45 protein-coding genes (1 of these 45 running past the window's edge) are annotated in these 45,157 nt (G+C 58.2%); 18 read left to right on the top strand and 27 right to left on the bottom strand.

The features are described 5' to 3' along the window. The 3 genes from rnr to PTZ19_RS16430 form a co-directional block, all read right to left on the bottom strand. On the bottom strand, positions 1–2,335 hold a 2,335-nt coding region (rnr, locus tag PTZ19_RS16440), incomplete at its 3' end, for a ribonuclease R (protein ID WP_276356167.1). Between the two features lie 147 nt (positions 2,336–2,482). After that, positions 2,483–2,719, bottom strand: coding sequence for a preprotein translocase subunit SecG (gene secG, locus PTZ19_RS16435; protein ID WP_276356159.1), 237 nt, complete (start codon positions 2,717–2,719; stop codon positions 2,483–2,485). 126 nt (positions 2,720–2,845) lie between these two features. Continuing rightward, positions 2,846–4,021, bottom strand: coding sequence for a GNAT family N-acetyltransferase (locus PTZ19_RS16430; protein WP_276356158.1), 1,176 nt, complete (start codon positions 4,019–4,021; stop codon positions 2,846–2,848). A gap of 144 nt (positions 4,022–4,165) precedes the next feature. Between PTZ19_RS16430 and PTZ19_RS16425 the strand changes: the two genes are divergently transcribed. Next, positions 4,166–4,636, top strand: coding sequence for a DUF1259 domain-containing protein (locus PTZ19_RS16425; protein WP_276356157.1), 471 nt, complete (start codon positions 4,166–4,168; stop codon positions 4,634–4,636). A gap of 75 nt (positions 4,637–4,711) precedes the next feature. On the opposite strand, the gene PTZ19_RS16420 is transcribed toward PTZ19_RS16425, so the two are convergent. Beyond that, the gene (locus PTZ19_RS16420; RefSeq protein WP_276356156.1) at positions 4,712–5,479 is read right to left on the bottom strand and encodes a sugar phosphate isomerase/epimerase family protein; all 768 of its coding nucleotides are present in this window, start codon (positions 5,477–5,479) and stop codon (positions 4,712–4,714) included. A gap of 212 nt (positions 5,480–5,691) precedes the next feature. Next, positions 5,692–5,898, bottom strand: a complete 207-nt coding sequence (locus PTZ19_RS16415) for a DUF1657 domain-containing protein (RefSeq protein WP_276356155.1) — start codon at positions 5,896–5,898, stop codon at positions 5,692–5,694. Positions 5,899–6,051: 153 nt separating this feature from the next. Between PTZ19_RS16415 and spoVAC the strand changes: the two genes are divergently transcribed. The 5 genes from spoVAC (at position 6,052) to PTZ19_RS16390 (ending at position 10,575) form a co-directional block, all read left to right on the top strand. Beyond that, positions 6,052–6,522 carry a stage V sporulation protein AC gene (gene spoVAC / locus PTZ19_RS16410; RefSeq protein ID WP_276356154.1) on the top strand — a complete coding sequence of 157 codons (471 nt, stop codon included), beginning with the start codon at positions 6,052–6,054 and terminating at the stop codon, positions 6,520–6,522. An 8-nt stretch (positions 6,523–6,530) separates the two neighbouring features. Next, positions 6,531–7,559, top strand: coding sequence for a stage V sporulation protein AD (gene spoVAD, locus PTZ19_RS16405; protein ID WP_276356153.1), 1,029 nt, complete (start codon positions 6,531–6,533; stop codon positions 7,557–7,559). Positions 7,560–7,564: 5 nt separating this feature from the next. Next, complete coding sequence (locus PTZ19_RS16400) at positions 7,565–8,425, top strand: DUF421 domain-containing protein (protein ID WP_276356152.1); 861 nt, start codon at positions 7,565–7,567, stop codon at positions 8,423–8,425. A 144-nt stretch (positions 8,426–8,569) separates the two neighbouring features. Then, entirely contained in the window at positions 8,570–9,319 is a 750-nt protein-coding gene (locus PTZ19_RS16395; RefSeq protein ID WP_276356151.1) for a 3'-5' exonuclease, read from the top strand. An 83-nt stretch (positions 9,320–9,402) separates the two neighbouring features. Beyond that, positions 9,403–10,575 (top strand): DUF4352 domain-containing protein, encoded by a 1,173-nt coding sequence (locus tag PTZ19_RS16390; protein ID WP_276356150.1) that lies wholly within the window; start codon positions 9,403–9,405, stop codon positions 10,573–10,575. A gap of 89 nt (positions 10,576–10,664) precedes the next feature. Here the strand turns inward: PTZ19_RS16390 and PTZ19_RS16385 are convergent, their stop codons facing one another. The 5 genes from PTZ19_RS16385 to PTZ19_RS16365 form a co-directional block, all read right to left on the bottom strand. Then, positions 10,665–11,402 carry a hypothetical protein gene (locus PTZ19_RS16385; RefSeq protein ID WP_276356149.1) on the bottom strand — a complete coding sequence of 246 codons (738 nt, stop codon included), beginning with the start codon at positions 11,400–11,402 and terminating at the stop codon, positions 10,665–10,667. Positions 11,403–11,412: 10 nt separating this feature from the next. Then, positions 11,413–12,648 (bottom strand): SPFH domain-containing protein, encoded by a 1,236-nt coding sequence (locus PTZ19_RS16380; protein ID WP_276356148.1) that lies wholly within the window; start codon positions 12,646–12,648, stop codon positions 11,413–11,415. Positions 12,649–12,669: 21 nt separating this feature from the next. Beyond that, entirely contained in the window at positions 12,670–13,509 is an 840-nt protein-coding gene (locus tag PTZ19_RS16375; RefSeq protein ID WP_276356147.1) for a hypothetical protein, read from the bottom strand. 822 nt (positions 13,510–14,331) lie between these two features. Next, complete coding sequence (locus tag PTZ19_RS16370; protein ID WP_276356146.1) at positions 14,332–14,757, bottom strand: DUF6157 family protein; 426 nt, start codon at positions 14,755–14,757, stop codon at positions 14,332–14,334. A 200-nt stretch (positions 14,758–14,957) separates the two neighbouring features. Continuing rightward, a complete protein-coding gene (locus tag PTZ19_RS16365) occupies positions 14,958–16,493 on the bottom strand; it encodes a DHA2 family efflux MFS transporter permease subunit (RefSeq protein WP_276356145.1) in 1,536 nt (511 codons plus the stop codon). Between the two features lie 201 nt (positions 16,494–16,694). Between PTZ19_RS16365 and PTZ19_RS16360 the strand changes: the two genes are divergently transcribed. From PTZ19_RS16360 to PTZ19_RS16350, 3 genes are all read left to right on the top strand, one after another. Next, positions 16,695–17,333 (top strand): TetR/AcrR family transcriptional regulator, encoded by a 639-nt coding sequence (locus PTZ19_RS16360; RefSeq protein ID WP_276356144.1) that lies wholly within the window; start codon positions 16,695–16,697, stop codon positions 17,331–17,333. Continuing rightward, positions 17,330–18,103 carry an exodeoxyribonuclease III gene (locus PTZ19_RS16355; protein ID WP_276356143.1) on the top strand — a complete coding sequence of 258 codons (774 nt, stop codon included), beginning with the start codon at positions 17,330–17,332 and terminating at the stop codon, positions 18,101–18,103. Before PTZ19_RS16360 ends, PTZ19_RS16355 begins: the two co-directional genes overlap by 4 nt. 66 nt (positions 18,104–18,169) lie before the next feature. Next, positions 18,170–18,667, top strand: a complete 498-nt coding sequence (locus PTZ19_RS16350) for an SRPBCC family protein (RefSeq protein WP_276356142.1) — start codon at positions 18,170–18,172, stop codon at positions 18,665–18,667. Between the two features lie 124 nt (positions 18,668–18,791). On the opposite strand, the gene PTZ19_RS16345 is transcribed toward PTZ19_RS16350, so the two are convergent. Next, the gene (locus tag PTZ19_RS16345; protein ID WP_276356141.1) at positions 18,792–19,451 is read right to left on the bottom strand and encodes an HD domain-containing protein; all 660 of its coding nucleotides are present in this window, start codon (positions 19,449–19,451) and stop codon (positions 18,792–18,794) included. Between the two features lie 154 nt (positions 19,452–19,605). On the opposite strand from PTZ19_RS16345, the gene PTZ19_RS16340 reads away from it, so the two are divergent. After that, positions 19,606–20,466, top strand: coding sequence for a pentapeptide repeat-containing protein (locus PTZ19_RS16340; protein WP_276356140.1), 861 nt, complete (start codon positions 19,606–19,608; stop codon positions 20,464–20,466). A gap of 67 nt (positions 20,467–20,533) precedes the next feature. Here the strand turns inward: PTZ19_RS16340 and PTZ19_RS16335 are convergent, their stop codons facing one another. Next, a complete protein-coding gene (locus tag PTZ19_RS16335) occupies positions 20,534–21,811 on the bottom strand; it encodes an S-layer homology domain-containing protein (protein ID WP_276356139.1) in 1,278 nt (425 codons plus the stop codon). 233 nt (positions 21,812–22,044) lie between these two features. On the opposite strand from PTZ19_RS16335, the gene PTZ19_RS16330 reads away from it, so the two are divergent. Beyond that, positions 22,045–22,623 carry an Hcp family type VI secretion system effector gene (locus tag PTZ19_RS16330; RefSeq protein ID WP_276356138.1) on the top strand — a complete coding sequence of 193 codons (579 nt, stop codon included), beginning with the start codon at positions 22,045–22,047 and terminating at the stop codon, positions 22,621–22,623. Between the two features lie 144 nt (positions 22,624–22,767). Further along, positions 22,768–23,154: a large conductance mechanosensitive channel protein MscL gene (gene mscL, locus PTZ19_RS16325; RefSeq protein ID WP_276356137.1), complete on the top strand. Its 387-nt coding sequence runs from the start codon at positions 22,768–22,770 to the stop codon at positions 23,152–23,154. A gap of 55 nt (positions 23,155–23,209) precedes the next feature. On the opposite strand, the gene PTZ19_RS16320 is transcribed toward mscL, so the two are convergent. From PTZ19_RS16320 to PTZ19_RS16290, 7 genes are all read right to left on the bottom strand, one after another. Then, positions 23,210–23,581, bottom strand: coding sequence for a VOC family protein (locus PTZ19_RS16320; RefSeq protein WP_276356136.1), 372 nt, complete (start codon positions 23,579–23,581; stop codon positions 23,210–23,212). 1 nt (position 23,582) lies between these two features. Then, entirely contained in the window at positions 23,583–23,894 is a 312-nt protein-coding gene (locus PTZ19_RS16315; protein WP_276356135.1) for a luciferase domain-containing protein, read from the bottom strand. After that, complete coding sequence (locus PTZ19_RS16310) at positions 23,869–24,315, bottom strand: MarR family winged helix-turn-helix transcriptional regulator (RefSeq protein WP_276356134.1); 447 nt, start codon at positions 24,313–24,315, stop codon at positions 23,869–23,871. The genes PTZ19_RS16315 and PTZ19_RS16310 overlap by 26 nt, the downstream gene beginning before the upstream one ends. 974 nt (positions 24,316–25,289) lie before the next feature. Next, complete coding sequence (locus PTZ19_RS16305; RefSeq protein ID WP_276356133.1) at positions 25,290–25,556, bottom strand: sensor domain-containing protein; 267 nt, start codon at positions 25,554–25,556, stop codon at positions 25,290–25,292. Positions 25,557–25,621: 65 nt separating this feature from the next. After that, the gene (locus PTZ19_RS16300) at positions 25,622–26,623 is read right to left on the bottom strand and encodes a helix-turn-helix transcriptional regulator (protein ID WP_276356132.1); all 1,002 of its coding nucleotides are present in this window, start codon (positions 26,621–26,623) and stop codon (positions 25,622–25,624) included. Between the two features lie 55 nt (positions 26,624–26,678). Then, complete coding sequence (locus tag PTZ19_RS16295) at positions 26,679–27,170, bottom strand: DinB family protein (RefSeq protein WP_276356131.1); 492 nt, start codon at positions 27,168–27,170, stop codon at positions 26,679–26,681. A gap of 74 nt (positions 27,171–27,244) precedes the next feature. Then, positions 27,245–27,769, bottom strand: a complete 525-nt coding sequence (locus PTZ19_RS16290) for a DinB family protein (RefSeq protein WP_276356130.1) — start codon at positions 27,767–27,769, stop codon at positions 27,245–27,247. Positions 27,770–27,913: 144 nt separating this feature from the next. Between PTZ19_RS16290 and PTZ19_RS16285 the strand changes: the two genes are divergently transcribed. Next, complete coding sequence (locus tag PTZ19_RS16285) at positions 27,914–28,678, top strand: SDR family oxidoreductase (RefSeq protein WP_276356129.1); 765 nt, start codon at positions 27,914–27,916, stop codon at positions 28,676–28,678. A 139-nt stretch (positions 28,679–28,817) separates the two neighbouring features. Here the strand turns inward: PTZ19_RS16285 and PTZ19_RS25445 are convergent, their stop codons facing one another. From PTZ19_RS25445 to PTZ19_RS16275, 3 genes are all read right to left on the bottom strand, one after another. Continuing rightward, positions 28,818–29,159 (bottom strand): DUF4362 domain-containing protein, encoded by a 342-nt coding sequence (locus tag PTZ19_RS25445; RefSeq protein WP_422615009.1) that lies wholly within the window; start codon positions 29,157–29,159, stop codon positions 28,818–28,820. Between the two features lie 153 nt (positions 29,160–29,312). Next, positions 29,313–30,332, bottom strand: a complete 1,020-nt coding sequence (locus PTZ19_RS16280) for an aminoglycoside phosphotransferase family protein (RefSeq protein ID WP_276356128.1) — start codon at positions 30,330–30,332, stop codon at positions 29,313–29,315. A 236-nt stretch (positions 30,333–30,568) separates the two neighbouring features. After that, on the bottom strand, positions 30,569–31,111 hold the full coding sequence (locus PTZ19_RS16275; protein ID WP_276356127.1) for a dihydrofolate reductase family protein: 543 nt from the start codon (positions 31,109–31,111) through the stop codon (positions 30,569–30,571). A 254-nt stretch (positions 31,112–31,365) separates the two neighbouring features. Between PTZ19_RS16275 and PTZ19_RS16270 the strand changes: the two genes are divergently transcribed. Continuing rightward, positions 31,366–31,677: an ester cyclase gene (locus PTZ19_RS16270; RefSeq protein WP_276356126.1), complete on the top strand. Its 312-nt coding sequence runs from the start codon at positions 31,366–31,368 to the stop codon at positions 31,675–31,677. Between the two features lie 7 nt (positions 31,678–31,684). On the opposite strand, the gene PTZ19_RS16265 is transcribed toward PTZ19_RS16270, so the two are convergent. Next, positions 31,685–33,160 (bottom strand): MFS transporter, encoded by a 1,476-nt coding sequence (locus PTZ19_RS16265; protein WP_276356125.1) that lies wholly within the window; start codon positions 33,158–33,160, stop codon positions 31,685–31,687. Between the two features lie 189 nt (positions 33,161–33,349). Between PTZ19_RS16265 and PTZ19_RS16260 the strand changes: the two genes are divergently transcribed. Further along, entirely contained in the window at positions 33,350–33,925 is a 576-nt protein-coding gene (locus PTZ19_RS16260; protein WP_276356124.1) for a TetR/AcrR family transcriptional regulator, read from the top strand. A 101-nt stretch (positions 33,926–34,026) separates the two neighbouring features. Here PTZ19_RS16260 and PTZ19_RS16255 read toward each other — a convergent pair whose 3' ends face one another. Then, positions 34,027–34,446, bottom strand: a complete 420-nt coding sequence (locus PTZ19_RS16255; RefSeq protein ID WP_276356123.1) for a cupin domain-containing protein — start codon at positions 34,444–34,446, stop codon at positions 34,027–34,029. 115 nt (positions 34,447–34,561) lie between these two features. Between PTZ19_RS16255 and PTZ19_RS16250 the strand changes: the two genes are divergently transcribed. Both PTZ19_RS16250 and PTZ19_RS16245 read left to right on the top strand, forming a co-directional pair. After that, entirely contained in the window at positions 34,562–34,972 is a 411-nt protein-coding gene (locus PTZ19_RS16250) for a winged helix-turn-helix transcriptional regulator (protein ID WP_276356122.1), read from the top strand. A 227-nt stretch (positions 34,973–35,199) separates the two neighbouring features. Next, the gene (locus PTZ19_RS16245; protein WP_276356121.1) at positions 35,200–36,087 is read left to right on the top strand and encodes a sigma-70 family RNA polymerase sigma factor; all 888 of its coding nucleotides are present in this window, start codon (positions 35,200–35,202) and stop codon (positions 36,085–36,087) included. Between the two features lie 80 nt (positions 36,088–36,167). Here the strand turns inward: PTZ19_RS16245 and PTZ19_RS16240 are convergent, their stop codons facing one another. Beyond that, the gene (locus PTZ19_RS16240; protein ID WP_276356120.1) at positions 36,168–40,160 is read right to left on the bottom strand and encodes an S-layer homology domain-containing protein; all 3,993 of its coding nucleotides are present in this window, start codon (positions 40,158–40,160) and stop codon (positions 36,168–36,170) included. Positions 40,161–40,801: 641 nt separating this feature from the next. Continuing rightward, positions 40,802–43,402 carry a winged helix-turn-helix domain-containing protein gene (locus PTZ19_RS16235; protein ID WP_276356119.1) on the bottom strand — a complete coding sequence of 867 codons (2,601 nt, stop codon included), beginning with the start codon at positions 43,400–43,402 and terminating at the stop codon, positions 40,802–40,804. 208 nt (positions 43,403–43,610) lie between these two features. On the opposite strand from PTZ19_RS16235, the gene PTZ19_RS16230 reads away from it, so the two are divergent. Beyond that, positions 43,611–44,267, top strand: a complete 657-nt coding sequence (locus tag PTZ19_RS16230) for an SGNH/GDSL hydrolase family protein (RefSeq protein ID WP_276356118.1) — start codon at positions 43,611–43,613, stop codon at positions 44,265–44,267. 20 nt (positions 44,268–44,287) lie between these two features. Here the strand turns inward: PTZ19_RS16230 and PTZ19_RS16225 are convergent, their stop codons facing one another. Continuing rightward, positions 44,288–45,157: the 3' portion of a hypothetical protein gene (locus tag PTZ19_RS16225; protein ID WP_276356117.1), read on the bottom strand. Its footprint extends 21 nt past the window's final position; 870 of the gene's 891 nt are visible here — the last part of the coding sequence; the start codon falls outside the window, past its right edge; it ends in the stop codon at positions 44,288–44,290.

Raw genomic sequence — 45,157 nt, 5'->3', positions numbered from 1 at the left:
CTCCGCCTTCGCCGGCGCGCGGCTCCTCGCGGCCGCCAACCCCGGCGGCTGCCCCTCGGCCAGCCGCGCCGCGCGCCGCCATCGCAGCGGCCCCGCCGCCGCGCTTCTTCTTGCGCTTGCCGCCGCGCCTCGCAGCCTCGCCGCCGACCGGTCCGCGCTCGTCCACCCAGCGCGCCTTGGCCGCCAGACGCGGCTTCATGTCGACCATTTCGAAGTCGATGTTGTAATCGTCCATGTTCACGCGAGCCACTCGAATCTTGACCTCGTCGCCGATCCGGTACACCTTCGAGGTGCGCTCCCCGATCAACGCCATGTGCAGCTCGTGGAAATGGTAATAATCGTCCGTCAGATCGCTCAGCCGGATCAATCCCTCAACCGTGTTGTCCAGCTCGACGAACATACCGAACCCGGTCACGCCGCTGATGATGCCGCTGAATTCTTCGCCGATCTTGTCCAGCATGAACTCGGCCTTCTTCAGCTTCTCGGTGTCCCGCTCGGCGTCCACCGCCACGCGCTCGCGTTCCGACGACTGCGACGCGATATCCGTCATCCGCGCCGCCAGCGCGTCATGCCGCAACTCCGGCAGCCCGCCGCCGCCGTGCTCGAGCACCTCGCGCATGACGCGATGCACGATCAAGTCCGGGTACCGCCGGATCGGCGACGTGAAGTGCGTGTAGAACTCGGCCGCCAGCCCGAAGTGCCCTAAGCTCTCGGCGTCGTATTTCGCCTGCTTCATCGACCGCAGCATCATCGTGCTGATGACGGTCTCTTCCTTCGTCCCCTTGATATCCTCCAGCAGCGTCTGCAGCGCGCGGGGGTGCACCGAGCCCCCCTTCCCTTTCACCGCATACCCGAAATTGCCCGCGAACTGGATGAAATGCATCAGCTTCTCGCCGTCCGGCTCCTCGTGGATCCGGTACAGGAACGGCACCTTAAGCCAGTGGAAATGTTCCGCCACCGTCTCGTTCGCCGCCAGCATGAACTCTTCGATGATCTGCTCGGCGATCGAGCGCTCCCGTTTCACGATGTCCACGGGTTTGCCCATTTCATCGACGATGACTTTGGACTCCTGGAAATCGAAGTCGATGGCGCCCCGCCGCATCCGATGCGCGCGCAAGCCCAGCGCCAGCTCTTCCATCAGCCGGAACGTGTCCGCCAGCTCCGCATAACGCTCCGTAACCTCGGGATCCTCGTCCTTCAAAATTTTGCGCACGTTCGTATACGTCATCCGCTCCTTCGTGCGGATCACGCTGGTGAAAATATCGTGTCGAACCCGCTTCAGCGTCCGGTGGTCGAACTCCATTTCGCAGGACATCGTCATCCTGTCCACCTTCGGATTGAGCGAACAAATCCCGTTCGACAACCGGTGCGGCAGCATCGGAATGACCCGGTCCACCAGGTACACGCTGCAGCCGCGGTTGTACGCCTCCTGGTCGAGCCTCGAGTGCTCCCGCACGTAATAGCTGACGTCCGCGATATGCACGCCCAGCAAATAGTTGCCGTTCGGCAGCCGCTCCACGTTGACCGCGTCATCCAGGTCTTTCGCGTCCTCGCCGTCGATCGTTACGATGACCCGGCCTCGCAAGTCACGCCGCCCTTGGCTGACGATCTCCTCTTCCGTGATCGTGTCCGGCGCCGCATCCGCTTCCGCCAGCACTTCCTCCGGAAAACTTTCCGGCAAGCCGTGCTTGCGGATAATGCTCAGGATGTCGACGCCCGGGTCGTCCTTATGGCCGAGCACTTCGACGATCTCGCCTTCCGCGGCGGACCGTCCTTCCGGATACCGGATGATGTTCGCGACGACTTTCTGTCCGGTCACCGCGCCCTTGAAATTCTCCTGCCGGATGAAAATATCCTTGTTGATCCGCTTGTCGTCCGGCACGACGAAACCGAACGATTCGTGGTTCTCGAACAGCCCGACGACCTGCGTGACCGCCCGCTTGGCGATCCGCACGATTTCGCCTTCCATCCGCTGCCCGTTGTCGCTTTTCGACGTCACCCGCACGAGCACGATGTCGCCGTTCATGGCGCCCTTCATGTCGTTGGCGTGGATGTAGACGTCCGGATGGTCCGGCTCGTCCGGAATCAGGAACGCGAAGCCCTTCGGATGGGCCTGCAGCCGTCCCCGCAGCAAATTCATCCGCTCCGGCACGCCGTAGCGCTCCGTGCGGGTCCGCAGGATTTTGCCCTCCTGCTCCATTTCGGTCAACAAACGCAAAAAGGCCTTGAATTCGTCCGCGTCCTCGATGCCAAAATGCTTCTCCAGCTCCTGGTACGTTAAAGGTTTATAAGCCGTCTCGCGCATGAAATCGAGCAGCTCCTGCTCCGTACACATCGGCATCCGCATCACCTCATTGTATGTAGTATATACGCATTGACGCCATGGCAACCGGGCTCAGCCGCAGAGTTCCGCCGCCAACCCGCCCGAAAGCATGAAAAAAGCAGGAAGCCCGCGCTCCCTGCCCGTAGTGTCCGTTATGTCTCAGCGGCTCACGAAATAAGCGACGACAAGCGCCAGAATGAAGAATCCCGCGGCCAGAACGATCGTCAGGCGCTGCAGGAACAGATCCAGTCCGCGTGCTTTCTGCTTGCCGAACAAGTGCTCCGCACCGCCGGAGATGGCGCCCGACAGGCCCGCGCTCTTCCCGCGCTGCAGCAGAACGACCAGAATCAGCCCCAGCGAGAAGACGACCAGTACGATTTTCAAGAAAATTTCCAAAGCTTCCACCTCCCGAATGCGAAGACACGAAACGCTCCACCGAGCGGATAAAGTCATAAAAACAGTATTTTCATTCTAACATATGCCCAATGAAATTGACAACCTTCCATTGCCGAATCGCGTCGATTAGAAGAAATCCGCCAAATACGGACGCTGGAGGGGCACTCGCCGCTCGAGCGTCTCCACGGCCGCTTCCGAACCTTGCAGCCTTCCGACCGCGCGAAGGAACCGGGGACGTCGGCCTCCGACCAGCATGGCCGTCAGCGTCGCGATATCGCAAGCCGCTTCGCCGCCCCCGCCCGCTCCGTTCTCCCGGCGAAGCCGCGCCGTACCGTCCGCCCCGATCGACAGCCGGTACGTTCCTTCATTCCATGGCGCATGCTTGTCTTCAAGCCGTAGCGAAACCTCGTCCGTCCCGCCCGAAGGCTGAAAAGCATACTGCGCCACGAACGCATCCGCGTCCACGATCCTCGACATGAAGTATGGCACGATCTCTTGTTTGAACCGGGGATCCGGCACCAGAAAAGCGGTATCGTCGTCCATGGGAACCGTCATTTTCAAATCGTCGATCATCGAATCGTGGTTGGCCGCGTAACTCCACAAGGCGGTCCGCGCTTCTTCCGTCGCCGCGACCCACTCGTGCACCTTCATGACTCGATCCCCGACTTCGTACAGCATGTAGCCTTGCGCACTTCCGGCTTCATCGAAATAGGCGGCGGCCAAGCCGGGTTTGGTCAGCGCGCGTTGCCGCCACAATTCATCGTCCCGGGACAGCATGCCGTCGTAACGGGAGGCGAAAGTCTCGTAGACCGGCGCCAGCAGATCCGGGCTTTTCTCCACGATCCGCACGGCCCCTGCCGTCTCCGCCCTCGGAGGCAGCAGCTTGACCGGTATCGTGTAATGCTTGCGCTCGATCGTCATCTCATAGCCGTATTTGCGATAGAACGGGAAATAGAACGGGTGCAGCATGCTGAGGCTCTGCCCTTGCCGCTTCATCGTTTCGAACGCATGGGTCAGCAGCTTTGAGACGCCGCCTTGCCGCCGGGCGTCCGGCCAAGAAGCGACCGCGGCCACCCCGCCCATGCGCAGCTTGCTCCCTTGCACCCAGGTCTCGAACGGGATCAAGAGCAGCGCCGACAATAACCGGCCGTTGTCGTCGAACAAGCCGTAATCCCACTCGGGACGGAACAAAGCCCGCCGGCTTTCGATTTGCTCGCCCGTCAGCGGCATTTGGAACGCGAACTGCATGAGCCGCATCCGTTCTTCGAAATCTTCCATCGTTAATGGCCGAATTTCCGCCAAGCCTTCCGCCTCCTCTTGGTCCGTTTTCTACCCAAATCCTAGCCCATCCCGCCGTGCAAAGCAATCCCGTCCTCCGCTTGCAGCGCGCATACCCTTGGCAATAGATTGGAATTCTACGGACATTCCCTAAGGAGGCGCTGCGAAATGGCGAAAATGTTCATGTTCCTGGCCGCTGCGGCCTTGTGTCTGATCGGCCCGGCCGGTCATGTCCATGCGAAGGAGACCGGCGGCTGCGGCAGCCTGGAGCGGATGTTCCCGGGCAAAGTCAAAGAAGAACGTTCCGTCTGCAAAGTGGAGTTCGTGCGGCGGGACCTGCAAGTGACCCACATGGGCCTGAAAATGCCGCCCGAGCTGATGGAACTGGCGCTGATGGCGAACTTCGGGACGGCGGGCGGCCAAACGGTCCTCATGGGAGAGTTCGCCTTGCTGGAGGGCGAAGTCAATCCGGTCATCGACGCCCTCCGCCGGGGCGGGGCGGAAATCACCGCCCTTCACAATCATATGATGGGCGAGCATCCGAGAATCCTCTACCTTCATTTCCAAGGGATGGGCGACCGGGACGTGTTGGCCCGTGCCGTGCAGAACGCCGTGCGTTCCGTCGCCAAGGGGACTTGATCCCCCGCGCCGTTCGATTCGCGTAACGCGGAAAAAGCCACTCCGCAGGGGAGTGGCTGATTTCCTTTTTAAACCTTATGCCCAGCCGCGCGCGCGGAACCACTCGAAGTTCAGCTTGGCGCTCTCCAGCGAACCGACGTCGTAACGCTCCTGCTCGATGATGACGTACTGGACGCCCGCCTTCTCGCAAGCCGCCAGCGCGGAATCCCAATCGACGCTGCCGCGGCCGATTTCGGTGTCCGTACCGTCCGCTTTGAAATCCTTCGCATGGACGAGAGGCAGCCGGCTCGCGTATTTGTTCACGTAAGCCGCGGGATCTTGGCCGCCCACCTTGACCCAGCCGAGGTCGAATTCCGCGAGCATCTTGTCGGCCGGAATCCGCTCCAGCAGACGGTCGATAACGAGCTTGCCGTCCACGGATTGGAACTCGAACGCATGGTTATGATAGCCGAACTTCATGCCGTAGGACGCGACGATCTCGGAAGCCTGCTCCAGCACGTCCGCCATGCGGTTCACGGCGGCAACGTCCGGATGGTCCCCGAGCGGAAACCACGGCACGACGAACCACTGGATGCCCAGCTCGCGATAATACTCGGCGGACGCTTTCAGGTTGTCTTGCCACTGATCCGGCTGATCCATCGTCAGCCCGACGTGCGCCGACGGCGCATTCAGTCCGGCGTCGTCCAGCGCCTTGCGCAAGTCCTTGGCGGCAACGCCGTAGTTGCCGGCCAGCTCCACGTTCTTGTAGCCGATGTCGCCGATTTTGCGGATCGTTCCCAGAAAATCCTGCGCGCACAGATCGCGTACCGAATACAGCTGAATCCCGACTTGAGGTTTGCTCATCCGAACCGCACCACCTTAGGTTCTAAAATTGGCCTTCTTCTATGTCCTGCCTACCGCATTGGTTCCCATACCTTTCCTATTATAGCCCATCCCTCCCTCCGCGGCGAAAGCGGGATTTTAGGCTTCTTTGTATGCATTTTGGACGCGCGCCGCCTCTCAAACGAAGAAGCGCCGCCTGGGCGGGCGGCGCCTTCTCCTTGTTAGGGACCAACTCAGAAACCTTTATATTGCGGCTCCTCGTTCTCGAGCTGCTGTACCCGCGATTCGATCTGCTGCAGAATCTGCCCGGTCTGTGCCGCGCAGTCGGTGAACATCTGCTTGGCTTCCTGGTTCTGCGTGTTCAGGGCGAATTGCTCCAGACTGGCTTGCGCGCTCTTAAGAGAAGCGACGCAGGTTTTGACTTGCGTGGATACGGTCACGTCGAATCACCTTGTCCTTTTCTTCGTTTTTCGATTGCCAAGCCGTAGCTTTCCCTTTTCTCCTTTCGTTACGATTGTAAATAATTTACATTCTTAAAAACCTCCCGCGAAGGCAACCTTGTTAGCAAATGGACAATCGGAGGAACCGCGGCTATGGCCAACAAGAAGCTGAAAAAATTGACCCCGGTGCAGCAGGAGTACCAGAAAGCCGCCAAGCTCCGGGAGCCGAAACGTCCCGTGTTCTTGAACTGCGTCCGGGCTTTCGTGACAGGCGGGCTTATCTGCGTGCTGGGCCAAGCGATCCAGCAACTGATGATCCATTGGGGCGGTTTCGACGAGAAACGGGCCGCCAATCCGACCGTCGCCATCCTGATCCTCATCTCCGTCCTGCTTACCTGCTTCGGCGTGTACGACAAAATCGGCCAATGGGCCGGCGCGGGCTCTGCCGTCCCCGTCACCGGCTTCGCCAATTCGATGGCGTCCGCGGCGATCGAACACCGGAGCGATGGCATCGTGCTCGGCGTCGGCGGGAACATGTTCAAGCTGGCGGGATCCGTCATCGTGTTCGGCACCGTGGCCGCATTCGTCATCGCCGTCATTCGTCTGCTGGTTAGAGGGGGATAATAAGCGCCATGCTGAAGGGGCATCAAACCTGGGTGTTCGAACGGAAGCCCGTCATCGCTTCGACCGCCGCCGTCGTCGGGCCGTTCGAAGGACGCGGACCGCTCGCCGACGATTTCGACATCATCCACGGCGACTCTTTGCTGGAGCAGGACAGCTGGGAGAAAGCGGAATCGACGCTGCTCGAGGAAGCGGCCAAAATCGCGATCGAACGGGCCGGCGTGACGAAGGAGCAAGTGCAATTTTACGTCGGCGGGGACTTGCTGAACCAGATCACGAGCACCAGCTTCGCCGCGCGCACGCTGTCGATTCCGTATCTCGGCGTGTTCGGCGCCTGCTCCACCTCGATGGAAAGCCTGGCGCTGGCCGCGTTCATCGTCAACGCCGGCGGCGCCCATTACGCGATGGCCGGCACGAGCAGCCATAACTCCAGCGCCGAGAAGCAGTTCCGCTATCCGACGGAGTACGGCTCGCAGAAGCCGCCGACCGCGCAATACACCGTGACGGGCGCCGGCGCGGCCGTACTCGCCGAGTCGGGCTCCGGCCCCCGCGTCACCGCCGCCACCGTCGGCCGGATCGTGGACATGGGCCTCAAGGATCCGTTCAACATGGGCGCCGCGATGGCGCCGGCCGCCATCGACACGCTTACGGCGCATTTCCGCGAATTGGATCTCGGACCGGACCATTACGACCTGATCGTCACCGGGGACTTGGCGAAGGTCGGTCATGCCATCGCCTGCGATCTCATCGAGAAGCACAAGCTGCCGATCGATCTGGCCCGTTATCAGGACTGCGGGATGATGATCTACGACTACGACAAGCAGATGGTCCAATCCGGCGCCAGCGGCTGCGCCTGCTCGGCGGTCGTCACGTACGGGCATCTCATGCGGAGAGTCCGCGAGGGCGAGCTGAAACGCATCCTTGTCGTCGCGACAGGCGCCCTGTTGTCCCCGCTTTCATATCAGCAAGGCGAATCGATTCCCTGCATCGCGCACGCGGTGGCCATCGAGTCCGCGGCCGTCGCCGAAGGGGGGGCGTGACCGCCATGCCGAACTGGATCGAGATTCTGCTCCGTTCTCTGGGCGCTTTGGTCGTTCTGTTCGCGTTCACGCGCATCCTGGGCAAGAAGCAGATTTCGCAGCTGACGTTTTTCGAATACATCATGGGGATCACGCTGGGGGAACTGGCCGGCTTCATCTCGACCGATATTGAGAAGCATTACTTTTACGGCATTCTGGCCATGTGCGTCTGGTTCCTCGTGCCGTTCGGCCTGGAACTTCTGACGCTCAAGAGCAAAATCCTCCGCCAGTGGTTCGAGGGCAAAGGCCGCGTGCTGATTAAAGAAGGGAAAGTGCTCGAGGACAATTTGAAAAAGGAGCGGCTGACCGCGGACGAGCTGATGGAACAGCTGCGCGCCAAGAACGCCTTCCGCGTAGCCGACGTCGAATTCGCCGTCATGGAGTCCGACGGGAAGCTCAGCGTTCTGCTCAAGAGGGACAAACAGCCGCTCACCCCGAGCGACATCGGCATGAAGCTGGTGAACGAAGTCGAGCCCCAGACCGTCATCATCGACGGCAAAATCATGCATGAGCCGCTTGCCACGATCGGGCTGAACCAGGGATGGCTGAAGACGGAGCTGGAAAAAATCGGGGTGACCGCGGAAAACGTGTTTTTGGCGCAGGTCGACGCGTACCAGCAGCTTTACGTCGATCTGTACGACGACCAGATCAAGACGCCCGCGCCCCAGGCGAAAGCCTTGCTGTACGCGACGCTCAAGAAAATCCAGGCCGATCTGGAGCTGTTCGCCCTTGCGACGCGCGAACCGAACGCAAAGGCCATGTACGGCAGCAACGCCCAGAAGCTGCAGAGCGTGATCGACAAGCTGAAGCCGATTCTGGATACCTGAGTCGGGCGGGCAGCGGACTTTCGGTCTTCCGAGGCCTGTTCGCATGCGGACATCCGTGTTTGGCCGGTCCCCGAATCGGGGAATATCTGGTAGACTGGTACAACAGGCAGCAAGGACTAGATCGACCGGAGGCCGGAACCGCTTATGGACTATATCGTATTGGACATCGAATTCAACGGACGCAAATTCGCCAGCGAACTCCCGATGGAGGTCATCGAGATCGGAGCGGTGCGGCTGGGGCCGGACCTGACGCTCATGGACGAGTTCAGCGCGTTCGTGAAGCCGGTCTATTTCGCCAAATTGAACAGCTTCATCAAGAAGAAAACGGGAATCGACCAAACGGACATCGACCGGGCGGACGGATTCCCGAAGGTGATCGGCGCGTTCCAGGATTGGCTGAAGCGCAGCGAATCGTTCCTGCTCTTCACTTGGGGCGGCGAAGATATCAAACGCATCGTGCTGGATACCCGGATGCACGGACTGGACGACTCGCTGTGGACGGGCTTACGCTATTACGATTTGCTCAAAGGATATCTTCGCTGCAAAGGCGTCACGAACGACGTCAGCGTGGAAGCCGCGCTCGCGGAACTCGGGATTCCGATGGAAGGGTCGGCCCACCGCGCGCTGGACGATGCCAAGATGACGGCCGAGGTGCTTCGGAAAATCCGCGACGGGCTCGACCTGGAGCGGACGCAGCAGTATAAGGACCTATTCTCCAACTCGAAAGAGCGGAGAATGGTCAAAAACGCGATCCGTTTGTTCCGGTCGCAGAAGGTCATCCCGACCTGGGAGCAGGTGGCCGAACGCCTCGCCGCCGCCAAGGTCGACCTGTCGAACGAGAAGAAAGCCGCGGAGCTGCAGGAGTATTTTCAGGCGCAGCTGGAAGGAAAATGAAGAGGGTCGAAGGAATTGGAGGTTTTTAGCACCCTTTGTCGAATATGTCGGAGAGCAGCACTCCACCGACATGAGGTGATCGGATGTCATCGCAGCCTCCTCCAACATCATCTTCGAAGCCGAATTGGTTCGTTGCCGAACAGGTTACCCTGATCTTCCTATTCGTGATCGCGGCCATCATCGCGTACAAGAATGCCGCCGATGACGGCGGCAGCGCTTTCGTTATCTTGCTCGCGTTAGGAGTGATCGGCTTAGCCGCATGGCTCGTCAGCTTGATCATCGCCGCGTTCGCGAATCATGCGGGAAAGCTGAAGGATCAGCTGATCTGGATTCCGGTCCTCCATGTCGCGCTGATCGTTTACGCCGGGTTTAGCATCAGCATGGTCCCGGAAACCCCATCCGCAGACCCGGAAACGCCTGCCGCGCCCACCTTTGAAGAATATAAAGCCAGCGCGATTGACCCGGATCCCAGGGCGCTCGCCAGAACGGCGGACAGCGAATTCAAGGGCAAGATCGTTCACCTCACGGGAACCGTCATCCAGGTCGTCGGCAAAGGAGACGAACTGCGGGTTCATTTGAACGATGCCTCGGGGCAAGAGTCGTCGATCTATGTTTACGTCTTCCGCAAGGATTCGGCCGGCACGCTTCTGGAGAACGACAAGCTGGAATTGTGGGGCACCGTGCTGGGGAACTTTACCTATACGAACTTGCTTGGCGGGGAAACGACCGCTCCTTCCGTTCAAAGCGAATATCTCCAACTGCTAAGCTCCGCGCAACCGGGCTCGGATGCCAGCATGCCCGGATCGAGAAGCAACCCGCTTCCGATCGGAACCGAGATGACGTACAACATTCAGAAAACGATCGAACAATACCAGGCCACGTTCAAAATGGAGCAAGCGGTGCGCGGCGATAAGGCATGGGCCATGATTCACAAAGCGAACCCTTATAACGAGCCGCCATCGGAAGGATATGAATATTTGCTCGTCAAACTTAAAGTCGCCATCGTAAATAACGCAAAGCCTGACGCGGCGGTTACGATCAACGCCATTCATTTCACTCTCGTGTCCTCATCCGGCAAAGACTACGATTCCGCCTCAGTGATCGCGCCTGAACCCGAGTTGGACGCATCGATGTATGCCGGGGCGGAGAATACGGGCTGGGCCGCCTTCCAGGTCAAGACGGACGACCCTCATCCGCTTCTGGCTTTCAGCAGAAATTACGATGGAACCGGCGGGATATGGTTTAAAACGGACTGATCGAATGCCCGCCCATGAAAAATAGGCCAACCAGAAATCTCTGGTTGACCTGATCATACGACAGCGAGCCTGCCGCGGCAGGCTCGCTTTTATTTATGCTGGAGCACTCTCCGGTTCCGGATTTCCAATTGGCCGATAAGGCCTTTCACGCTGCGCATCGCTTCCTCCGTGTCCGCTTGGGGGCTCGAACTTTCATCGATCTTGCCAATTCGATCGGCTAACGCGGCCACCTGCTCCGACAGTTGGAAATCCAAATCCCAAAGCGCGGGAGGAGAGATCGGGTCGCTGTAACGGACTTTTTCCTCCAATTCCCCGATTTCGCGAATCAGATCGCCGAAGCTCTCCGGATTTTCCGCCAGTCTCTGCTTCATCATGGTCAGCGTCACGAGCAGGTCCTTATTCCAATTGACCTGGTTTTTGACGTCCGATTCTTCCCCTTCCGCATCCTTCAAAAAGAGATGCACCACGGCCGCCAAGATGAGCCCCGCAACGAAAGCGATCAAGTGGATCAACGCGTACGTTTTGGCGGACACGTTAAGGATAGCGGAACAGACGACGATAATCGCCAGTACGGCCGCAAAGTACAGACCGGCGATCGCGACGTATGCGGCAAATCCGGGTACCATTCGGTTAAAGCGGCTCCCCGCGTATTGGATGTAAAGGGCCGCCGCGTAAACGGCCGTCTCGGCGATAAACAACGAGGCTAACGTCACCCCGAAATGATAAGGCCGAAACGACGGCAAATCGAACAACAGCAGCGCGGCGACCGTGAGCACCAGCGCCAGCGCGAAGATGATCGTGGTCACCCGGGTACGGGAATTTTCCATTTTAACCCTCCTATTCCGTCAGCTTATTGCCGCATTCCAGGCAAAATTTCTGGCCGGGAGAGACTTCATGGCCGCATTTGCCGCAAGTCAGCGCACCGCCGATCGGACGTCCGCATTGATGGCAATGCTTGGCGCCTTGCGGATTATCCGCTCCGCAGTGGAGACATGGCCGGTTCGGGTCGCCGCAGTGGGGGCAGAACTTCGCCCCGGCCGGAAACGTATTGCCGCATTCCGCGCATGTCGTTTCCGCAGCCTTGTCCGGAACGTTCGGCGGAACCTGCAAGCTTTGTCCGCAAGACATGCAGAACTGGGCATCCTGCCGATTCATGGCGTTGCATCGGGTGCATTTTTTATCGTAGGCCGAAGCGTTCATCTGCTGCGTCAGCCCGAACATCTGGCTGCCGAAAGCGCCGCCGACGCTGACCCCCATGCCCAGTCCGATCCCCGCGCCCATGACGCCGGCATTGCCGCCGCCCTCGTTTTTGGCTGCCGCCTCCAACGTGTCGAAGGTTCTCTCTTGTTGATAGTTGTAACCCATGATGTCCATCTCGGCTTTTTTCGCCAGCGCTTCCCGGAGCCGAACGGTGACCGGATTGTCTTCGGGCATGTTGATGGATTCGATATAGAAATTTTGAACCGCGATGCCGTATTGCTCGAAAACCGGCGCGACCCGTTCCCGAATGTGGTTGGAAATTTCCGACAAGCGGCTGCTGATTTCCAGGATGCTGACTTTTTCGTTAATCAGGTAGGAAGAGATCCACTCGCTGATGTTCATGAGCAGCAAGCCGCGGAAGTATTGAACCAACGAATCCTTGTCGAAAACGGGCAGCGTCCCCATCAGTTTCAGCAGGAATTTACGGGAGTCTGCGATCTGCACGCCGAATTGGCCGTAGGAACGCACCGTCACCAGGACTTGGTATTTCGGATCCTGGAGCTGCAGCGGCGTCGGCGTTCCCCATTTCACGTCCAGCAGGTGGACCTTGTTGACATACCATACTTCCGCCTGGAACGGAGAATCGCCTCCGAAAGGCAGATTAATGACCGACTGCAGCAGCGGAATATTCTGGGTAGACAGCGTATGCCTGCCCGGCCCGAATAAATCGAGCGCTTGTCCGTTTTTGAATAGCAGCGCTTCCTGCGTCTCGTTGACGACCAGCTGCGACCACGTGCCCAATTCCGAATGGGGATACTTCCACGCGAGCACCCCTTCCGGTCCTTCGAACTTCAGAACTTTAATCATGGCCATTTCGGCTTCCTCCTCTTCCCCTTACGATGCCTTTACGGGAGAACCGCAGTATTGGCAATCCACGACTTCATCGGAATACAATTTGGTCTTGGACCCGCATCCCGGACATTCCGCCACGACGAGCTCGGGCTCCGCGTCCTCTTCATATTCGCCTTCGTCTTCGTAGTCTTCTTCGTCCTCGTATTCTTCCTCGTATTCGGATTCGCCGTCTTGCTCCTCTTCCGCCTCATCCCAACGATACGTTTCATCCTCGTAAAGGTTCCCGGTGGCTTCATCCACGATATAAGGAAAAAAACCGTAGGCGTTCAGGAACTGCAGGGCGGTGGTCACCTTATTCGGATCCCGTCCCGTTGCTTCCGCATAATACCGAACGTTGAAAACCCCATCCCTGCCAAGCTCCATGTACCACTCCAGCAAATCGAGCTTTTTCCGGTCGATCGCGGATTCGATTAAATAGAAGGCAATCGCCAGCAGCACGAATACGGCAAACCAGAATAAGAGATCGATACGGGTGATGCCCCAGGTCTCCTCCATGCTCTGAAAATCGGATTCAAAATAGTAATAGCTGAGCAGCAAAAGAACCCACAGGTACATCCCTGTAAAAAAATTTTTGACGATCCCGGCTTTCTTTCCGTTCAGGTGCTCATGGCCCGCGAAGTTAATCCAGAATAACAGGATTTGAATCCATGCCAGAGGAAACAAGATCGCTAGAAAACACTGAACCTTTATCCAATTTTTCGTTCTTTCCGTCAGCGCGGCATCTATTTTCTCCCTATCGACTTGGATAAAACTATATACTTGAGCAGCCTCCCCGGATCCCGCGCTGATCGTCGGTGCAGCCCCAGACTCCGTCCTGTCCATCGCCATCCGTCTCCCGGTCCGAAATTTTACGGATTTCGCCACGAATTTTCGTCACGCGTTATTACATTCCACATTTTTCTACATTTTCCTCTCTCGAATGTCGAGGAATCGCAAGAAGGGGACTGCTCGGCGGCGGGGGGGGGTTCGGAGGGCGTTACGATAAAAAGTTTCTCAACTGCTCGGCAGCGGCGGGGGTGCGGGGGCGTTGCGAAAGAAAGTTTCTTAATTGCTAGGCGACAGCGGGGGTGCGGGGGGCGTTACGAAAGAAAGTTTCTCAATTGCTCGGCGGCGGCGGGGTTTCGGGGGGCGTTACGAAAGAAAGTTTCTCAACTGCTCGGCATTGGCGGGGGTGCGGGGGCGTTACGATAGAAAGTTTCTCAACTGCTCAGCAACAGCGGGGTTTCGGGGGGCGTTGCGAAAGAAAGTTTCTCAACTGCTCAGCAGCAGCGGGGTTTCGGGGGGCGTTACGAAAGAAAGTTTCTCAACCGCTCAGCAGCAGCGGGGTTTCGGGGCGGCTCATGGACATTCTCATGGGGCAATAACTCTTGGAATACCCGGGGGGTTGAGCGCAAATTATTGCTTTCAGGCAATAATTAAGCGATTTTGGCTCCGGTTGGGACGAATAATGGCCGAATTGTTGCTCGACTGGTGCCGCACCTCACGCTTGCCGCCAACGCATGTGACGCCTAAATCATCCTACCAGGCCCGGGATCGTGCCTGGTTGGTCAAATTGACGGGCCGTAGCGAGGGAGGCGGGCGAATGCTGTACCCGCTCTTCAACGCAAAAGGAGGCCTCCGCAAGGCCTCCTTTTGCGTTTATTCCTACTTCCGGCTGCTCCGCATCGCGGGCACCAAGCGCACGTTCCCCGCTTCCCCGTCGATGAAACGCCGGTACTCCGGCGATTCCATCGGATACAGGGCCAGCTTGCCTTCCGAGTTGAAATGGATGCCCCAGCCGTATTTCTTCGGCAGCATCGACGCTCGCATGCAGGCTTGCGGCTTGCCGAAAAACTCCGCTTTCAATGCTTCGCCCCGCTCTGACAGCTCCGCGTCGGAGATGCCTTTATGCTGGGCATACACTTTGAACAACAATTCTTCCTGCGTATAACGGTACGGCTGCTCCGACGCAAGCTCGAATTCGATCGCGGGTTTCGTTTTCCCGTTCTTCCGCTCGGGCGGGACGATCCCCCGCTCGACCGGACAATCGGCGGCGACGGTAATGAACGTGTCGTAATAGTTCAACTCCATCTCACGGATCCCTCCTGCCCTCTATTATAACGGAAGCATGGTGACAAAACCTGTCAGTGATAAAACTCTGTCAAAGGAGTCGCGGTCGGCCAATAAATGGGAGAAGAAATGCCGCTCGGCTTGCGAATTGGCTCGGCCGGATCGCGGCGATAGTCACCCGCCCGGACGTCACCTTGTATGGGCTGCAGAACGCCCCTGCCTCAAGCCAGCCCTTCGAACGCCGCTTCCGGGGCCGGGTTCGGCGAGCCCTCGGGGGACGGCTTCTTGCCTCTTCTCAGCAAAAAGCCGAGCAAGATGCCGCACATCGCCACCGTCATCATGACGCCGAACGTGTAGCCGAACGCTTTGGGCGCCAGCTCGAGCAGGGCTTTCGCGGCGTTCGGGTCGGCGGCGGCAGCCCCCCCTTCGGCGCCGGCTCCGGCGGCTGCGGCCGTTAAGTTGCCGCCCGCGAGCGACTTCAGATGGGTCGTCAGGATCGTCACGACCGTCGCCACGGCCAGCGAGCTGATCACCTGCTGAAGGGCGCTCGTCAGCGACGTGACGCGGCTGACCAGCTCCCGCGGCGCTTTGCTGATCAGATGCGAGTTCAGCGGCATCATCATGAGACCCATGCCGCAACCCGCCATGATCAGCGGCAGCAGCAAATCCCTGCCTTCCGTCGACATATCGACGAACGTGTATTGGTACAACGCCCCGGACACCAGGCTCAGCCCGATCACGACCAACCAGCGCACGCCGATCCGGTCGAACAGGAAGCCGCCGAGCGGCATAATCGCGGCGGAAGCGAGCGCTTGGGGGAACAGCGTGAGTCCCGTGTCCAGCGCCCCGAAGCCTCGAGCCTGCTGCAGGAATTGCGGCATCAGGAAAATCGCCCCGAACATGGAGAACTGCACGATCCACTGCACGACGATGGCGAACGAGAAGTCGACGGAACGGAACACGCGCAGCTCCAGCAAAGGGATTTTCGCCCGAAGCTCGACGAAAATGAAAGCGAGCAGGAACACGCCGCCGGCGATGATTCCCGTCAGCGTCTCGGCAGACGACCAGCTCTTCGCCCCCTCGCTCACGCCGAACGACAGCGCGGCGAACGCCAGCGGCCCGAGGATCATCCCCGGCAGATCGAAACCGGCGACCTTCTGCCGGGAGATCTTCGGCAGCTTCCAGAGGCCGAAGATCACGCTGAACAGGCCGACGGGGATGTTAATCAGGAAAATCCAGCGCCATGAATGGTACTCCACCAGCCAGCCGGACACGATCGGCCCGATCGCCGGCGCGAGCAGGATCGGCACGCCGAGCAGCCCCATGACCATGCCGAACTTGTTCGGCGGGCTCAGCCGATACACGTAGGCCATGGCGATCGGCATGACGAACCCGCCGCCCAGCCCTTGGATCACGCGGAAGGCGATCAGCCATTCCGCGCTGTTCGGCGTGGCGCATAGGGCGGAGCCGATCGTGAACAGAATGACCGAAGTGATGAACACGTTCTTGGCTCCGAAACGGTCCGACAGCCAACCGGCCAGCGGAATGACGGCCGCCGTCGCCAGCATGTAGCCGGTCACCGTCCACTCCAACGTCGTCATCTGGGTGCCGAAGTCCACCACAAGCTGCGACAGCGCGACGTTCATGGCCGTCGTATCCAGGATCACCATAAAACAGCCGAAAATCAAAGCGATCAGCGGCGCGAAAATGCTCAGCAGGCGAAATTCCGACGGGTTGCCGGGCAAAGCTTCTTGCATGGTTCTTCCCTCTCCTCCCGCACTCCTCGGCCTGGGCGTTCCCGCGCGAACCGCCATCTTTTGCGCGAAAATCCACACACGAGCCGGAGAATGTGTTATATTTCTTTATAACGGACAATTGTCCGTACCCAGAATATACCGGACAATTGTCCGCGAGTCAACGTTTTTTTTGCCATGAATTACCGGAGAGGAGATCTGGTCGTGGAAAACAAGAACGAAACGGAAGCCAAGGAATCCCGCGACTCGGAATACCGGCGCCGCATTCTGGACGCTGCCCGAAAACTCCTGGAGCAGAACGGCCCCGACAACGTCAACATGTACCAAATCGCGCAGGAAGCCGGGATCGGGCAAGGGACGCTGTATCGCCGTTACAACCATCCGGGAGAAATTTACGGGGACCTTATGCGGACAAGCTTGCAGCGGTTTTTGGATGAACTGGAAGCGTTCCGGGACCGGATGGTGTCCGCGGGTTCCGCCTCCGCGCTCGAAGGCTTGTACGAGCTGATCGTCCGATCGCTGCAATACATCGACGACAACGCCGAGCTGTTAGCCTTGATCCGCTGCATGTACGCCGGGAAGAAAAGCCTCATTTTAAGCAAAACCCCGATGATGCAGCGCCTCCATGACCTCCTGAAGTCCCAGCTGGAGCTCGCGGAGCGGAACGGGGAGACCCCGCCGATCGACCCCGCCGGGACGGCCGGCTTCCTGCTGGCCGTGCTCACACCCGAACAATACCTCTACTACCGCGACACGGCGGCGCTGGGCAAAGATCGATACTTGGCCGGCATTCGACGCCTATTTATCGATGGACTGCGAATTCGGGGGGAGAAACCGCAATGAAGCTGGTATCGTGGAACGTCAACGGGCTGAGGGCCTGCGTGAATAAAGGATTCGAAGATTACTTCAAAGCCGTGGATGCGGACCTGTTCTGCTTACAGGAAACGAAGCTGCAGGACGGGCAAATCTGCCTGGATTACGGCGGATATCAGCAGTACTGGAACTATGCGGAAAAGAAAGGGTATTCCGGGACGGCGGTCTTCTCGAAAATGAAACCGTTGTCGGTCCGGTACGGAATGGAGGAGGATCGCGAGCCGGAAGGGCGGATTCTCACGCTGGAATTCGAAGCCTTCCACCTCGTCACCGTCTATACGCCGAACGCCAAGCGGGACTTGTCCCGGCTGCCGTACCGTCTGGAGTGGGAGGACCGTTTTCGCGAATACCTCCGGCAGCTCGATGCCCGCAAGCCCGTCATCGTCTGCGGGGACTTGAACGTCGCCCATGAGGAGATCGACATCAAGAACGCCAAGTCCAACCGGGGAAATTCCGGTTTCACGGACGAGGAACGCGGGAAAATGACGCGCCTGCTGGAAGCCGGATTCGTCGACACGTTCCGCCATTTCTACCCCGATCGGAAGGACGCCTATACTTGGTGGTCCAACATGCCGGGCATTCGGGAACGCAACGTGGGCTGGCGCATCGATTATTTTCTGGCCTCGGAACGTTTGAAGCCTCGCCTGACGGACGCGGGGATCGACGCCCACATCCTGGGCAGCGACCATTGTCCCATCGTGCTGGAGGTTTCGGACGAGCTCAAACAGGCCGGGGAGTAAATTTCAATGGGCACAGAACAACAAAGAAAGAGCATCAAAATAAAGGGGAAAGCAGGAGGTTGAAACATGGCGGACAATGCAGGGGCAAACGGCGTAACGAAAGAGATCGAGGAACGGTCGATCGTGGTCACCCGCGTATTCGACGCGCCTCGGGAGCTCGTCTACCGGGTGTGGACCGATCCGAATCATTTGACGCAGTGGTGGGGCCCGAAAGGCTTCACGAATACGACGCATGAGTTCGAGGCCCGACAAGGCGGCGTGTGGCGCTACACGATGCACGGCCCCGACGGCCGGGATTACCCGAACAAAATCACGTTCGTCAAAGTCGACCGGCCCGAGCGTCTGGAGTACCTGCACGGCGACGACGGCAACGCGGAGCATTTCCGCGTGACGGTCACCTTCGCGGAGCAAGGTTCGAAGACCGAGCTTACGATGCGCATGCTCTTCCCCACCGCCGAGCAGCGCGATCGGACGGTCAAGTTGTACGGCGCGGTCGAAGGTTTGAACCAGACTTTGGACCGTCTATCGGAGCAACTGCGGGTCATCCAAGAAGAAAAAGGATAAAGCGCCGTCCAATTGGACGTTGTTCCTGTCGGCCGCGCGTGGCCGGCATCGCAACCCCCGCCTCGGCCGGTTGAAGGCCCGAAGGCGGGGGTTGATCTTTATGCGGAGTGCACGGGGGGCCGGATTAGTCCAGCCCCTCCCACTCCTGCATGAACCGCTCCAAATACCGTTCCATATAGGCATGGCGCTCTTCCGCGATCCGCCTGGCCGTCTTCGTGTTCATCAAGTCTTTCAGCTTGAGCAATTTTTCGTGGAAATGGTTGATCGCCGTGCTGCGCCCCCGCCGGTACTCTTCGGGGGTCATCCGCTCCCGGGGCGGGAGATCCGGATCATGCATCATATCCCCTTTCCACCCGGCATACACGAAGGTCCTCGCAATGGCGATCGCCCCGACGGCGTCCAGCCGGTCCGCGTCCTGGACGACTCTCCCCTCGGGCGTCCTCATCGGCGGGTTCGCTCCGCCGTTGTAGGACATCGTGGCGATGATTTCGAGAATATGGGCCCGCTCCCCATCCGCGATCGGCTGACCGGAGAGCCAGTCTGCCACTTTCCGCATCCCGCTATCCTTGGACTCGTTCAGCTTTTCGTCAGCCACGTCGTGCAGCCACGCGGCGACGGCGCATACGAAGGCATCCGCCCCCTCCTCCGCCGCCAGCCGCTCCGCCATCTTCGCGACGCGCCGGACATGGTACCCGTCATGACCGGTCCGATCCCGCCCAAGCTCCGCTACGGCGAATCTCTCGGCCTCCCGGACGACTCGTGCTTGTTCTTCGTTCCTGTTCACCGCTTTTGTTCCTCCGTTGCGCTTATATTGAAATATGAATTTATAATATACCAATCTGGGGGAATAAGGCAGGAGGCGGACCCAGGCTTTCGCTTGCCCGGAATCCGCGGTATGATGCTACAAGAACGTAGTAAGGAAACGAGGGAAGCGAGACATGACGAATGACGTTCAGCCGCCGCTGCGGACGAACCTTTCGGCGGACTGCGAACGATGCTTCGGCTTATGCTGCGTCGCGCTTCCGTTCGCGGCTTCGGCGGACTTCGCGATCGATAAAGACGCCGGAAAGCCCTGCCCCAACCTTGGCGACGATTTCCGGTGCGGCGTGCACGACACTTTGCGGGAGCGCGGTTTCCGCGGCTGCACGGTATATGATTGTTTAGGCGCGGGTCAGAAAGTTTCTCAGACGACGTTCGGCGGACGCGACTGGCGCCGGGCCCCGGAGACGGCGAAACCGATGTTCGACGCGTTACCGATCATGCGGCAGCTGCACGAGATGCTCTGGTATCTCGCGGAAGCCATGGACCGGGAGCCGGCCCGGCCGATCCGGGACCAGATTCGCCGCGCGCTGGAAGAGACGGAACGCCTGACTTTGCTCGAGCCTGACGCCTTATTGGCGCTAGACGTCTCCGCTCACCGCGCGGAGATCGCCCCCTTGCTCCGCCGGACCAGCGAGCTTGTGCGGGAAGAAGCGCTGCGCCAGATGAACCCAGCCCCCAAGCACCCGAAGCAACGGGGCCGGGGGCTGGATTGGATCGGCGCCAAGCTCGCGGGCGCCGACCTCAGAGGCGCCGATCTGAAAGGCGCCTGCCTGATCGCGGCGGATCTCCGGAACGCCGACTTGCGCTTCGCCGACCTCCTCGGCGCGGATCTCCGGGACGCGGATCTCGGCGGGGCCGACCTGACCGGCGCCCTCTTCCTGACGCAGCCGCAGCTTCAATCGGCCAAAGGCGATGCGCGCACCCGGCTGCCGGATACGCTCACCCTCCCCGATCATTGGCCGACGTTGCCGGGGTGATCGCGATACTCATGGCCAAAACCCCGGCACGCACATCGCATGCCGGGGTTCCTTCATCCACTTTGCCTTACGAATTGCTTTCGACCGCGTTCACGAAATCCTGAAAGGCCGACTCCGCGCCGTAAACTTTCCAAACGCCGTCCACTTTGCGAAGCAAGTACGTCTCGTCCGTGCTCACGCTGTCGGTCTGGGTTTGGCCGTCTTGCGTAACGGATACTTCGATCGTCTGCCCGGTGACCGCGACGGAGGCGTAACGGTCGCTCAAGGATTTCACGCTATACGCGGCATCGCCGGAGACATGGAACGCGATCGTCCCGCCGGCCGATTGGATTTCCTGGTCCAATTGCTTCAAGTAATCCTCGGAAGCCAGCGAATTCGCCAAATAAAACCCGGTCGCCTTCGTAGGATAGAACGCGGCTGCGTCGTCGAACTTCTTCGCTTCGTTCAGCGAGTTGTCCGTATCGATGAAATCTTTCATCGCCGTCAGCACGTCCTGCTCTTTCGTCGCGTCTTTCGTCTCTTTCCGCAGCGCCCGGCGGATCATGCTGATCGCTTCCGCTCTCGTGGCGTTGTTGTTAGGCTTGAACGCGTCCCCGTAACCGGCGACGACGCCCGCGCGGCTGATGTTTTCGATGTCCGCTTGCGCCCAGTGGCCGCCGACGTCCGCGAACGTCTTCGCGGCGCCGCCGAAATCGATCGTCGATTGGAAGAAACGGTTCAGGATGGCGGAAATTTCGGCGCGGGTGATTTTGGCGTTCGGCTCGAAAAGCCCTTCTTTCTTCCCGTAAATCAGATTCATGGAGCTGGCGGTCACGACGGGCCCGTAGTACCAGTCTTTCGCATCAACGTCCGTAAATTCGGAGGTTCCCGTTGCCGTCGGTACGTTCGCGGCCCGAAGCAGGATCGCGACGAATTCCGCTCTCGTGACGTTCCCTTGCGGTTTGATCAGGGTCGTGCCGTCTTGCTGCTTATAGCCGGCCAGAATATCCGCCTGGATAAAATCCGCGAGATCCGCGCTGGCCCAATGATTCAGGCTGTCCCCGGCAAAATAGTCGATCAAGTCGCGGGACGATCCGTCCGTCGCCGGCGTTTCCGTAGCTTTCGGCTGCTCCGTCGTTGCGGCAGGCTGCTCCGCCGTTGACGCCGGCTGCTCCGTCGTTGCCTCTGACTGTTCCGTCGATGCCGTCGGTTGCTCCGTCGATGCCGTCGGTTGCTCCGTCGTTGACGCCGGCTGTTCCGTCGTTGCCGCCGGTTGTTCATCCGCCGCCCATGCGGGAGCGGTCAGACTTGCGATAATCGATACGCTGGCGAGCATGGCGGCAAGCCATTTCTGCGTTTCTTTCAAGTTCAAGCCCCTTTCTGATCTGTGCTGCAATTCAACATTCTATCAGTCGGCAGGCCCACGGTAACTCAGTAATTGTTGGAATATGGCCCGTTCCGAATCGTATCTTCGCCTTCCCCTCGAACGCCGAGAAAATCTCGGGGAAATTCCCCCCGTCACCTATGCAAGTCCGCTTTCATCCCTTATAGTAAGAATTATATGGATACATTACGTATCATAAAAAGGAGCGTATGCGCATGAAAAAAGCGAAATTCGTTCTCCTGGCGACGCTGGCGATTCTTATGCTATTCGGAACCGGATCCTTGGCCGCGGCGGCGGCACAGCCCGGCGGAAGTCCCGAACTCCCGTCCGGCGTGCAGGCGTATTTGAAACTCGAAGGGGTTTGCGGCGAATCGAAGGCGAGCAAATTCGCCGACTGGATCGAGCTTTCGGGAGTCGAATTCGCAACGAAAACCACGACGATCTCCTTTGGCGGAGGCGGCGGAACGAGCAAGAGCGCGCTTGACCATTTTACGATAACGAAAACGTACGACTGTTCCTCGATCCCCCTCTTCTTGGACTCCGTGTCCGGCAAGCACATCAAGGACGGGCAGATCGTTTTTGCCAAAGCGTCGGATGGACGGCCCGTTACGGTGCTGGAAATCGACCTGTCCGACATCGTCGTTTCCGAAGTTCAATTCGACGATTTGAATGAACGCATCGCCCTGCAACCCGGAAAGATCGAATTCCGATATATCCCGCAGGACGCCAAAGGCGCTGCCGGTCCCCCCGTGCAAGGCGGGTGGGATTTCGCCAAGAACTCCGCCGCGAAATAAACTTGCGCCGCACCCCGATCGGTCATCTCCGTATCCGGAATTTGCCGCCGGGTTCACCCCGGGGCAATGCGGACTCCGATTCCGCTCGAGCCTATCTTCCTTCGATCTGATATAATACGTTCAAAAAGTTGGGAGAGAAGAATCGTGTGGAAAGAGTTCAAAGCGTTCGCGTTTAAAGGAAACGTCCTGGATCTGGCGATCGGGGTCATCATGGGGACGGCGTTCGGCAAAATCGTGTCTTCGCTGGTCAACGACCTGCTGATGCCGGTGATCGGGCTGCTGCTTGGCGGCGTCAACCTGACCGAGCTTCAATTCGAGTACGGGGATACGGTCTTGAAATACGGGGCTTTCCTTCAGACCGTGGTGGATTTCTTCATCGTCGCTTTTTCGATCTTCGTGTTCGTGAAAGCCGTCGGCAAATTCAAACGCAAGGAAGAGACCAAACCCGCCGAGCCTCCGGCGCCGAGCCGCGAAGAGACGCTGCTGGCCGAAATCCGGGATTTGCTCAAATCGAAAGGGACGTTAGATTAAGCGTTATTCCGCTTCGTCTAACGTCCCATCCCACCGGCCGGAAAGACGGCTCGAGTTAGTCCCGATAGAATTGAAGCACCCAGCCGATGCCGTTCCGGTCGGAGAGGATGGCCAGCTTTCCGTTGAAGGGAGCCTCGTAAGGAGCGGCAACGGTCTGGCCGCCTTCGGCCAGGCCTTCGTACGCGCGGAGGAACTCCTCTTCCGTCTCGCTTTTCAGCGCCACCTTCGCATAATCGCCCTTCCGGGTCGGTTTCGCGGCGGTGGTGTCGGCGATGAAGATTTTGGACGAACCGAAATCCAGCTCGGCGTTCAACACGCGTTCGTCCTGCGTTCGGAGCACCCGGATCTCGCCCCCAAGCACGCTTTGATAAAATTTCAACTTCTCCTTGCAATTGTCGACGACGATAAAGGGCGCTGCCGTTTTCATCCTATCTTCCTCCTTGTTTCATCCGCTCGTACTTCGCTCGCATGATTTCGATCGCGTTATTCACGTCCGCGTCCGTATTCAGGTAAATCGAAACCCAGCCCGATTCCGGATAAATATGGTGAGGCTCCGCTTTCCCCGCCTCGATCCATCGATCCCGCTCGGCCTTCGGCAACGGCACGTCGACCAGCCGTTCTCCGTGCGCGTGCCCGATTTCTTTCCCTTCGTAGACGAATTCGACCCCTCCGAACCGATGCGGCAGCGCCGTCACCCCCGGCCAGGACAGCAGCTCATCCTTCAAACCGGCGTTCTCCATGGCGCACCTCCTCGCTCAAATTGCGAAGCACTTTCCGCAGCGTCCCCAGCGCGGCGGCGTATTCCTCTTCGCCGATGCCGGCCGCGCTGATCCCCCGGATGCGGTTCAGCGCCTCCTGAACCTTCGGCACCGCGTCCCTGCCCGTCTCGGTTAAATAAAGCAGCTGATAACGGTTATCCGAAGGATCCGTTTCCCGGCGCACGTACCCTTCTGCCTCCAGCTTGGCGATCGCTTTGGCGGTCGTCGTTTTGTCGATGAGCAGGTCCTCGCTTAACGCCTTCTGCGACGTGCCTTCCCGGCCCGCGATGGCCATCAGGAAAATGTATTGCCCGCTCCCGATCCGAAGAGGAGCCAGCTCGGCCGAGATCAAAATCTGCTGGTGGCGGTAAATGGCCGAGATGTACTTGCCGTAGGACTCCACCTGCGCTCGTACCTCCCTTCGTCGAATAGGATGCTATTGCAACTAATTTGTGTGTTCAGTATACGCCATATAGGATGTTATTGCAACTAATTTTTACTAAGAAAACCCGTCAGGGAGAAATTCGTCCCTGATGGCCCTAGNGTACCTCCCTTCGTCGAATAGGATGCTATTGCAACTAATTTGTGTGTTCAGTATACGCCATATAGGATGTTATTGCAACTAATTTTTACTAAGAAAACCCGTCAGGGAGAAATTCGTCCCTGATGGCCCTAGTGTTTCGTGCCTCTGAAGTCACTCTTCAGCAACTTTCCCACGAACAGCCTCAATCCTGTACTCAAATGAACATGACCATTGGGACCAGCTTGTCTAGAGGGGCGGGGGTTAAGCTTGCGCGGCAAGCTTAATTAGCTGTTGCCCCACACGTTGGCGGGGGTTAAGCTTGCGCGGCAAGCTTAATCAGCTGTTGCCCCACGCGTTGGCAGGGGTTAAGCTTGCGCGGCAAGCTTAACCGGAAACTATCCCCTGATTTGGGTAACGTTTACTGATGCGGCCCAAGGTCACGCTTCACCCCTTTCCCAATTTCCGGTAATTTGGACAATTGCAATCCCTAAAACCCGAATCCCCAACCTTCCCGTCACGGGTTCTGATTCTAACGGACACCGCAGCCGCTATTGGATCAAATCCCCTCATTTTCAAAACGTAACGGACACAGCGGCCCCTATCCGTAACCTTTTACGGTTATTCGTGGAGCTTTTCACCCAATAAGCGCAACTGTGTCCGTTAAAATGCGCTTTGCCGAGAAGCGCCCCCCATAGCGTCCGCTGTGTCCGTTAGCCTTACCGCCTCCGCGAATGGGGCAGCCGGCGTCGGTCACTCTAAGAAAGGGATGGAGCTTGACTTCACCCCGAAAAGTTATAAATTCTGGCGATAAGAAAACCCGCTTCGAATTTGACGTTCCGGAGCGGGTTTCGAACTTAGCCGAGCATGAGCTCCACGAACTTACCGTGAAGCCTGGCAACGCCTCGAATCCACCAAGGTGCCAGGAAAAGCAGAATCACGCCGGGAAAGAAATGCACCAACACGGCCCCTAGCCACGAAGGGCCGCCCCATGCGTCTTCCGTGAACTTCGTGTTCCAGTAAACGACGGGATAAGAGAGACTGTATGCGGTATGAACCCAAGGATATAGGGTGGCGAACGACACGACGAATCCGATCGGCTCGTTCAGAACGACGAACCCCACTTCACGCTAGGTCCTTCCCTCCCCGCAGGTTTCAAGCCGGAACACGGCATCCATTGATAACCGGTTTATGCGTTTTCCGATGCGTCCCGCGCCGTTCCCCTTCCAGCCATCGCCTCATAGTGAGCGGCGACGCCGGCGCTTACCTCCGCCATCCTTTCGATAAGGGAAACCGGCTCGAGAATGTCCAGCGCTCTTCCATATGGAAGCAGAAAATAGGGAACGTACACCTGCAGAGACGAAGGATCCAGGCGGAAAACCGCCTCTTGCGCCTCTCTACGCACGAGCGCATGTCCGAACAGCCAATGCCCGCAAAGCTCGTTCAGCACCTGCTCCATCCCCCGGATCCTCACGGTGACCAGTTGCTCCGCGTCCGAGTCGCCGGGGAGCAAGTTCCCGAGCAGAAAATCCTTGGCGGAAAAGGACGACGGCCGTTCGAACGTCTGCCCGGCGTCGCCCAGCCGCACGATGCGGTCCACCCGGAAGCTGCGCAGCGCTTGGCGGAGGCGGCAGAACCCGACCGCGTACCAATTTCCTTTCCAATAGACGATGCCGTACGGGTCGAAACCGCGAACCTGGGACTCGCCTTTGCCGCTGTCGTATTCCATTTCCAGCGACCGGCCCGCTGCCGCCGCCTCTTCCAGCGTCTGCAGAAAAGCCTTGTACTTCCCGTCGATCGGAGGATGGATGACGGAGACGCCGACGCTATGCCGTTCCAAATGGTCGACCTGCTCCGGATTCCCGTAGCGCCTCAGCTTGTCCATGGCCCGCTCCAGCGCGTCCGAGAAAGGATAGCCGGCCTCCCGGGCGAATACCGATGCGTGGACAAGCGCCTTCTGCTCCTCCAGATCGAACAGCAACGGAGAATCCGCGAACGGGCCGTGGATCCGGTAGCCTCCGCCCGGCCCCGAATCCGCGACGATGGGAACGCCGCTGGCGCACAGGGAGTCGATGCAGCGGTACACCGTCCGGATATGGATTTCCAACTCCTCCGCGAGCTGCTTCGCCGTCATCCGTCTTCCCGAGCGCAGCATCCAGAGGATGGACAGCATGTTATCCGATTTGGACATCCCCGAACCTTCCTCCCATCAACGGCTGCCGCGGCGCTCCTTCAACCCGATTCCGTCACGCCATCGGCGTTTTTCCCTGGTCGATCCAATCTTCGTAAGCCTGCCCGTATACGCCCGGAGGACGCAGACCGGCTTGCCGCATGAGCACCGTCATCTGCCCCCGATGGTGAGCTTGGTGCATCATCGTAAACGCCAGCGAAGCCCCGTTGTTCCAAATTTCCCCGCCCACGTCCTGCTCCTGCCGAAGCGCCTCGTCGTTCCACTGCGTTTTCACGGCGTTCAGGAAAATCCCGTTCATCCTGCGGTATTCCTCGGCAATGCCTTTAGCCGTGCCGCGCTGCCCTTTATCGGGCGCCCCGATGTCGAGTCCCAAATAAGACATGTAGTGGAAGGACTCGACGAGATGCCAGGCGATATCGCCTAACGTCCGCCGTCCCTCCGTCACCGGCTGCCCGAGCGATTCGTCCGTCAACCGGTCCAGGACGTCCTCCGTCCGTTTCGCTTCTTTTTCCCATTCCGACACGAACTTTTCGACTTCCGTAAACATGGCCGTTTTCCTCCTGCAATCGGATTTGGATCCTTACAGGAGTCAGTATAACCAGGGGTCACTGACAGTTATGGTCAGCGATTCAAAATCCCTAAATAAGCTTGAAACGGCCCGACGTCCGTCCGGTATCTCCAAGCCATGACCCGGACGATCTGCGCCAGATGCGTGAAATCGTGGACCACCCATGCGGAAAGCAGCTCCCGCGCCTTCACTTCACCGAACGCGGGATGCGTGCCCGTCCGTTCCAGGTCCGCATCTGACGTTATCAGCGATTTAAGGCGGTTGACGTTTTGCGTCCTTAACGTTTGAAATTCCTGAAACTTCTGCTCCATCGTCCACCCCGAGGTTTCCTTGAGATGGGCGAAGCGGTCGAAGGCGGGAAACGGACGGCTCGCCCCTTCCTCGAAAATGAACGCCAGACGGGGGATCCAATTCGTTTTCTCCCCTTCGATCAGATGGCCGATCACTTCGGAAACGTTCCAAGTCCCTTCTCCTTCATCGCATTCCAGCCAGCCGTCGGACAATCCGGACAGAAAGCCCTTCAGCGTCCCCGGCGTGCGTTCCAGAATTTCGATCGCTTCCGGCAGGCGAAAATTCATGCGGCATCCTCCCACCAGCGTTTTAGAAATGAAGTTCGCCGAAGTTCCCCGATTTCCTCCCCGCGGGCGGAATTGGAGCGCAACACTTCGAAAACGCGCCCATGCTATAACGGAAATCGAGATCGAAAAGGAGGCTGTGCGAACATGGCAAAGTTGAAAGGGAAGGTCGCGCTCGTAACGGGCGCAAGCCGGGGAATCGGACGCGCGATCGCGGGACGTTTCGCGGAAGAAGGGGCGCTCGTGGCGGTCCATTATGGACACAACCGCGACGGCGCCGAGGAGGTCGTGCGCGATATCGAGGCAAAAGGGGGAACGGCGTTTTCGCTGGGTGCGGACCTCGGTTCATTTGACGGCGTGAGCACTCTGTTCGACGCTTTGGATTCGGAATTGACCCGTCGAACGGGCAGCCTTCGCTTCGATATCCTGGTCAATAACGCCGGGATGGGATTGGCCGCTTCCATTGAGGAAACGACCGAGGAAGCATACGATGCCATCATGAGAGTCAACGTGAAGGCGCCGTTCTTCCTCACGCAGCAAGCGCTTCCGCGTTTGCGGGACGATGGCCGCATCCTCAACCTGTCCTCCGCCGTTACCCGCATCTCCTTGCCGGGCATTCCGGCATACACCATGACCAAAGCGGCGGTCAACGCGCTGACGCTATCCCTGGCCAGCCAACTCGGCCCCCGCGGTATTACGATCAACGCGATTCAGCCCGGTTTCGTGGCGACGGACATGAACGCCGGGATGTTGGGGGATCCCGACGGATACCGGTTCGGCGCGGGCTTTTCGATTTTCGGCCGCTGGGGTCAGCCGGAAGATATCGCGGATGTCGCCGCTTTCCTGGCCTCGCCGGAAGGCCGATGGGTCACCGGCCAGTGCATCGACGCCAGCGGCGGATCACATCTGTGAGATCGATTCAATGGCAGTAGCTTTGCACTCGCCAAACCTCAATGAGCCCAAGGCTTCATGGTCATCGACGCTCGGAGGTTCCCATCCCCGGAAGCAGTAACAGCGGCAGCCTGGACGGACTGCCGCTGCTTCTATTCAACTATCGGATCAACGGAGAGTCGTCGAAGGAGAAGGTGTTGCCAAGTGCTTCAGACTGACATCCAACTAGCACGTATACCTTACCTTTTGATTCATTCACCTGTTTCTTTGTTATGCCCGTACACAACGTTTCCCGTCTTCCCTTTCCTTGTCCCGCGAAACCATCCATTGAATTATCGTAAGCGTATTTAATTCGTTCTCCATTGAAAAATAACTCGTCAAAAACCGGGGCTCCTTCAACCGTGTAACTGGTTATTCGAATGGAATCGGGTTTCTTGAGTGCTAAGTTGTTTAAAAAATGCTGCCATCCAACTTTATTCGAAAGTTTGCCATGCACATTCACGACATCGCCATTCTCAATGGCTTTTTCAGGAGGGTACGGTTTTTCGACTTCCGGGAGAGTACCCGTTTTGCTTAAAGAAGACGATGAAGAACAACCACTGACAGAGGAAACAGCTAAAATCGCGACAAGTTTTTGCGTATACGCATCATCAACTCACCTCAACGAAACCATTTCATTGAAATTTATGAGCGGCGGTTGAGGCAGACCGAGAAGGTTGGATGTCCATCGTAATGCAGGTCCCAATTGGAGACGCTGAATACTTCTAAGGCGTGGAAGTTGAGGGATGGGCGGCTTCCCTGCCCTTGTCGCAAAATAACCCGCAGCGGCAACGGCAACAGACCGTTCCGAGAAAGCGGGGAATTCGATTCCATGTGAAGCCATGACCCTTTTATATTCCGGCAATAAGCGTTCCGCCCTTGGTCCTCCCTCCCCTTCGATGCTTGGAAAGAAAAAGCCGACATCGAACATGAACGGTCCGCTGCATGCCAACGCCCAATCGAATAACACCGTCGTACCGCCCCTGAAGCGCAGATTATCCGAACGGATATCGGAATGGATGAACCCCCAAGGTTGATCTGGGCGCAGAAGCCCTGCTTCAAACTGAACCAAGGAATTCATGTTCGCATCCAGCCACGCCTCCGCTTCGTCTCTCCGCTCCCGAAAAAGTCCAAGAAAAGCGTTGCGTTCATCCGAACGGTTTTTGATGTTTAGCCAGTTATCGGCAAAGCCGCTTTTTTCCATCGATTTAACTTTGCCATTATCGGAGTGTCCCCTGGCGTGGAAGGAGGCGATATCCCGAATGGCTTGCAGCGCCAGCTCCTCCGTCCATGGCGGAACCTTCTTGGTATTTTTCAAATCTTCCAACAAAAGAAGATGCCATCCTTCAACCTTCACGGATCCGAAATAGCGGGGGCATATCGAGGAAATCGCGGCGACCTCGCGATATACGGTTTCTTCCGTCGGAAGCACCCTCCAATTCTCCGGAACGGATCCCAGGCCTGCTCCTTTAGCAAACAAAGTTCTTCCGTCTTCTAGAAATATCCGAAAAGTTGCGCTCGGCCCATACCCGCCAAATACTTGGGTTGCCGTGCGGATCGAGCTGCCCATTATTTCTTCAACTTGCTTACGCAGTTCTACGGGGACATCCCGCCACTTGGGTTTAGGTTCGCGCACTAACCTTCACCGCCTTTTCTGGAAATTATATCATAGAAGAAAAGCCGGGAGCCCCCCGCTTGAGGTCCCCGGCTTTCCCTTGCGTTCTTTGCCCGAATGGTCATTCTTATACGCCGACATTCGTCTTCACGACGATTTCCGTGAGCCGCTTCTCGTCCGCCCGTTTTTTGGACAGCTTCGTGCCGAAGTAAGCGCCGAGGAAACTGATCGGGATCGAGGATCTTCTTGCCGGCTCCTTATGCTTTCCGATAGGTCAGCACGACCACGCCCGAGCCGAACGGCTTCGTTTCCGACAATTTCAAACCGGACAGCTCCGTTCCCTCGTCGAAAACGCGCTTCCCTTTGCCCAGCACGATCGGGAACACCATGAGCCGGTATTCGTCCACCAAACCCAGTTTCGTCAGCGATTGAACGAGGGAGTGGCTGCCGAAGACGAGGATATCTTTCCCGGGCTGCTGCTTCAGTTCGGCAACGGCGCGGCCGAGATCGCCTTTCAGGATGCTGGAGTTATTCCAGTCCGCCCGTTCGAGCGTTTTGGACGCGACGTATTTCGGATACCCGTTCATCCACTGGCCGTACTCGCCGGTCTGCTCCAGCATGTTCGGCCAAGCGGCGGCGAATCCGTCGTACGTCACGCGGCCGAGCAACAGGGCGTCGCTCGCTTTGAGCTCTTCGTATTTGAACTGTTGCTGCTCTTCGCTGCCGAATTGGAACGTCCACTGCGGATCTTCCATGACACCGTCCAACGATACGAACTCCGAAACGACGACTTTTCTCATTTTGCATTCTCCTTTTTTTGTTGGAATTGGATTGGAATCTTGCGCTGAAATCAATATACCACACTTGGAATATTCCTGCAACAGAATATTTAAAAAAATATGCCGCCAGATGGACCACTGCATCCACGCCCTGAACCGCGGGATCCAGCGATTCCCGCTGCAACGGATCGCCCGTCGCCACTTCGGCGCCTAGCTCCGTCGGAAGCCTCTCCCATTCCAAATTTCGCTTTTTTCTTCCCGGCCGGGAAAGTACAATGATCCTAACAAATCTCGGCTGGAATACGGGAAACACGGCGATCGCGGACGAAGCGCTTGCGCTAAATTGGAAGGATCATGCGCATCCGGAGATTACGGATGCCGATGGCGTGAAGGCCGCGGTGCTCCGGGTCCGGAATGCGATTCCCGACTTCCGCATTTCCATTCGGAGCATGATCGGCGAAGATGACCTGGTCGCCCTTCGCGGAGACGTAAAGCAGGAAGGCTCCGTCTCCCCGGTGATGTGGTTCATTCGCGTAGGGAACGGCAGGATGACGGAAATGTGGACCGGGATCGAATCCAAATCCTAAATGCCGATTACTCCTGCTTGCTTAGTTCCCTTTTCCGCGCCAACGCTGTCTGTTTACCCGGCTTGCGATCCAGCACGGCCAACAGCAAGAAGGTTGCCGCGGCTAATAAAATGATTCCGACCAGCGTTCCCTGAAACGTACGGATGCCGGATTCCCCCAGCGGTTCGCCGCCATGAAACTCCAGCAGCATCTGGTACATCGTTCCGATGACCGCGATGCCGACCGCCTGCGCTGCCGTGGAGAACGTGCTGAATACCCCGGAGGCCGCTCCGGCGTACTTGCCCTGAATTCCGCTTAGTACCGTTTGGATCAGCGGCGAAGTAACGGCGCCTTGGCCCAATCCCGCGAGGAGAAGCGGGACGAACATTTCCCCGATGCCCAGTCCGCTCATCCGACCCGCGGCCTCAATCAGCATGAGATAACCAAGCACCATCAGCAAAGCGCCGGCAAGCAGCACGCGATTCCCCCAGCGCTTCTTGAGCGGCGGCGACAGCAGCGAAGCCGCGAAGAACCCGAGCGCCAGCGGGACGAAAGCATAGGCGGATTGAAGCGGTTCCGCGTTTCTTCCCTCCTGCATGAATACGGATAAGAGCAGATACAGCGACGCATTGCCGCTGTACAAGGCTAGGGAAATGATCACGCCGAGCCGGAAAGACCGGTTGCGGAACAGTTCCATGGGCAAGAGCGGGACCGCCCCCAGGCGAACAAGCCGATTCTCGTAGCGAACGAATCCGGCGACAACGGGCAATGACGCAAGGAGACTGAAGAAGGCCCACAACGGCCACCCTGCTTCCCGACCGACAACCAAGGGATAGATGAACAGCCCGAGTCCGACAGCCAGCAAGACGACGCCGATGAAATCCAGCCGGTTCTTCACCGAAGCTTTCGATTCCCTCAGCATCCCGGCGGCGAACGCGAAAGCGACGAGACCGACCGGGACGTTCACGAGAAAGACCAGTCTCCAGCCCAGCCCCCACCAATCCGCCCGAAGCAAGAGCCCCCCGGCCAATTGGCCGGCGATCGCTCCAAGTCCCAACACCGCTCCATAGATGCCCAGCGCTCTTCCTCTTTCCTCTGCGGGAAACATGACGTGGATGAGCGACAACACCTGCGGCAACATGGCGGCGGCAGCGATTCCCTGCGCGAACCGTGCGGCAATCAGCATATCCGGCGTCACGGAGAGGCCGCACCATGCCGATGCGGCGACGAATCCGGCCATTCCGAGCAGGAACATGGTTTTGCGGCCGTAGAGATCTCCCATTCGCCCGCCTGTGACCAGCAAGACGGCATAGCCGAGCACGTAAGCCGCCACGATGAGTTGAAGCTCGGAGAAGTCGGTATGCAGATCCTGCGCGATGGACGGCAGCGAGACATTCACGATAAACGTATCCAATACCACCATAAACGTGGCCAAAATGACGATAGACAGCGACATCCATCTTCTGGGATCGACCGGGTGATTGTTGCCGCTTGCTTGATTCATCCGTGCACCTCTTTCGCGTTTTCATCTTGGAGCATTGACAGGGATCCGCTGCCAATTTTAAAATGAGGGAGACAGTTCTGTCTCATCTCATGCCATAAAGATACAGACAGATCTGTCTCATGTCAACAACTCCCATGGAATTTTTTTAATGTCGCCGATTAATTATTTGTTCACAGGAGGGGTTGCGGGATGGAAAAGAAGGAATCCGCGAAGGAGCGCATTCTGCGGGTGGCGAACGAGTTGTTCTATCAAGAGGGGGTGCGGGCGGTCGGCATCGACCGGATCATCCTCGAATCGGAGGTGGCGAAAGCCAGCTTCTACCGGAGCTTTCCGACTAAGGACGACCTGGTGGTCGCCTATTTGGAGCTTCATCGAATGCGCAGCTTGGCCCATGTTGAAGAAGCCCGCGAGCGGCATCCGGAATCCGCGCTGGATCAGCTTCGGTTCCTGATGAGACGGATCGCGGAGCGGATGAGCCGCCCTTCTTACAGGGGATGCGCGTTCATGAATACGATCGTGGAATTCCCGGAGATCGGGCACCCTTGTCACCGGAAGGCGCTGGAGAGCCGCAACCATGTATGGGCTGTAGTCGAATCCATGGCTCAAGAAGCAGGACTGCCCGATCCCCGCGAATTGGCCGAGCAGCTGCGCATGTTATGGAGCGGGGCTGCAATGGTGGCTTATATCAACAAATCCGAATTCAAACCCGAAACGTTCTCCTCTGCTGCCTTAAGCCTGATCGACGGGCAGCTTAATGCGGGCTGACGGAACATCGCGGGTACCTTAACGAATCCCTTCCGTTTCACGTTGTTGCTTTCGTTTTATCCTGAATGGGGAGGGATTCGTCTGTCTATGTAGTCCTGATCCTATTCTTGCCAGGTCACCGGTTTATCGATGATGACGCCATCCGATTCCACCCATTGGCGGAGACTGCCTGATTGGACTTGAATGACGATGAAATACAAATCGCCCGTGCCGTTATTGCGAAGCGCGCGTTCGCCTTCAGGCGAAACCCGAATGGCCGTTCCTTCCTTCACGTCAATAATCCGTCCATCCACCTGCAACTGACCTCGGCCGCCGATGAATAGATATAGCTCCTCATTCTCGCGATGGGCGTGATAAAACGGAATAGAGCCTCCCTCCGGCAGTTGGTTCAGCGAAACCTCCATGCCGGTTAGTCCAAGCCTGTCCTTCAGGAAATACTTGCCTGGCATGGGGTCCTTCGACAGGGTCAAAAGACCGCTAAAAGGGCCTGCTTCCACCACGCTGAAATTCGCTCCATTCATTCGCAAACTTCCTTTCCATCTTCGATTGGTTAACTTCTCACCAAGTATAATCTTCGTACTTGCAAATTGCAATTACAAACTTGCGGAATGCAAGCACGATTCGTATAATCGAAACATGAAAAAGCGAACCCCCACCGTTTGTCCCATCGTCTATTCGCTCGACCTCTGGGGCGATCCCTGGAGCCTGGTCATCCTTCGCGACGTCCTCATCCACAATAAGCGATATTATCGCGAGTTCCTGGCTTCGCGCGAGCGGATCTCGACCAATATATTGAGCGCACGGCTTCAATCGCTCGTTGAAGAGGGCCTGCTCGTCAAAATAGAAGGCGAGACGAACCGCGCGCAAACGATGTACCGGCCGACGCAGAAAGCTCTCGATTTGTTGCCGGTCGTATTTGCCATTATGCGTTGGGGCCTAAAATACAACCCGAATACCGATCGAAGCATACCGATCATGATGGAACTGACAACCGACGAGAATGCGCTGCAGCAGCGCCTATTGCGGAATTTCGACGATGTGAAATGAATACCGGTACCCGGCGGCGACTTCGATCAAACATGAATGAAGGCCATCCCGCAAAGGATGGCCTTCGACGTGCCGTTTTGCCCCTTGCCGCTAACGATGTCGTAAGTCCGCGGGAAAACGTGACCGATTGATCGAAAAAAATTTTTTCTGCCCTCTCCGTCACATTTACGGAATTCCCTACGACAAATAAGTAAACAAATCGGAACCGAAGGGAGGGATTGCGGCGCATGAACGATCGCGACTGGCTTGTCGAACAATTCGAGGCGCATCGGAATCATTTGCAGGCGGTGGCTTACCGGATGCTCGGGTCGCGGAGCGAAGCGGATGACGCCGTGCAGGAGTCCTGGATCCGTCTTACCCGCTCCAATACGGGCGAAGTCGAGAATATAGGAGGATGGCTGACCACCATCGTCTCGAGGGTGTGTCTGGATATGCTGCGAACGCGCAAGTCGAGGCGTGAACAGCTTACGAGGGATCGCGCACCCGAACCGGTTACCGGTCATCAAGACGGAAGCGATCCCGAGCATGAAGCGCTGATGGCTGACTCCGTCGGTCATGCGATGTTCGTTGTCCTCGAGAAATTGAATCCCGCCGAACGCATTGCGTTCGTGCTTCACGATATATTCGCCTTGTCTTTCTCGGAGATCGCGATCATTATCGGGTGCAACGAAGCCGCAGCGAGGCAGCTGGCGAGCCGCGCTCGCCGCCGAATCCAGGGAGCCGAATCGACTTCGGAAACGGCGGGGCTTCAGCGAAAAAGGGAGCTTGTCGATGCCTTCCTCGCCGCGGCGCGTGACGGAGATTTCGAGAAACTGCTCGCGGTATTGGACCCGAACGTCGTGCTTCGGAACGACCCCGCATTCGCTCCAGTCGCGAATGTGCCGATTGTACGCGGTTCGGAAGCCGTGGCCAATCAGGCTCATCAATTCGCCAGACGTGCCCGCGGCATGAAGACGGTGCTCGTGAACGGATCGGCAGGCGTCATCGCGGGTCCTATGGAACAACCGATATTCATTCTCGAATTCACGGTTGTGGATGGCAGGATCTGCGAGATCGGCATGATTGCCGACCAGGCATGCCTTCGCGGGCTCGATATCGCCGATTTAAACGATTGAAATTCGCTATTGAGCCATATCAAAAGGGAAGGGCTGCCGCGTGGCAGCCCTTTGCTAGTCGCAGGGAATCGAATCCGGTGTTAATTGTTCGACTTTTCCAAGATGTGCGTAATTACCAAGACCGCTTCCGCGCGGGTCGCATGGGCTTGCGGCCTCATCGTTTGGTCCGGGTATCCCGAGAGGATCCCGCGCTGCGCCGCGGCTTCGACCGCATCCCGTGCCCACTTGGAGATTCGATCCCCATCCGCGAAAGGCTGTACGGCTTGAGGTTTCTCCAAATGCAGGACGTTCGCCGCCATGACGGCCATCTGCTCCCTTGTAATCGGCTCATCGGGCGCGAAGGTGTCGTCGTCGTATCCCCGAATCGCTCCCTGGGCATATGCCGTGGAGATGGCTTCGCGAGCCCAATGTTTCTCCGTATCCGCGAATGCTTTGCCTGATGTCGGCGACCACTGCAGAGCAGCGGCCAGGATCGAAGCGAATTCCGCCCGGGTAATCGTGCGGTCCGGCCGGAACGTGCCGTCCGGATACCCGCTGACCGCTCCGTCGCCCGCCATTTTCAAGATGGCCGCTTCCGCCCAGTGTCCCTTCAGATCCGTGAATGGCAGGGTTGGCTCGCCTGGAGCCGACGGCTTTGCGATGACCGCGAACTTCGTGAAATGGTCGGTCGTGCCGCTGACCGTGCCTTTCTCGTCGTCGACGCGCTGATCTCCCAGAACCACCCACTTCCCGGACGCTTCGTCCAGCCAGCAGAGCAAGAACTCGGTACCATCCTGCCGCGTGGCATCTGCGTTCAGGCGCAGCTTGACGGTCACTTGCGCGAGGAATTTGCCCGGCACGTCTTTCTTGAATTCGAACACGCGGCTGACCAGGCGTTCCCCATCCGCCAGCGGGAGATTCGCAATATCGGTTATTTCCGCGATGGTCACCCGGAATGGACGGTCCATCGCTCCGGCAGGGAACGAGAGTTCTCCGCCTTCGAACGGCACGGATCCGCCATCGAGTCCGATCTGGTACGTATTGCTGGGCAGAACGGGTTCGGATCCATTGGATGAATCGCTGCTATCGCTATCGTTCCGGGTCGCCAGCCGGAACCGGTTCGACGTCGCGATGCTCTCGTTGCCCGCTTTATCTCGTGCCTTGATATGCAAATACCAATCGCCGTTCGCATTCTCTTTTTTCAACGCGGTGCCGTTCGTGAACGGCAGCCAGCCCTCGACGGGCGGTGTGGTTTCTGTTGTCCAAGCGTATTGCAATGAAGTGTCGTCCGGACCGCTTAACGCGTCACTCACCGAGACGGTCGGCGCCGCAGAGACCGCAGCCGTATCGCTGCCGTTCGGCGCAAACGTGACGGACGGCGCCGTCTTGTCGATGTTCACCGCGAATTTGTATTCAAGCGAATTACCCGCCTTGTTCCGCGCTTGGAAGGTGAAAGCATGTAATCCATCTTCCGATACGGGAATCGAATCCTCGTTCCTATACGGTATCTCATCCCCGCCGTCCTTGCGGTAGATTAGGATGTCGATACCGCTCGCTCCCGTCCCCGCATACACGCTGACGGTTACGCTCTGGTTCGTCCAACTGCCGCTGGCATACGGACTGCCATCGGCTTTCACCAACGTCGGCGTTAACGTCAACCCGTTCGTGCTGATCTTCACCGTTCGCTGTTCTACTTTTTCGATCCCCGCCGAATTGATTGCTTTGAAATCGATCGTATACACGCCGTCCTCTTGCAATTCGATATCTGAAGCGTAATCCGTCCATGTCTCACCGCCATCCAGCGAATAAATGAAATCGGTAACTCCTCTGTTATCGTAGACGGATGCAGTTACGGTCACGGATTGGTTCGTCCACTCTCCGTCCGGATACGCTTTGCCGTCAGCCGTCGTCCTCATACCGATGGCGATCGTGGGCTGCCAATACTCCGATACGCTGGACATAGGGTTACTCGCCAGGTCCATGACGCTTCCTGCTTGCGAATCGTAGGACAGACGGATGTCTTGTTCTTTCCGTAAAGAGGCGCTTATCGTAAGTTCTATCGTACTCGACCCGACCATCGAGCTGCCGGTAACCGTTACGTCCAAGCCGTCCGCTTTAACCGTAAACCCGCCTGTTCTGGGCATGCTGACTTCTTCATCGAACGCCACTGTGATGATGTTGGGCCGCCCGATTTGCACCATGGCGTTCGCGATCGCTGGCGGAGCAACGTCCTTGCCGAGATTGGCGGTAATTCCTTGTAGGACCGGATACGTTTTCCCTTCCTCAATCATCCAGGTATTGCCAAAATCCCACCCTAAGAAAGTAGACTTCCGCTTCATTACCGCCGTCGTGTTTCCGCCTCCATGACCAGACGTTGCGGCATCATAGTATGCTGAGGATATGGTGGATGTTGGACTGAAATCCCTCCCCACTAACCCTCCAATTTCCGAACCTGTACCCGTGACGCGTCCCGCGGCATATGCCCGATTGATCGCAGCGACATGCCGTCCCACCAGACCGCCGACTTCCGAATTTCCTCGAACGGAACCAATGGCGTAAGCATCTTCGACCAAGCTATTTAAATCAAGGCGTCCTACCAGACCACCGATCGCATAAGTACCGGAGACGGCACCGGCCGCATAGGACTGCCTGACGACTCCGGGGAACATATACCCCACCAGGCCCCCGACATTATTATTGCTGCCTTCGACATCTCCGGCCGCATAAGATTGCTCAACTGTTCCATTATAGATGTATCCTGCGAGTCCACCGACGCTGCTGTCGCCATCGACTTGACCAAGCGCGTACGAACGGTTCACCTTTCCTTGCGAAATGAATCCAATCAATCCGCCGATATTAAACGTGCCCGTGACGTTTCCGGTGGCATTAGAAGCCGTTATACCGGCGGTGTCGAGAATCCCGACAAGGCCGCCAACAGACTCGGTTCCGCTGACATTGCCGGTTGCGTATGACTGGCTGATCATTTCGCTTTGGCTGAAATTAATGCTGTAGCCCGCAAGTCCGCCTACATAACGAACGCCGCTTACATTTCCGGAGGAGCGGGACAGCGTAATCGTGGACTCATTCCCATATTGATAGCCCACCAATCCACCGACATTTTCGTTGCCTTCCACGTCCAACGCCGCGTACGACTTTTCAACTTTGCCGGTATTGATATAACCCAGCAGTCCGCCGGTGTTGGACCTGCCCTTCACAAGACCCTCTTCCAGTACGACATTGCGGATCACGCCCGGAGACACGATCATGCCGAACAGCCCAACATTATCGGTTCCCGCACGATTGATCACCAGATTGCGGATGGTGAAGTCTTTTCCATCGAATACCCCTGAATAAGCGTTAATGGGGTCCCGACCGATCGGCGCAAACCCCGCCCCTGCTCCGGCACTTGTCGCCCACATGTCGGAACGGTTGCCGTCGGTGAACGTCGTGCCGAAATCGATATCGCTTGCCAGCGTGTAATCCGCCGTCAGGTCCATCGCCATCAGTTGCAGTTGATGGGCATTGCCGATCGACTGCGACCACTCCGACCGCAGGAACGGCCGCGTCGAACCGTCGATCATGAACCAATCGTCCGTGAAGTTCCAGCCGGAATAGCTCGCTTGCGTCAACGCTTGTTCGGTGCTGAGGCCGGTCGCCTCGCATTGAAAATCAAAACCGCCCGCATCGATTCCGCATATCACCGCTTGGCCGGTCGAGTCCTTGTCCCAATAATTATTTACCATATGAGCGCCGCTATTGCTTCCGACCAGCCCGCCCTTCGTGCCGCTGCCCCCAACGGCGCCGCTGGCATAGGACTGGCTAATGGCGCCGTTCATTGTCACCCCGACCAACCCACCTGCCGCCTGGCTGCCGTCGACGGAACCGGTAGCATAAGATAGACTGATTGCAGCGCTTTGATTAAGTCCCACCAACCCGCCTGCAGGGCCCCCGCTCGCGCTTACCACGCTATCGGCGTAGGAACGATCGATTCCGCCTGTCCTATTTACGCCCACGAGCCCGCCGACCCTAGTATTGCCGCTGACGAAGCCAGTCGCGTAGGAGCCGCTCAGCGTTCCATCGATCCGTCCAGCCAATCCCCCGACTGCCTCGGCGCCGTGAACGGAACCATTGGCGAACGAACCGATAATGGTACTGCCGGGAAAGGCGTATCCTACCAAGGCCCCCGTCGCGTCTTGACCGGTAACGGAGACATTCTCCAGTCCGACGTTCCGGACGGTCCCTCCGTCGCCGATTGCCCCGAACAAGCCGGCAAAGCCCTCTGAGGGACGATGGATCGTCAACCCCCGGATGACATGCCCCGCGCCGTCGAAGTTTCCCGTGAATCCGTTAACCGTAGTTCCGATCGGCACCCAGCCGGCTCCGCCATCCCACTCGGCGGTGGCCGAAGCATCGATATCGATCCCCAGCTTATAAGAGGCCGTCAAATCGTCCCGCACGGCGTCAAGCTGATTCAGCGTCGTAATGATATAGGGGTCCCCCGGAGTCCCGCTGCCCGTCATGGCAGCCCCCTCCGAAGCAGCAAAAGCGGACGCCGGCAGAACGCCGAACGCCAGCAACATTACCGTTAACCATACGAGTGCGCGTTTCATTCGATCCGATCCTTCCTTCTCTCATTCAATCGCCGACAACATTCAACAGAAATTATAAAAGAATCCTTCGGCAATCGAATCTAACCGCGGTTATAGCCCCGGTTATAGGAAGTAGGATCGAATCCTCACATGCCCCGCAGCTCGCGCCCCCGCTTGATGGCTTCGAGCCGGTTTTTCGCCTGCAGCTTGCTGTAAATGCGGTTAATGTGCGCCTTCAGCGTGCCCATGCCGATTCCGAGCGTCTCGGCGAGCGTCGGGTTGTCCATTCCCTCTTCCATGTGGCGGAATATCGCGTACTCTTTCGGCGTCAGAAGCGTCTCCAAGGCGGCCGGCGGGGCGCTCAGCGCGTCGGCTGCTCCGCCGTAACCGAACAGGATCTTCCTCACATAGGCGAGCGAAGGCGCGTTCCGGTCCCGGATATTGCCTTTTTGGCGCTGCCGCACGTACTCCGCAAGCAGCTCCGCGACCAGCTTGCCCTTGTCGACGAACACGCGGACATAGTCGTCGGGCTCGGCATACCGAAGCGCCTCTTCCAGCTTTAACAGCGCTTCCTCCTGCTTGCCCGCGAGCTGAAGCAGCATGGCCTGCAAAATCTGAATATCCAGCGCGTCCATCGGACGATGGCCCTTCACCGCGATCGGAAGCAGCTTTTCCGCCAACGACCACGCCGCTTGCCGCTCTCCCGTCTCCATCAACACCCGAACAAGAAAAACGTATACGAACAGCTGGTAGACGGACACCGGATCGTCCGCGGACAGCTTGTACGTTTCCTTCCACCGGACAGCCTCCGTGAGGTCCCCTTGCTCCAGCCGCAGGGCGGCCATTTCCGCCTCGAGGAAAATCGGCGCCGCTTCGGCCCCATCCTTCCGCGCTTTCGCGCCGGCCTCTTCCAGCCATTTTTCCGCTTGGGCGAAATCTTGCCTTGCTCTGCCGATCCGCGACAGGAACAGGCTGGCGGGGACGTACGCCTTTTCCGGCTGGTATCCCGCTTGGCTGCCGCCCGCGAGTCCTTGCTTCAAATATGGTTCCGCCAGCTCGAGCTCGTTCCGTTCGTACAGCAATTCCCCATAGCAAATCAAAATCAGATCCTGTAAACCCATCAGTCCCATGAATTCGATCATGCTCGCGAAAAAGTCGTCCGACAGCCCCCTGGGCAGATGTTTGCCCCGTTTGCCGTTATATGAACGATAGACGGACGGAGCCAGCGGCATATAAGGAGACGCGAATATCAGGTCCGTCCCCTCGGGGCTGTACCGCAGCGACAGGCGAATGTATTCAAGCCCCCGGATCATGTCCATGTCATATTGGGTCGCCTTGAAATTGCGGACGAAATACAAATAACCCAGATAACGGTTCTTGTCCTCTTCCGCCCAGCCAGCCGAAGCGGTCTCGTAGTGTTGCTCCGCGAGCCGCAGATGCCGTTCCGCCACGTCGACTTCCTGGGCCCACAGCAAGGAGAAAATATACGAAAAATAGAGAAAAGGCCGCTGCATGAGCATCTGCTCGGGAATCGCCGACAGCCAGGTTCGGATCGCCTGGAACTCCCGGCGGATCATGACGCTGCGCATCCGCTCGAGCAGGCGCATGGCTTCCTCGTACTGCTGCCCGGCCAAGTAGTAATCGACGGCTTCCTCCAGCAGCTCCTGCCTCTCGCACCACTCGGCGGCCGCTCGGAAGAGGATGCTCGTTCGAGCGGGGTCCCGGAGCATCAGGCGGTTCCGCAGAAACTCTCCGAACAGATGGTGGAACCGGTACCACTCCTTGCGGTCATCCAGCGGAACGAGAAACAGGCCGAGATCGGCCAACTCCGCAAGTTTCCCTGAGTCGTCCCCTCCGCCTACCGCTTCGCACAAGGATTCGTTCATGCGCTGCAGAACCGACACGTCCATCAAGAACCGCTTAGTCGGCTCGTCCAATGCCTCGAACACTTCCTCCAGCAAATACCGTTCCGCCTGCCTGCCGTCCAGCGCCGGGCCGCGTTCCATCGTTTCCGACCGTTCCCCGTACCGCCAAGACAACGCGATCAGTTTCAGCCCGGTGACCCAGCCCTCGGTCTCCGCCAAGCAACGCTCGATTTGCTCCCTCCGCAACTCGCGGCCGGCGCAGATTCGGAAGTAATCCACCGTCTCGCGCAGATCGAACCGCATCTGGTCGGCGTGAATTTCCTGAATCCAACCCCGGCTGATCCATCTCGCCCGGGCCCATTCGGACGTCGTCCGACTGGCGAAGAAAAGGTGAACGGCCGGGGGCGCGTATTCCAGGAAAAACGAGACGGACGCGGCGATCTCCGGGTCCGTAATGACGTGCCAATCGTCCATCGCCAACACCAGCGGGTCATGCAGCCGATTCATCTCGTTCAGCAAAGAGACGAGAAACGGCTCGTACTGGCCAGGGCTCAGCGCGGACAACGACTCATGGACGGATGCGGACAGCGTGCCTGCTGCCCCTTCGATCGCCTCCATCACGTACCGCCAAAACCGGACCAGGTCGTTATCCTTCTCGTCCAGCGCCAGCCACCCGACCGGAACGCTTGATTGGCGGGCCCAGTCCCCGAACAGGGTCGTTTTGCCGTATCCGGCCGGAGCGACCAGGAAGGTCGCCCTGTGGGACAATCCTTCGTTTAATCGGTCGATCAAGCGGGTACGGGGAACGGAATGGGGAAGAGGCTGCGGAAGCCGCAATTTCGACAGGAGGATGACGGGATGGTCGTTTAACTCGCGGGACATGGATGCCGTCCTTTCCGATTCCGGAATACCAGCGAGTCTTCTTGTCGGCAGAGATTCGCTCGGTTTCGCAGATTCCATTTCCCTCTATTTTAACATGCTTTTTTCGACAACGTTCTTGAGGAGGGGAGAATATACTGGGAAAAGAAGAGGCGGGGGTAGAATATCGTAAATCATAGAGGTGCTGCCAAATCTAGCGGAGGTGATGACCATGCTGGCGATCGGTTTCGGCGACAGCATTACCGCGGGCGCTTTCGTGCCGCCGGAGGAGACGTTCCTGTATAAGCTGGGGCTCCAATACGGCTTCGATGCTCTGAATGCCGGCGTTCCGGGGAATACGACGTCGCAAGCTCTGGAGCGGATGCAGACCGACGTGCTGGACAAGCGGCCGGCGATCTGCATCATCCAATTCGGCATGAACGATCATGTAGCCGTGGGCGTGGACGAGCGCAAGGTAGACCCGGGGACTTTCGAAGCGAACCTGCGGCAGATGGTTGCGAAACTGCATGCCATCAAGTGCGTGCCGATTCTCTGCACGATTTCGCCGATTATCGAGGGGGATGCCGATCATTATTACTATCACCGGCATCCGCGGGAATGGTACTTGCATCCGCCGGGCGCGCAAGCCTGGATTGACGAGTACAGCCGAATCATCCGCCAAGCCGCCCGTGATCTGCATGTGCGCTTGGCGGACGTCGCGGAGCAGTTTGCCTGCTATGTGAAAGAAGGCGGAACGTTGGACGGCCCCGAAGGCGTGCTGCGCAATCTCGACAATGCCGGCGCGGATGACGGGGTACATCCGGTGGCGAGCGGCCACGACTTGTACGCGGCCGCCATCACGGAAGCGCTCGACAAGCTGGAGTGCTGACCGGCGGCCGGTTCCCGAATTCAACCGGCGGCCGTTCCCGTCCTCACTCTTCCAAGTCCCTGCTTCCAAGCACGGCGCAGCACGATCGCCCCCGCAGCCAGCGAAACGAGGAAGCAACATCCCGCGAGCACCGGGTAAACCGACCATTCCAGCAAGGATAAGCCGTTCCACGTCTGAATGCCGATGGCCGCAAGTCCCGCGAAATACGAGGCGCCCGTTACGTGAATCCACAATCGGCGAGCCGGAGACGGAAACGTAGAGCGTTCCGCCAGCCAGGCAACCAGAGGAACGGCTTGCATCGCATGGAATCCGAGCCCGTGCAGCCAGATGATGTTCCCGTGCACCCCGGTGAATCGCCCCTGGTTCACGGAGATCCAGATTCCGGCCGCGAAGGAGATCAGCGTCGCGGCCATCGCGTAACGAATCGCCAGCACGATGAGCGGATGGCCCGCATAAGCTTTGCGACTGAAAAAATGGACGGCGAAGAACAAGTAGAACGCCACCAGCAGAAAAGCGACCAACGCGAAACCGCTCGATACGGCATTGTCGAAGGCGGAGCCGTCTTGGACGAATCTCGGGTTGACGCCGCGGAAATTTTGGATGTTCTCCGCCGCGTACGAATAGAGGGCCAGCAGAATGTACGTCCGCCGGAAGAAGGTCCGTTTGCCCGGACTCATCCCCGAGAACGGAGCGATCGCCGCGGTCGATAAGAGGAAAATCCCAATCGCCGCGTTAAACGAGAAAGCTTTGGATACGTCTCCGTCCGGGGATACGGGTCCTCCGTTCAGCAAAACCCAAATTCCGCAAATCCCCGCCAGTACGAAGCCTAGCAAGCCGGTCAGAACGAGCCCCTTCTCCCCTTCAAACCACCCGGCTGTCTTGCCGCCGCG

The organism is Cohnella caldifontis (assembly GCF_029360585.1).
Lineage (GTDB): Bacteria > Bacillota > Bacilli > Paenibacillales > Paenibacillaceae > Cohnella > Cohnella caldifontis.
Note: the sequence above shows the minus strand (reverse complement) of the source record. Positions and strands in the feature narration are given on the sequence as shown.

Coding starts and splice junctions, on each gene's coding strand:
- PTZ19_RS16295 (WP_276356131.1), bottom strand. CDS start 27,170: ATGTTTACGGAAGTCGAAAAGTTCGTGTCGGAATGGGAAAAAGAAGCG.
- PTZ19_RS16395 (WP_276356151.1), top strand. CDS start 8,570: ATGGACTATATCGTATTGGACATCGAATTCAACGGACGCAAATTCGCC.
- spoVAC (WP_276356154.1), top strand. CDS start 6,052: ATGGCCAACAAGAAGCTGAAAAAATTGACCCCGGTGCAGCAGGAGTAC.
- PTZ19_RS16285 (WP_276356129.1), top strand. CDS start 27,914: ATGGCAAAGTTGAAAGGGAAGGTCGCGCTCGTAACGGGCGCAAGCCGG.
- PTZ19_RS16250 (WP_276356122.1), top strand. CDS start 34,562: ATGAAAAAGCGAACCCCCACCGTTTGTCCCATCGTCTATTCGCTCGAC.
- PTZ19_RS16270 (WP_276356126.1), top strand. CDS start 31,366: ATGATCCTAACAAATCTCGGCTGGAATACGGGAAACACGGCGATCGCG.
- PTZ19_RS16235 (WP_276356119.1), bottom strand. CDS start 43,402: ATGTCCCGCGAGTTAAACGACCATCCCGTCATCCTCCTGTCGAAATTG.
- PTZ19_RS16400 (WP_276356152.1), top strand. CDS start 7,565: ATGCCGAACTGGATCGAGATTCTGCTCCGTTCTCTGGGCGCTTTGGTC.
- PTZ19_RS16370 (WP_276356146.1), bottom strand. CDS start 14,757: ATGGAGTTGAACTATTACGACACGTTCATTACCGTCGCCGCCGATTGT.
- PTZ19_RS16230 (WP_276356118.1), top strand. CDS start 43,611: ATGCTGGCGATCGGTTTCGGCGACAGCATTACCGCGGGCGCTTTCGTG.
- PTZ19_RS16255 (WP_276356123.1), bottom strand. CDS start 34,446: ATGAATGGAGCGAATTTCAGCGTGGTGGAAGCAGGCCCTTTTAGCGGT.
- PTZ19_RS16275 (WP_276356127.1), bottom strand. CDS start 31,111: ATGAGAAAAGTCGTCGTTTCGGAGTTCGTATCGTTGGACGGTGTCATG.
- PTZ19_RS16365 (WP_276356145.1), bottom strand. CDS start 16,493: ATGCAAGAAGCTTTGCCCGGCAACCCGTCGGAATTTCGCCTGCTGAGC.
- PTZ19_RS16265 (WP_276356125.1), bottom strand. CDS start 33,160: ATGAATCAAGCAAGCGGCAACAATCACCCGGTCGATCCCAGAAGATGG.
- PTZ19_RS16375 (WP_276356147.1), bottom strand. CDS start 13,509: ATGGACAGGACGGAGTCTGGGGCTGCACCGACGATCAGCGCGGGATCC.
- PTZ19_RS16300 (WP_276356132.1), bottom strand. CDS start 26,623: ATGTCCAAATCGGATAACATGCTGTCCATCCTCTGGATGCTGCGCTCG.
- PTZ19_RS16380 (WP_276356148.1), bottom strand. CDS start 12,648: ATGGCCATGATTAAAGTTCTGAAGTTCGAAGGACCGGAAGGGGTGCTC.
- PTZ19_RS16350 (WP_276356142.1), top strand. CDS start 18,170: ATGGCGGACAATGCAGGGGCAAACGGCGTAACGAAAGAGATCGAGGAA.
- spoVAD (WP_276356153.1), top strand. CDS start 6,531: ATGCTGAAGGGGCATCAAACCTGGGTGTTCGAACGGAAGCCCGTCATC.
- PTZ19_RS16425 (WP_276356157.1), top strand. CDS start 4,166: ATGGCGAAAATGTTCATGTTCCTGGCCGCTGCGGCCTTGTGTCTGATC.
- PTZ19_RS16420 (WP_276356156.1), bottom strand. CDS start 5,479: ATGAGCAAACCTCAAGTCGGGATTCAGCTGTATTCGGTACGCGATCTG.
- PTZ19_RS16340 (WP_276356140.1), top strand. CDS start 19,606: ATGACGAATGACGTTCAGCCGCCGCTGCGGACGAACCTTTCGGCGGAC.
- PTZ19_RS16330 (WP_276356138.1), top strand. CDS start 22,045: ATGAAAAAAGCGAAATTCGTTCTCCTGGCGACGCTGGCGATTCTTATG.
- PTZ19_RS16320 (WP_276356136.1), bottom strand. CDS start 23,581: ATGAAAACGGCAGCGCCCTTTATCGTCGTCGACAATTGCAAGGAGAAG.
- PTZ19_RS16315 (WP_276356135.1), bottom strand. CDS start 23,894: ATGGAGAACGCCGGTTTGAAGGATGAGCTGCTGTCCTGGCCGGGGGTG.
- PTZ19_RS16245 (WP_276356121.1), top strand. CDS start 35,200: ATGAACGATCGCGACTGGCTTGTCGAACAATTCGAGGCGCATCGGAAT.
- PTZ19_RS16290 (WP_276356130.1), bottom strand. CDS start 27,769: ATGAATTTTCGCCTGCCGGAAGCGATCGAAATTCTGGAACGCACGCCG.
- PTZ19_RS16260 (WP_276356124.1), top strand. CDS start 33,350: ATGGAAAAGAAGGAATCCGCGAAGGAGCGCATTCTGCGGGTGGCGAAC.
- PTZ19_RS16390 (WP_276356150.1), top strand. CDS start 9,403: ATGTCATCGCAGCCTCCTCCAACATCATCTTCGAAGCCGAATTGGTTC.
- PTZ19_RS16355 (WP_276356143.1), top strand. CDS start 17,330: ATGAAGCTGGTATCGTGGAACGTCAACGGGCTGAGGGCCTGCGTGAAT.
- PTZ19_RS16385 (WP_276356149.1), bottom strand. CDS start 11,402: ATGGAAAATTCCCGTACCCGGGTGACCACGATCATCTTCGCGCTGGCG.